The 56,417-nt window shown below is 68.4% G+C and carries 55 protein-coding genes and 1 tRNA gene (2 of these 56 only partly in view); 38 read left to right on the top strand and 18 right to left on the bottom strand.

Annotation, left to right across the window (positions count from 1 at the left end; genetic code table 11):
- Positions 1-439 carry the final stretch of a mannitol-1-phosphate 5-dehydrogenase gene (locus tag KL788_RS06135; RefSeq protein ID WP_293169477.1) on the top strand. The gene continues 701 nt to the left of window position 1, outside the view, so 439 of the gene's 1,140 nt are visible here — the last part of the coding sequence; its start codon lies beyond the left edge, outside the window; it ends in the stop codon at positions 437-439.
- 4 nt (positions 440-443) lie between these two features.
- Here the strand turns inward: KL788_RS06135 and KL788_RS06130 are convergent, their stop codons facing one another.
- Positions 444-1,340: a DUF4349 domain-containing protein gene (locus tag KL788_RS06130; RefSeq protein ID WP_293169475.1), complete on the bottom strand. Its 897-nt coding sequence runs from the start codon at positions 1,338-1,340 to the stop codon at positions 444-446.
- 266 nt (positions 1,341-1,606) lie between these two features.
- On the opposite strand from KL788_RS06130, the gene KL788_RS06125 reads away from it, so the two are divergent.
- From KL788_RS06125 to KL788_RS06110, 4 genes are read left to right on the top strand one after another with little or no spacing between them, the layout of a single operon-like run.
- On the top strand, positions 1,607-2,428 hold the full coding sequence (locus KL788_RS06125; protein ID WP_293169473.1) for an alpha/beta fold hydrolase: 822 nt from the start codon (positions 1,607-1,609) through the stop codon (positions 2,426-2,428).
- 9 nt (positions 2,429-2,437) lie between these two features.
- Entirely contained in the window at positions 2,438-3,424 is a 987-nt protein-coding gene (locus KL788_RS06120; RefSeq protein WP_293169471.1) for an aldo/keto reductase, read from the top strand.
- Between the two features lie 10 nt (positions 3,425-3,434).
- Positions 3,435-4,766, top strand: a complete 1,332-nt coding sequence (locus KL788_RS06115; protein WP_293169469.1) for an MFS transporter — start codon at positions 3,435-3,437, stop codon at positions 4,764-4,766.
- 11 nt (positions 4,767-4,777) lie between these two features.
- Positions 4,778-5,557, top strand: coding sequence for a siderophore-interacting protein (locus KL788_RS06110; RefSeq protein ID WP_293169467.1), 780 nt, complete (start codon positions 4,778-4,780; stop codon positions 5,555-5,557).
- Positions 5,558-5,775: 218 nt separating this feature from the next.
- Here the strand turns inward: KL788_RS06110 and KL788_RS06105 are convergent, their stop codons facing one another.
- Positions 5,776-6,546, bottom strand: a complete 771-nt coding sequence (locus KL788_RS06105) for an alpha/beta fold hydrolase (RefSeq protein ID WP_293169465.1) — start codon at positions 6,544-6,546, stop codon at positions 5,776-5,778.
- Positions 6,547-6,617: 71 nt separating this feature from the next.
- Between KL788_RS06105 and KL788_RS06100 the strand changes: the two genes are divergently transcribed.
- On the top strand, positions 6,618-7,175 hold the full coding sequence (locus KL788_RS06100; RefSeq protein WP_293169463.1) for an NADPH-dependent FMN reductase: 558 nt from the start codon (positions 6,618-6,620) through the stop codon (positions 7,173-7,175).
- Positions 7,176-7,182: 7 nt separating this feature from the next.
- On the opposite strand, the gene KL788_RS06095 is transcribed toward KL788_RS06100, so the two are convergent.
- Entirely contained in the window at positions 7,183-8,388 is a 1,206-nt protein-coding gene (locus tag KL788_RS06095) for an MFS transporter (RefSeq protein WP_293169461.1), read from the bottom strand.
- A gap of 326 nt (positions 8,389-8,714) precedes the next feature.
- Here KL788_RS06095 and KL788_RS06090 point away from each other — a divergent pair, with 326 nt between their 5' ends.
- From KL788_RS06090 to KL788_RS06080, 3 genes are all read left to right on the top strand, one after another.
- On the top strand, positions 8,715-11,213 hold the full coding sequence (locus KL788_RS06090) for a ribonucleoside-diphosphate reductase subunit alpha (protein ID WP_293169459.1): 2,499 nt from the start codon (positions 8,715-8,717) through the stop codon (positions 11,211-11,213).
- Positions 11,214-11,374: 161 nt separating this feature from the next.
- Positions 11,375-12,355 (top strand): ribonucleotide-diphosphate reductase subunit beta, encoded by a 981-nt coding sequence (locus KL788_RS06085; protein WP_293169457.1) that lies wholly within the window; start codon positions 11,375-11,377, stop codon positions 12,353-12,355.
- A 36-nt stretch (positions 12,356-12,391) separates the two neighbouring features.
- Positions 12,392-14,143: an amidohydrolase gene (locus KL788_RS06080; RefSeq protein ID WP_293169455.1), complete on the top strand. Its 1,752-nt coding sequence runs from the start codon at positions 12,392-12,394 to the stop codon at positions 14,141-14,143.
- 77 nt (positions 14,144-14,220) lie between these two features.
- Here the strand turns inward: KL788_RS06080 and KL788_RS06075 are convergent, their stop codons facing one another.
- From KL788_RS06075 to KL788_RS14100, 3 genes are read right to left on the bottom strand one after another with little or no spacing between them, the layout of a single operon-like run.
- On the bottom strand, positions 14,221-14,733 hold the full coding sequence (locus KL788_RS06075; RefSeq protein ID WP_293169453.1) for a hypothetical protein: 513 nt from the start codon (positions 14,731-14,733) through the stop codon (positions 14,221-14,223).
- 46 nt (positions 14,734-14,779) lie between these two features.
- On the bottom strand, positions 14,780-15,937 hold the full coding sequence (locus tag KL788_RS06070) for a TolB family protein (protein ID WP_293169451.1): 1,158 nt from the start codon (positions 15,935-15,937) through the stop codon (positions 14,780-14,782).
- On the bottom strand, positions 15,918-16,196 hold the full coding sequence (locus KL788_RS14100; RefSeq protein ID WP_367120424.1) for a DUF3418 domain-containing protein: 279 nt from the start codon (positions 16,194-16,196) through the stop codon (positions 15,918-15,920). Before KL788_RS14100 ends, KL788_RS06070 begins: the two co-directional genes overlap by 20 nt.
- Here KL788_RS14100 and KL788_RS06065 point away from each other — a divergent pair.
- Complete coding sequence (locus KL788_RS06065; protein ID WP_293169449.1) at positions 16,195-16,491, top strand: type II toxin-antitoxin system Phd/YefM family antitoxin; 297 nt, start codon at positions 16,195-16,197, stop codon at positions 16,489-16,491. The two genes, KL788_RS14100 and KL788_RS06065, sit on opposite strands and share 2 nt — an antisense overlap.
- Positions 16,492-16,878, top strand: coding sequence for a type II toxin-antitoxin system VapC family toxin (locus KL788_RS06060; RefSeq protein ID WP_293169447.1), 387 nt, complete (start codon positions 16,492-16,494; stop codon positions 16,876-16,878).
- 6 nt (positions 16,879-16,884) lie between these two features.
- Here KL788_RS06060 and hrpA read toward each other — a convergent pair whose 3' ends face one another.
- Complete coding sequence (gene hrpA / locus KL788_RS06055) at positions 16,885-20,817, bottom strand: ATP-dependent RNA helicase HrpA (RefSeq protein WP_293169445.1); 3,933 nt, start codon at positions 20,815-20,817, stop codon at positions 16,885-16,887.
- Between the two features lie 213 nt (positions 20,818-21,030).
- Here hrpA and KL788_RS06050 point away from each other — a divergent pair, with 213 nt between their 5' ends.
- From KL788_RS06050 to KL788_RS05995, 12 genes are all read left to right on the top strand, one after another.
- Positions 21,031-21,717, top strand: a complete 687-nt coding sequence (locus tag KL788_RS06050; protein WP_293169443.1) for a hypothetical protein — start codon at positions 21,031-21,033, stop codon at positions 21,715-21,717.
- Positions 21,717-22,013: a transcriptional regulator gene (locus KL788_RS06045; RefSeq protein ID WP_293173210.1), complete on the top strand. Its 297-nt coding sequence runs from the start codon at positions 21,717-21,719 to the stop codon at positions 22,011-22,013. The genes KL788_RS06050 and KL788_RS06045 overlap by 1 nt, the downstream gene beginning before the upstream one ends.
- The gene (locus KL788_RS06040; protein ID WP_293169441.1) at positions 22,010-22,915 is read left to right on the top strand and encodes an ABC transporter ATP-binding protein; all 906 of its coding nucleotides are present in this window, start codon (positions 22,010-22,012) and stop codon (positions 22,913-22,915) included. The genes KL788_RS06045 and KL788_RS06040 overlap by 4 nt, the downstream gene beginning before the upstream one ends.
- Positions 22,912-23,733 carry an ABC transporter permease gene (locus tag KL788_RS06035; protein WP_293169439.1) on the top strand — a complete coding sequence of 274 codons (822 nt, stop codon included), beginning with the start codon at positions 22,912-22,914 and terminating at the stop codon, positions 23,731-23,733. The genes KL788_RS06040 and KL788_RS06035 overlap by 4 nt, the downstream gene beginning before the upstream one ends.
- 107 nt (positions 23,734-23,840) lie before the next feature.
- A complete protein-coding gene (locus KL788_RS06030) occupies positions 23,841-24,281 on the top strand; it encodes an ArsR/SmtB family transcription factor (RefSeq protein WP_293169438.1) in 441 nt (146 codons plus the stop codon).
- Entirely contained in the window at positions 24,278-24,946 is a 669-nt protein-coding gene (locus KL788_RS06025) for a GntR family transcriptional regulator (protein ID WP_293169437.1), read from the top strand. Before KL788_RS06030 ends, KL788_RS06025 begins: the two co-directional genes overlap by 4 nt.
- Positions 24,943-26,454 carry an MmgE/PrpD family protein gene (locus KL788_RS06020; protein WP_293169435.1) on the top strand — a complete coding sequence of 504 codons (1,512 nt, stop codon included), beginning with the start codon at positions 24,943-24,945 and terminating at the stop codon, positions 26,452-26,454. Before KL788_RS06025 ends, KL788_RS06020 begins: the two co-directional genes overlap by 4 nt.
- A complete protein-coding gene (gene prpB, locus KL788_RS06015; RefSeq protein ID WP_293169434.1) occupies positions 26,454-27,350 on the top strand; it encodes a methylisocitrate lyase in 897 nt (298 codons plus the stop codon). The genes KL788_RS06020 and prpB overlap by 1 nt, the downstream gene beginning before the upstream one ends.
- 46 nt (positions 27,351-27,396) lie before the next feature.
- Positions 27,397-28,527: a bifunctional 2-methylcitrate synthase/citrate synthase gene (locus tag KL788_RS06010; protein WP_293169432.1), complete on the top strand. Its 1,131-nt coding sequence runs from the start codon at positions 27,397-27,399 to the stop codon at positions 28,525-28,527.
- A 265-nt stretch (positions 28,528-28,792) separates the two neighbouring features.
- Positions 28,793-29,635 carry an aldo/keto reductase gene (locus tag KL788_RS06005; protein ID WP_293169430.1) on the top strand — a complete coding sequence of 281 codons (843 nt, stop codon included), beginning with the start codon at positions 28,793-28,795 and terminating at the stop codon, positions 29,633-29,635.
- Positions 29,636-29,639: 4 nt separating this feature from the next.
- The gene (locus KL788_RS06000; RefSeq protein ID WP_293169428.1) at positions 29,640-31,064 is read left to right on the top strand and encodes a class I adenylate-forming enzyme family protein; all 1,425 of its coding nucleotides are present in this window, start codon (positions 29,640-29,642) and stop codon (positions 31,062-31,064) included.
- Entirely contained in the window at positions 31,061-32,023 is a 963-nt protein-coding gene (locus KL788_RS05995) for an LPXTG cell wall anchor domain-containing protein (RefSeq protein WP_293169426.1), read from the top strand. Before KL788_RS06000 ends, KL788_RS05995 begins: the two co-directional genes overlap by 4 nt.
- A gap of 85 nt (positions 32,024-32,108) precedes the next feature.
- Here the strand turns inward: KL788_RS05995 and KL788_RS05990 are convergent, their stop codons facing one another.
- From KL788_RS05990 to KL788_RS05975, 4 genes are read right to left on the bottom strand one after another with little or no spacing between them, the layout of a single operon-like run.
- Complete coding sequence (locus KL788_RS05990; RefSeq protein WP_293169424.1) at positions 32,109-33,296, bottom strand: cellulase family glycosylhydrolase; 1,188 nt, start codon at positions 33,294-33,296, stop codon at positions 32,109-32,111.
- A gap of 2 nt (positions 33,297-33,298) precedes the next feature.
- Positions 33,299-33,835 carry a DUF2231 domain-containing protein gene (locus KL788_RS05985; RefSeq protein ID WP_293169422.1) on the bottom strand — a complete coding sequence of 179 codons (537 nt, stop codon included), beginning with the start codon at positions 33,833-33,835 and terminating at the stop codon, positions 33,299-33,301.
- A gap of 37 nt (positions 33,836-33,872) precedes the next feature.
- Entirely contained in the window at positions 33,873-34,478 is a 606-nt protein-coding gene (locus KL788_RS05980; protein WP_293169420.1) for a CoA-binding protein, read from the bottom strand.
- Positions 34,475-35,776: an O-acetylhomoserine aminocarboxypropyltransferase/cysteine synthase family protein gene (locus KL788_RS05975; protein ID WP_293169418.1), complete on the bottom strand. Its 1,302-nt coding sequence runs from the start codon at positions 35,774-35,776 to the stop codon at positions 34,475-34,477. Before KL788_RS05975 ends, KL788_RS05980 begins: the two co-directional genes overlap by 4 nt.
- Positions 35,777-35,917: 141 nt before the next feature.
- Here KL788_RS05975 and KL788_RS05970 point away from each other — a divergent pair, with 141 nt between their 5' ends.
- Entirely contained in the window at positions 35,918-37,162 is a 1,245-nt protein-coding gene (locus tag KL788_RS05970; RefSeq protein WP_293169416.1) for a DUF418 domain-containing protein, read from the top strand.
- 37 nt (positions 37,163-37,199) lie between these two features.
- Here the strand turns inward: KL788_RS05970 and KL788_RS05965 are convergent, their stop codons facing one another.
- Complete coding sequence (locus tag KL788_RS05965) at positions 37,200-38,846, bottom strand: dolichyl-phosphate-mannose--protein mannosyltransferase (protein WP_293169414.1); 1,647 nt, start codon at positions 38,844-38,846, stop codon at positions 37,200-37,202.
- Positions 38,847-39,094: 248 nt separating this feature from the next.
- Here KL788_RS05965 and rsmI point away from each other — a divergent pair, with 248 nt between their 5' ends.
- Positions 39,095-39,913 (top strand): 16S rRNA (cytidine(1402)-2'-O)-methyltransferase, encoded by an 819-nt coding sequence (gene rsmI / locus KL788_RS05960; protein WP_293169412.1) that lies wholly within the window; start codon positions 39,095-39,097, stop codon positions 39,911-39,913.
- Between the two features lie 13 nt (positions 39,914-39,926).
- Here the strand turns inward: rsmI and KL788_RS05955 are convergent, their stop codons facing one another.
- Together KL788_RS05955 and KL788_RS05950 are read right to left on the bottom strand one after the other, a co-directional pair.
- Entirely contained in the window at positions 39,927-40,391 is a 465-nt protein-coding gene (locus KL788_RS05955; protein WP_293169410.1) for a hypothetical protein, read from the bottom strand.
- A 41-nt stretch (positions 40,392-40,432) separates the two neighbouring features.
- On the bottom strand, positions 40,433-40,990 hold the full coding sequence (locus tag KL788_RS05950; RefSeq protein ID WP_293169408.1) for a hypothetical protein: 558 nt from the start codon (positions 40,988-40,990) through the stop codon (positions 40,433-40,435).
- Positions 40,991-41,044: 54 nt separating this feature from the next.
- On the opposite strand from KL788_RS05950, the gene metG reads away from it, so the two are divergent.
- The 4 genes from metG (at position 41,045) to KL788_RS05930 (ending at position 45,603) form a co-directional block, all read left to right on the top strand.
- Positions 41,045-42,619: a methionine--tRNA ligase gene (gene metG / locus KL788_RS05945; protein WP_293169407.1), complete on the top strand. Its 1,575-nt coding sequence runs from the start codon at positions 41,045-41,047 to the stop codon at positions 42,617-42,619.
- Between the two features lie 143 nt (positions 42,620-42,762).
- Positions 42,763-43,731: a TatD family hydrolase gene (locus KL788_RS05940; protein WP_293173207.1), complete on the top strand. Its 969-nt coding sequence runs from the start codon at positions 42,763-42,765 to the stop codon at positions 43,729-43,731.
- 16 nt (positions 43,732-43,747) lie between these two features.
- A complete protein-coding gene (gene rsmA, locus KL788_RS05935; RefSeq protein ID WP_293169405.1) occupies positions 43,748-44,599 on the top strand; it encodes a 16S rRNA (adenine(1518)-N(6)/adenine(1519)-N(6))-dimethyltransferase RsmA in 852 nt (283 codons plus the stop codon).
- A complete protein-coding gene (locus tag KL788_RS05930) occupies positions 44,596-45,603 on the top strand; it encodes a hypothetical protein (RefSeq protein ID WP_293169403.1) in 1,008 nt (335 codons plus the stop codon). The genes rsmA and KL788_RS05930 overlap by 4 nt, the downstream gene beginning before the upstream one ends.
- Before the next feature lie 6 nt (positions 45,604-45,609).
- Here the strand turns inward: KL788_RS05930 and rlmC are convergent, their stop codons facing one another.
- Complete coding sequence (rlmC, locus tag KL788_RS05925) at positions 45,610-46,758, bottom strand: 23S rRNA (uracil(747)-C(5))-methyltransferase RlmC (RefSeq protein WP_293169401.1); 1,149 nt, start codon at positions 46,756-46,758, stop codon at positions 45,610-45,612.
- 41 nt (positions 46,759-46,799) lie between these two features.
- On the opposite strand from rlmC, the gene KL788_RS05920 reads away from it, so the two are divergent.
- Positions 46,800-47,735 (top strand): 4-(cytidine 5'-diphospho)-2-C-methyl-D-erythritol kinase, encoded by a 936-nt coding sequence (locus KL788_RS05920; protein ID WP_293169399.1) that lies wholly within the window; start codon positions 46,800-46,802, stop codon positions 47,733-47,735.
- Here KL788_RS05920 and KL788_RS05915 read toward each other — a convergent pair.
- A complete protein-coding gene (locus KL788_RS05915; RefSeq protein WP_293169397.1) occupies positions 47,665-48,291 on the bottom strand; it encodes a signal peptidase II in 627 nt (208 codons plus the stop codon). The two genes, KL788_RS05920 and KL788_RS05915, sit on opposite strands and share 71 nt — an antisense overlap.
- Positions 48,292-48,344: 53 nt before the next feature.
- On the opposite strand from KL788_RS05915, the gene KL788_RS05910 reads away from it, so the two are divergent.
- Complete coding sequence (locus KL788_RS05910; RefSeq protein ID WP_293169395.1) at positions 48,345-50,165, top strand: ABC-F family ATP-binding cassette domain-containing protein; 1,821 nt, start codon at positions 48,345-48,347, stop codon at positions 50,163-50,165.
- Between the two features lie 259 nt (positions 50,166-50,424).
- On the top strand, positions 50,425-51,933 hold the full coding sequence (locus KL788_RS05905) for a SulP family inorganic anion transporter (RefSeq protein ID WP_293169393.1): 1,509 nt from the start codon (positions 50,425-50,427) through the stop codon (positions 51,931-51,933).
- 1 nt (position 51,934) lies between these two features.
- Here the strand turns inward: KL788_RS05905 and KL788_RS05900 are convergent, their stop codons facing one another.
- Positions 51,935-52,369 (bottom strand): hypothetical protein, encoded by a 435-nt coding sequence (locus tag KL788_RS05900; protein ID WP_293169391.1) that lies wholly within the window; start codon positions 52,367-52,369, stop codon positions 51,935-51,937.
- Between the two features lie 53 nt (positions 52,370-52,422).
- Here KL788_RS05900 and KL788_RS05895 point away from each other — a divergent pair, with 53 nt between their 5' ends.
- A complete protein-coding gene (locus tag KL788_RS05895) occupies positions 52,423-52,818 on the top strand; it encodes a hypothetical protein (RefSeq protein WP_293169389.1) in 396 nt (131 codons plus the stop codon).
- Positions 52,819-52,824: 6 nt separating this feature from the next.
- On the opposite strand, the gene KL788_RS05890 is transcribed toward KL788_RS05895, so the two are convergent.
- Positions 52,825-53,322 carry a MarR family winged helix-turn-helix transcriptional regulator gene (locus KL788_RS05890; RefSeq protein WP_293173204.1) on the bottom strand — a complete coding sequence of 166 codons (498 nt, stop codon included), beginning with the start codon at positions 53,320-53,322 and terminating at the stop codon, positions 52,825-52,827.
- A 136-nt stretch (positions 53,323-53,458) separates the two neighbouring features.
- On the opposite strand from KL788_RS05890, the gene KL788_RS05885 reads away from it, so the two are divergent.
- The 5 genes from KL788_RS05885 to KL788_RS05865 form a co-directional block, all read left to right on the top strand.
- Positions 53,459-53,530: transfer RNA gene (locus KL788_RS05885), tRNA-Gln, on the top strand.
- A 301-nt stretch (positions 53,531-53,831) separates the two neighbouring features.
- Positions 53,832-54,059, top strand: coding sequence for a FitA-like ribbon-helix-helix domain-containing protein (locus tag KL788_RS05880; protein WP_293169387.1), 228 nt, complete (start codon positions 53,832-53,834; stop codon positions 54,057-54,059).
- Positions 54,056-54,469 carry a PIN domain-containing protein gene (locus tag KL788_RS05875; RefSeq protein WP_367120423.1) on the top strand — a complete coding sequence of 138 codons (414 nt, stop codon included), beginning with the start codon at positions 54,056-54,058 and terminating at the stop codon, positions 54,467-54,469. The genes KL788_RS05880 and KL788_RS05875 overlap by 4 nt, the downstream gene beginning before the upstream one ends.
- A 211-nt stretch (positions 54,470-54,680) precedes the next feature.
- Positions 54,681-56,090: an L-serine ammonia-lyase gene (locus KL788_RS05870; protein WP_293169385.1), complete on the top strand. Its 1,410-nt coding sequence runs from the start codon at positions 54,681-54,683 to the stop codon at positions 56,088-56,090.
- Positions 56,091-56,094: 4 nt separating this feature from the next.
- Positions 56,095-56,417 carry the 5' portion of an SRPBCC family protein gene (locus KL788_RS05865; protein WP_293169383.1) on the top strand. It continues 28 nt past the right edge of the window, so the window shows 323 of its 351 coding nt (coding positions 1-323); the start codon lies at positions 56,095-56,097; its stop codon lies off the right edge, out of view.

Here is a 56,417-nt window from a genome sequence, read left to right as displayed (position 1 = left end):
CGTCGCCGACCCGGCCGTGCGCGCGTCGGTTGAGGCAGCATTGCGCGAGACCTCAGAGTTGCTCGTCGCCCGCCACGGCTTCGCCGTCGAGGTGCAAGACGCCTATCGCGAGACGGCGCTCAGCCGCTTCGCCAATGCGGCGTTGGCCGACCCCGTGACGCGCGTCGGCCGTCAGCCGCTGCGCAAGCTCTCACGGCATGAGCGGTTCGTCGAACCCGCGACGGCGCTCGCCGAGCTCGGCATCGAGCCGGTGGCCTTGCTCGCCGCGATCGGTGCCGCACTGCAGTTCAGGGTCGACGATGACCCCGAGAGCGTCGAACTCTCTGCGATGCTGGCGAGCCGATCGGCGCCTGACGTCGTCGAGACCGTCATGGGCGTTGAGCCATCGCACCCGCTTTACGCCCCACTACTCATCGTCGTCGAGGCCGCGCAGGCCTGAGCGGTTACTCGCGCGTCGCGTCGCTGCTCTCATCGACAGGCGAAGACCGGCGACGAGCGCGCCGCACGATCAGCAGCACCACGAGGCCGAGCAGACCGAGCAACACGAGCCAGGGCAGCAGCACGCCCAGCAGCACGAGCAGCCCCGAGCCGAAGGCGACGAGAGCCTCCCAGCCGGTGATGAGCCCGGTGACGAAGGTGTCGGGCTCGGTCACCGGAGCGACGTCGCGCGAGCCGAGCACGAGGGTGATGGTCGAGAGACCCACCTGATCGGCGAGAAAGCGCTGCTGTGCCTCAAGGCTCTCGAGCTCGGCCTGGCGGTCGCTGATCGCCGTTTCGAGCGCGATGAGGTCTTCGACCGTCGCCGCGGCGTCTTGCAGTGCGAGCAGCCGCGTAATCGACGAGCGCAGGGCGGTCACGCGCGCGTCGATGTCTTGTACCTCGCGCGTCACGTCCGAAGCGCTCAATCGCAGTTCTTCGACCTCGCCGAGCTCTTTCAGGCGGTCAAGCGTGGCGGTGAGCCGCTCGGCGGGAATGCGCAACGTCAGTTCGGCACCTCCCGCATCGCCACCCTGGGGGGCGAACTCTTGTCGACCGTCGACCCGGCCGCCGGCGGCCTCGGTGATCGACACTGCCTCGGCGGCCGACTCGAGCGGAGCATCCACCGTCACATACAAGAAGCCCGTCGTGATGACCGAGCGGTCGTCGGAGAAGTCTCCGCTCGACTCGTCGGCGACGAGCTCGCCATCGGCGCCAACGGCGGGGGAGCCGCCTTCGAATCCGCCACCGTCGGCGGGCATGTCGTAGCTCGACTCGACGCTCGACATGGCCGCGCACCCGCTCAGCAGCGAGGCGGCGACAGCGAGTACGACGAGGGCGCGAATTCGAGGGAGTGCGGTCATGGCGCTCACGCTAGACCTCATGATCGGCGCGTCACCACCCAACGTTTTGGGCCGAAACGCGATCGTGACCTGAGACAACGCTATGAGTAGACCGAGGGGTGGGCGGGAAGCCCTTCGCGAGCACCGACCGCTGGCTACAGTCGACTTATTCCTACGCGACTAGGGGTGGACGCGAAGGACTGGGGGGTCGGCTGAGCCGGCCCCCCTTTCTCATGCCTGCTGGCCATCGCCCCCTGGTTCTGAGGAGCATCCGTCATAATTCCGGCATGGGTGTGCTCGACTGGTGGCGGCGGCGGGATGCTCCGCTTCTGAATGTCGCCGGCGACACCGGCAACGGGCCGGTCGTTGTGATGATCCACGGCATTGCCTCGTCGTCGGTGACCTTCCACCACCTGGTGCCGCTGCTCGAGAAAACCCATCGATGCATCACGATCGACATTCTGGGCTTCGGCGGGTCGCCCGCGCCGGAGGGGTCGGAATACACGCTCGACGAGCATGCCGCCGCCCTCGAGCGCACGGTGCGGGCTCTCGGGCTGCGAGAGCCGTTCACGCTCATCGGGCACTCGCTCGGCAGCCTGATCGCCGCGCGCTACGCCGCGACGCACCGTCGCGAACTGGATCGCCTCTTGCTCGTGAGCTCGCCGATCTACCTGCCACCCGCCGTGCTCGGCGATCGCCTCGACCGCGCGAGCATGGGCGCCTACTTCACGCTCTACGAGTTTCTGCGCACCAACGCGAGCTTCACGCAGCGCACCGCGGCAGCGCTCGCCGCGGTCGCGCCGATCAAGAACGTGCTCGAACTCACGGAGAAGAACTGGCAGCCGTTCATGCTCTCGCTCAAGAACGCGATCGAGTCGCAGACAACCCTCGCCGACGTCTCGCGCGTGCGCGTGCCTGTCGACCTTGTGTATGGCGCGCTCGACCCCTTTCTCGCGCCGGGAGGCATCGCCATTGTCGAGCAGCTGCGGCACGTGCGGTCACAGCGCGTCTCGGGGGTCGCGCACATCATCAGGCCTAAGCTCGCGGCCGCCGTCGCGAAGGTCGTCACCGAACCGCCGGAGCCCTGGGTGGCCTCGAGCGGCGAATAGGCTGGAGTCATGAAGACGTCGACGCTCGGCCGCACTGGTTCCACTGTTTCTGCGATCGGCCTCGGCACGTGGCAGCTCGGTGCCGACTGGGGTGACGTGAGCGAGGCGGATGCTCACGCGGTGCTCGACGCCGCCGTCGAGTCGGGCGTCACGATGTTCGACACCGCCGACGTCTACGGTGACGGCCGCAGCGAGCAGCTCATCGGCCAGTACCTGCGCGAGCGTCCCGATGCAAGGGTCTTCGTCGCCACCAAGATGGGCCGCCGCCTGCCGCAGGTGCCCGAAAACTACTCGACCGAGAACTTTCGTGCGTGGAACGAGCGCAGCCTGAAGAACCTCGGCGTCGAGACGCTCGATCTCGTGCAGCTGCACTGCCCTCCGACGCCCGTCTACTCGATCGACCGCGTCTACGACGACCTCGACCAGCTCGTCGCCGAGGGCAAGATTCGCCACTACGGCGTGAGCGTCGAGACCTCGGCCGAGGCGCTGACGGCCATCGCACGGCCGAACGTCGCGAGCGTGCAGATCGTGCTCAATGCCTTTCGACTCAAGCCCCTCGATGAGGTGCTGCCCGCCGCGATCGCCGCGGGTGTCGGCATCATCGCGCGCGTGCCGCTCGCTTCGGGACTGCTGAGCGGCAAGTACGCGAAAGACACCACGTTCGCCGAGAACGACCACCGCACCTACAACCGCGACGGCTCGCACTTCGACCAGGGTGAGACCTTCGCGGGGGTCGATTTCGAGACCGGCGTCGAAGCCGCTCAAGAGTTCGCGTCGCTCGCCGCCGAGCACGACCTCGCGCCCGCGACCGCCGCGCTCGCCTGGCTCGCACAGCTGCCGGGCGTGAGCTGCGTGATCCCCGGCGCACGCTCGCCCGAGCAGGCGCGCGCCAACGCCGCGGCCGGCGAGGTGGCTGACCTCGGCCCCGAGTTCCACGCCCGCGTCGTCGAGCTCTACGACCGTCGGTTCCGCGCCGCGGTGCACGAGCGCTGGTAGCGAGCACGGCGTGAGCACTCGCGCAGACTCCGGCGCAGCATCCGGTTCGGCCCCGCAGCCTCGAGGGCTGGGTCGCACTTTTGCGAACGTCTTCACTGCGAACCTCGCCTCGAGCCTCGGCGACGGCATCGCCCGCACGGCCTCACCGCTGTTGGCGGCGCGGCTCACCGACGACCCCGTGCTCATCGCCGGCATCGCCGCCGTCGCGATGCTGCCGTGGCTGTTCTTCGCGCTGCCCGCGGGCATTCTCGTCGACCGCATGGACCGCCGTCAGGCGCTTGCCCTCGCGGCCGGCGTGCGCACGGCGCTCGCGGTGGCGCTCGTTGTTCTTGTGGCGACGAACTCGCTCACCATCTGGTGGCTCTACCTCGTGATCTTCGTCTACGGCGCGTGCGAGACGCTCTACGACGGCGCCATCCGCGCCGTCGTGCCGAGCGTCGTGCCGAAGAAGAGCCTGCCGCGCGCCAACGCCCGCATCGAAGGGGCCGAGCTCGTCGTGCAGAACTTCGCGGCCGCGCCGCTCACGTCGGCACTGTTCGCCGTCGCCGTGCTGATTCCCATCGGCGGTCTTGTCGCGGCGTTCGGTCTCGCGGCTCTCCTCGCGGCTCTGCTGCCCGCCGTCGCTTCGGGTCGGCAGTTTCACGCGGCGGTAGCGACGGGCGAGGTCGCCGCGGTCGTGCCGTTCCGCACGCAGCTCGCCGACGGCTGGAACTTCATCATGGGCAACCCCATGCTGCGCACGCTGTGGTTCGTGAGCATCCCGGTCGCGATTCTGTTCTCCGCCTCGGGGGCGACCCTCGTGCTCTTCGTGCTCGACACGCTCGCCATTCCCGAAGCTGCCTTCGGTCTGTTCTTGCTCGCCGGCGCCGTGGGCGGCTTGCTCGGTTCGGTCGTCGCCTCCCGGTTGGCGAACCGATTCGGGCTCGGGCCCGTGATGGCGGCGATGAACCTGCTCGCGGGGGTGCTCGTGCTGCTCACCGGGCTGCTGCCGGTGCCGATCGCGGCGATCATCTTCTTCTCGCTCGGCGCTGCGACGACCACCATCTGGAACGTGCTCATGATGTCGTTCCGCCAGTCAATCATCCCTGGTCGGCTTCTCGGGCGCGTGCACGGCACCTGGCGCACGCTGCTGTGGGGAACCATGCCCATTGGGTCTCTGCTGGGCGGCGCGCTCGCACTCATCGACCTCACCGTGCCGTGGATCGTCGGCGGCGCCGGCATCACCGTGCTCGGGCTCATCTTCTACCGCTTCTTGATGACGCTGCCCAACCCCGAAGACATCGACAACGGCGATGCGCCTCCGCCAGCGACGGGCGCGATCCCCGTCGTGCCCGCCGCGTGAGTCACACCGCCGTGCCCTATTCGCTCGCCCGCCATCCGTTCCCGCCCGCCGAGCGGCGGCTGGTGCTCGCCGAGCGCACCGTGCTTGCTCGCGCGGGCACCGACTCCTTTGTACGGCTGCGTCTGGTCGAGGCCGTGCCGGGCGAACTTGCGGGATTCGTCGCGCCGGGCGGTGGCGACCATGTGACGGTCGCGGTCGGATCTGTCGAAGGCGGCGATGTGGTGGTCGATGACGGTGGCAGCACGCGCGCCGAGTTTCGCACCGAGACCGTTGTCGACCACTCCGTCGACGAGGGTTGGATCGACCTCGACGTGCTCGTGCACGGCGAGCCCGGCGCCGAGCTCGGGGTGATCGGCCCGTGGGCCGCGCGCGCTCCGCTCGGGTCGCCCGCCGTCATGCGGGGCCCGAAAGGCTCGGTCGTGCTGTCCGGCGTGCCCGGAGAGGTCGTGCTCGCGGGTGACGACAGCGCCCTGCCCGCCGTACGCCGCTACCTGCGGATGCTCGGCCCGAGCATCACGGGCCACCTGCTGCTCGAGACACGTTTTGGCCTCGCCGCGCTCGGCATCGAGCCGCCGGCGGGGCTGAGCGTGAGCATCCTGCCCCCTGACCCGCAGCGGTCGAGTGCCGCACTCGCCGAGGCACTCGCCGCACTGCGGGCTCCCGCCGACCCTCTCGAGCGCTTCGTGTTCGCCTGCGGAGAGCAGTCGCTCGTCGCTCCGGGCCGCGCGCTGCTCGCCGCGTGGGGCATCGACGTCGAGCGCGCCGTGCTCAAGGGCTACTGGAAGCGCTGAGGCCTCGACCAGTGGGCTTCGGCGAGTGGGCTTCGACGAGTGGGCCTCGCCGCTCAATCCGACGGCCGCTTCCGTCGGGCTTCCACAACTTCGGAGTGGGAGTAGCGCGCACCCTCCCCTTCCGAAGTTATGGAAGGAGCCAAGAGCGATGAGGCCCTCGCGCGCCGCCAGCCGCAATGCATCGCTCGTGGCCGAGAGTGCGCTGCCCCGCGGTGGTGCTAAGGCGTCTCGGCGGCGTGCAGCCAGTCGAGCAGGTGCTGCAACGTCGCCTCGGGGTTATCGCGGTGCACGCTGTGCCCGGCGCCCGGCACGACGACCTGCTCGAACAGCGGGTTCGCGGCGAGCACCGAGGCGGCGTGCTCGCCAGCGAACATCGACCCGTTCGCGGGGTCGGCGGCGATCACGAGTGTCGGGGCAGTGACGTGGGCGACGTACGACGTGCAATCCCAGTCGTCGTTGTCGAGCACCGAGCGCTCGAGGGCGTACCGCGACGCGGCCTTGACCGCCCGCACGCGAAACTCGACGTCGAGCGGATGCCAGTGCGGAAACTGCTCGGCGATGCTCGCGACCGTGGCGCCGTCAAAGTTGGCCAGCTGCCCGTCGAGCACGGCCTGACGCGCGGCGGGGTCAAGAGTGAGCGCGGGGTCGAGTAGCACGAGCCGGCGAGTCCAGCCGGCATCGGTGCCCGCGGCCTGCATCGCCGCGGCGGCGCCGATCGAGTGGCCGACGACGAGATCCCAGGGGAGGCCGTCGTCATGGCGCGTGCCGAGCAGGTCGCCCGCGAAGTCGTCGATGCGGTAGCGGGATGCTCGCGGTGCGTCGCCGTGACCCCGCAGATCGACGGCCGTCGCCGACCACCCCTGCTCGGCGAGGCCCTCGCTGAGCCGCCACGTGGTCTGAGCGGATGACCCCAGCCCGTGCACGAGCAGCGCGCGTCGGGGGGCACTCGCGTCGCCCCAGTGCCAGCGGGGCAAGGTCACGGTGCTCATGGCCAGGAGCCTAGCGCCGTGAATCTGCTGGGTGCGGGAATCGAACGGCGAGCATCCCGGTTGGCGAGGTCATGACTCGCACTCTCATCATCGTCGGTTCTGTTCGCCCCGGCCGTGTCGGCCTGCCCGTCGCCCACTGGGTGCGTGACCGCGTCGCGGCCGCGGGGCACGAGGTCGACTTCGCCGACCTCGCCGAGCTGAACCTGCCGTTCATGGACGAGCCCGAGCACCCCGGCAAGCGCGCCTACACCAAGCCGCACACGATCGCGTGGAGCGAGCGCGTCGAGCAGGCCGACGCCGTGCTGCTCGTGAGCCCCGAGTACAACCACAGCTACAGCCCCGCGCTCAAGAACGCGCTCGACTTTCTCATGCACGAGTGGCAGGGCAAGCCCGTGGGCGTGGTCGCCTACGGCGGAGCCTCGTCGGGCTTGCGCGCTGCCGCCGCGCTCGACCAGGTGCTCACCACGCTCGGCCTCGTGCGCGTGCCCGTCGACGTAGCCATCAGCGGCCCCGCTGCGCACATCGCTGACGGCGTCTTCACCGCGACCGAGAAGCACGATGCGGTGCTCGGGCGCATGATCGAGTCGCTCGGCCGCTACGCCGAGGCGCTGCGCCCGCTGCGGGCGTAGCGGCGACTCAGCTGACGATCTCGACGGGTTCGGTGTCGGGAATCGGGCTCGCGTCGCGGCCTCGCAGGTCGGGGTGCCAGCCTCTGAACAGCACGGCGACGAGCAAGCCGGCCACGGCGAAAGCGATGGCCGCCCAGAAGCCGCCGATCGGGCCGAAATCGTCGATCAAGAAGCCGGCGATCGCTGAGCCGAGCGCGGCACCGATGAGCTGGCCGGTGCCGAGCCAGCCGTAAGCCTCGGCCGTCTCGCTAAATTTCACGCTCGCCGAGACGATCGCGAACATGACGGCGAGCACGGGTGCGATGCCGATGCCCGCCACGAGTAGGGCGAGCGCGAGCCACCAGAACTCGAGGGCGAACGGCGCCATGGCCATGCCGACGACCACGATCGCGAAGCGGCGGGCGAGGGCCCATGGCCCGATCGGCAGGTGCCCCATCGATAGCCCACCCACGAGCGACGCGATGGCCCACAGCCCGAACAGGATGCCCGCTTCGGTGCCACCCTCGCCGAAGACGGCCACGACCCCGACCTCGACCGAGGCCGCCGAGCCGATGAGCAAGAAGCCGCACACGGTCGCCAGCAGCACCGCGCGGTTCTTCATGACCACGCCGAGCTTGCGGCGGCTCGGCGGAATGCGCACCTTGCCGACCTCAGGGCTCGCGATGAACCAGATGCCGCCGCCCAGCAAGAATCCGCCTGCGACGGCGATGGCGACGACCGGCGAGACCTGGGTGGCGAGGATGACTGTGATGAACGGGCCCGTGACCCAGATGATCTCTTGCGCCGAAGCGTCGAGCGAGAACAGGGGGGTCAGCTGCTTGCCAGTCACCATCTTCGGATAGATCGTGCGCACGGCCGGTTGGATCGGCGGCGTCGAGAGGCCGACGATGAGACCGGTGAGCATGTAGGCCCACAGGGGCAGCAGTGCGAAGCCGACGATGAAGATTCCCGTCGCGCAGATGACGAGCGTCACGATGAGCACGGCGCGCATGCCGAACCGGCCCATCCAGCGGCTCGTGAGCGGCCCGGCGACGGCTTGGCCGACGCTGGTGGCGGCGAGCACGAGCCCGGCGGCGCCGTAGGAGTCGAAGATGCGCTCGATGTGGATGAGGAACGCCAGCGAGAGCATCCCCGAGGGGATGCGCGCCGTCAATTGCGCGGCGATGATGCGCGCCACGCCGGGCGTTCTCAACAGGTCGGTGTATCCGCTCACAAGGAGTCAAGCCTAGGGTGTGCGGAGTCGGTTGCCGGAGGGCCTCAGAACGCGTGATTCGGGGGTGATTCGCGGCACTTCGCGGCGTGTCGGTGCTTGCCCACAGGCTGGGGATAAGTAGGCGAACTTATCCACAGTTGTGGACGACACGCCCACTACATCTTGGGTGTCAACAATGTCGGAGCCCCGATATATAGTGATGGAACCGCGCAGGGGGTATCGCGCGAACAGCCCGGAATTCCGGGCTTTTTCTGACCACAGACGACCTTCGGGTCGCACCGCAAAGAGAACGGCGTCGGCGACGGCGCGAGAGGGAGAGTGACTACGTGAGCATCACGGTCGTCAAGCGCGATGGAACCCGAGAGCCGTACGACGCGAACAAGATCAACCTGGCGATCGAGAAGGCCGCGCACGACCTCGATGACTCGATCGCCTGGGTCACGCAGATCGCGAGCGAGCTCGAGCTCACCCTCTTCGACGGCATCTCGACCCAGCAGCTCGACGAAGCGGTGATTCAGGTCGCCTTGCAGAACGTGAAAGACGACCCAGCGTTCGACGTTGTCGCCGCGCGCCTGCTGCTCAAGACCATCTACAAGCGTGTGCTCGGCGACTACGAGACCGACGACGAGCTGCGCCAGCTGCACCAGCAGCACTTCTCGGCCTACATTCACCGCGGTGTCAACGAGCAGCTGCTCGACCCCCGGTTTCCCGACCTCTTCGACCTCGAGAAGCTCGCCGCCGTGCTCGAGCCCGCCAACGACGGCCTGCTCAAGTACATCGGCGTCGTGACGCTCAACAACCGCTACGGCATCAAGGCGCGCAACAACGAACCGCTCGAGACGCCGCAATACTTCTGGATGCGGGTCGCCATGGGCCTCTCGCTCAACGAGGCCGACCCCACGACGCACGCCATCGCCTTCTACGACAAGATGTCGAAGCTCGAGTACCTCGCTGCCGGTTCGACCCTGGTCAACGCCGGCACGAGCTACCCGCAGTTGTCGAACTGCTTCGTCATGGAGATGCAAGACGACATCGAGCACATCGCCAAGAGTGTGCGCGACGTCATGTGGCTCACGAAGGGCACGGGTGGAATCGGCCTGGCCGTCACGAAGCTGCGCGCGCAGGGCTCGCCCATCCGCTCGAACAACACGACCTCGACCGGCCCGATCCCCTTCATGCACACGATCGACTCGGTGCTGCGCGCGGTCAGCCGCGGCGGCAAGAAGTTCGGCGCCCTGTGCTTCTACATGGAGAACTGGCACATGGACTTCCCCGAGTTCTTGGACCTGCGCCAGAACTCGGGCGACCCCTATCGCCGCACGCGCACCGCCAACACCGCGGTGTGGATCAGCGACGAGTTCATGAAGCGCGTGCAGAACGACGACGACTGGTACCTCTTCGACCCGCTCGAGGTCGCCGACCTCAACGAGCTCTACGGCAAAGAGTTCTCGACCCGCTACGCCGAGTACATCGCCATGGCTGAGCGCGGCGAGCTGCACATGTTCAAGAAGATCGGTGCGCGTGAGCAGTTCAAGCAGATTCTCATCTCACTGCAGTCGACGAGCCACCCGTGGTTGACCTGGAAAGACACGATCAACAACCGGGCCATCAACAACAACACCGGCACGATCCACCTGTCGAACCTCTGCACCGAGATCTGCCTGCCGCAAGACCGCGACAACATCTCGGTCTGCAACCTGGCGTCGATCAACCTCTCGCAGCACTTCGTCGATGGCGGTCTCGACTGGGCGAAGATTGATGAGAGCGCGCGTCTCGCAGTGCGTCAGCTCGACAACCTCATCGACATCACGGTGTCGAGCGTCGACGAGGCCGATCACGCTAACCAGAACAACCGTGCGATCGGCCTCGGCGTCATGGGCTTCACCGATGTCGTCGAGAAGCTCGGCTACTCGTACGACTCTGAAGAGGCCTTCGACCTCATCGACGAGATCATGGAGCACGTCTCGTACGCGGCGATCGACGAGTCGGCCGACCTCGCGCAAGAGCGCGGCTCGTACGCCAACTTCGCTGGGTCACGCTGGTCGCAGGGCCTCGTGCCGCTCGACACGATCGACCTCACCGAGGCCGACCGTGGCGTCGAGGTTCAGGTCAACCGCACAACGCGACTCGACTGGGATGCGCTGCGCGAGAAGGTCAAGGGCGGCATGCGCAACGCGACGCTTATGGCGATCGCGCCCACGGCATCCATCGGTCTCGTCGCCGGCACCACGCCGGGTCTCGACCCGCAGTTCTCGCAGATTTTCAGCCGGTCGACGAGCTCGGGCAAGTTCCTCGAGGTCAACCGCAACCTGGTCACGGCGCTGCAGGCGCACGGGCTGTGGGAGAAGGTGCGCGAAGACATCCTGCGCAGCCAGGGAGACATTCAGGGCATCGCCGCGATTCCTGACGACATCAAGGCCGCGTACAAGACGAGCTTCCAGCTCTCGCCCTACGCCTTCCTCGAGGTCGCGGCCCGTGCGCAGAAGTGGATCGACCAGGCCATCAGCCGCAACATGTACCTCGAGACGCGCGACGTCGACGACATGATCGACATCTACACCGCTGCCTGGAAGAAGGGCGTGAAGACGACCTACTACCTGCACATGAAGCCGCGTCACACCGCCGAGCAGTCGACCGTCAAGGTCAACAAGTCGGAGTCGATCAACGCCGGTTCGGGCTCAGCGCCGAAGAAGGGCTTCGGGGCGGCGAGCCCTGTTTCTTCTGCTCAAGCCGACACCGGCGCTGGCGCGTCGGCGGAAGCGCCTGTGGGCGCTCCCGCCAAGAAGGGCTTCGGCTTCGGCGGCGCCGCGAAGGCGGCCGAGTAATGACTTCCACCACCAGCACCACCAGCACCGCATCGTTCACCTACGAGGTTCCGATCGACCCCATGGACGAGTTGCACTGCGAGAGCTGCCAATAGGCGGCTCTCGCCATCCACCCCACACTCCCTATCCCGCACCACCCACCAGAAAGACACGACACGAACATGGGAATCCTCGGAACCGGAATCCAAGAAGGCCTGCTGCTCAAGCCGGTCACCTACAAGTGGGCCATGGACCTCTACGACCAGGCTGTCGCGAACACCTGGTTCCCCAACGAGATCCAGCTCGGTGAAGACATCGCCGACTTCAAAAAGATGACCGACGAAGAGCGTCACGCCATCACGTTTTTGATGAGCTACTTCAACCCCAACGAGCTGCTCGTCAACAAGGCGCTCGCGTTCGGCGTGTACCCCTATATCAATGCACCCGAGGCGCACCTCTACCTCGCGAAGCAGATGTGGGAAGAAGCGAACCACTGCATGAGCTTCGAATACGTGCTCGAGACTTTTCCGATCGACCGCGTTGCCGCGTACGACTCGCACGTGAGCGTGCCGTCGATGGCACGCAAAGAAGAGTTCGAGGTCAAGTTCATCACGCGCATGACGCAAGACACCCTCGACATCACGACGACCGAGGGCAAGCAAGACTTCATCCGCAACCTCGTCGCCTACAACGTGATTCTCGAAGGCATCTGGTTCTACAGCGGCTTCATGGTCGCCCTGTCGTTCCGCCAGCGCAACCTGCTGCGCAACTTCGGCTCGCTCGTCGACTGGATCGTGCGCGACGAGAGCCTGCACCTCAAGTTCGGCATCAACCTGATTCTCACGGTGCTGGAGGAGAACCCCGACCTGCAGACGCCGGAGTTCGCTGCCGAGATTCGCCAGATGATTCTCGACGCGGTCGAGATGGAAGAGCAGTACAACCACGATCTGCTGCCCAACGGCATCCTCGGGTTGAACGCCAACTACATCAACCAGTACGTCAAGTACCTGGCCGACCGTCGCCTCGAAGAGCTCGGCTTCGACACCGAGTACAACGTGTCGAACCCGGCCAAGTGGATGGCGACTGCCAACGACACCCTGCAGCTCGTCAACTTCTTCGAGTCGACGAACACCTCGTACGAGGTCAACGCCAAGCAGGGCTAGCGGGCACGGCCGCGCTGCGGCCGTAGCATCGCTGGTGTGAGCACCGCATCGCGCCCCGAGCCCCCCGCCGACCTCCTCTTCACCGGAGGAGTCGTCTATCGGGGGCCGGGGCGCTCTGCGGTTTCTGAGGCTCTCGAGGTTGCCGTCATCGACGGCCGCATCGCGGCAATAGATGCTGACCTCACTGCGTGGCGCGGGCCAGCCACCGAGGTGGTCGATCTGGCGGGCGGGATGCTCCACGCCGGTTTCGTCGACGCGCACATCCACCCCATCCAGGGTGGGCTCGAGCGACTCGGCTGCGACCTGAGCTCAGGCTCCTCGGCCCAGGACTACGCGCGACTCATCGCCGACTACGCGCAGCTGAACCCGCCCCGCGGTTGCGACGCCTCGCGCGCCTGGATCACCGGCGGCGGCTGGGCGATGAGCGCCTTCCCGGGCGGCACGCCGAGCGCCGCTGAGCTCGACGCCCTCGAGCCCATCCGCCCCGTCTTCCTCTACAACCGCGACCACCACGGCGCCTGGGCAAACTCGGCCGCTCTCGCGCTCGCGGGCATTACCGCCGAGACCCCCGACCCCGCCGATGGCCGCATCGAGCGGCTGCCCGATGGCTCGCCGCAGGGCACCCTGCACGAGGGTGCCGCAGCACTCGTGGCCGCGGTCGCCCCCGCCGCGACCCCCGACGACGAGTACGCCGCCCTGCTCGAAGCGCAGCGCTACGCGCACAGTTTCGGCATCACGGCTTGGCAGGACGCGATCGTGGGCGACTACTTCGGCGCGAGCGACACCGCGCTTGTCTACCGCCGCGCGCTGGCCGAGGGGCGACTCACGGTCGACGTCGTCGGCGCACTGTGGTGGGACCGCAACCGCGGCATCGAGCAGGTGCCCGAGCTCGTGGCGAAGCGCGAGGCGCACGCGGCCGAGCTCGGGCCAGACGCACGCTTCCGGCTCAGCGCCGTCAAGATCATGGCCGACGGAGTGGTCGAGAACGGCACGGCCTCAATGCTCGAGCCGTACCTGGTGCTCGATGGTGCGGCACCGAGCGAGCATCCGACCGGTATCGCCTTCGTCGGCGGGCAGGCGCTCAGCGAAGCGATCGTGGCCCTCGACGCCGCCGGCTTCAGCGCGCACGTGCACGTCATCGGCGACCGCGCGGTGCGCGACGCGCTCGACGCCTTCGAGGCGGCCGCGGCCGCCAACGATTGGGCTTCGCGCGCCGCGACGGATGCCCGCCGCCACCACCTCGCGCATCTGCAGTTCGTGCATCCCGACGACGTGGCGCGCTTCGCCGCGCTTGGCGTGACCGCCAACATGCAGGCGCTCTGGGCCTGCAACGAGCCCCAGATGCGCGACCTCACCGTGCCGCTCGTCGGCACCGAGCGTGCGGCGACGCAGTACCCCTTCGCGAGCATCCTGCGCGCAGTGGTGGTGGATGCTCGCCCGCGCCTGTGCGCCGGCAGCGACTGGCCCGTCTCGACCCCCGACCCGTGGCAGGCCATCCACGTCGCGGTGAACCGCACGCTCCCCGCCGACGACCCCGAGCGCGATCCCGAGCCTCTGCTCGCGCACGAGGCGCTCACCCTCGCCGTGGCGCTCGACGCCTACACAGCCGGCTCGGCGTTCATCAACGGGCGCGGGCCGGGCGACGCGCACGTTACGGGCATCATCGAGGTCGGGTCGGTCGCCGACCTGGCCGCGACCAACCGCGACCCGTTCGCGGGCCCTGAGGCGAGCATCCACGCCACTCGCAATGTCGGCACGTGGGTGGCCGGCCGCCGTGCGCATGGCTAGCGCTCGCGGACTCGACGACTAGATGCGACCCTCCTGAGCCAACCTGAGGCCGCGCAGGAGGGTCGCGGGGTGGACCGCTAGTTGGCGCCTGGGATGGTCGGTGCTGGGGCGTCGGGCCGGAGCGACCGCAGCCAGGCGACGTGAGACATCGCGGCGAGAACCGCGGGCAACCCGACGGCGACGAGAGCCAGAATCGTTGCTGCCCACGCGCCTTCGGCGGCCCCGTGGATGAAGCCGTCGACCACGTTGAGCGTCGCCATGATGAGCGCCGTCACGAAGGCGATGCCCGCCACGAAGCGGCCACGAGCGATGAGCGTCAGGGCGGTCGGAACGACGAGCAACGCGAAGAAGATCACGAATTGCCAGGTCGAGGCACTCGAGACGTCGGTCAAAGCGACGAGGTTCTCCAGGTGGCCGTGTCCGTGCTCGTCAGCGACATGGTCGTGGTCATGATCGTGATCGTGGCCTCCTGACGCACCTGCGGCGAGCATCCCGAGGTACACGTAGGTGTGGAAGACGATGAACAGGGTGGCGCCGAGCGCCGTGAGGGCGTGAAGCAGGGCGGTGCGAAGCTGCAGGGGTGAATTCATGGAGCGACCTCTTTCTGGAGGGGTGGGAAATGGCGCGAACGGATGCTCACGCCGAGGTGCGTCGACGCGCGAGCGTGCCGCGCGCGACGACAAGGCCGACGCCGACCAGGCCCGCGCCGACGACGAGGGTGGGCAGCAGAGCGAGGGGGCCGGTGGCGGCGAGTTCGGGTTCAGCGGTTGAGTTGTCCGCAGCGGGCAACCACGTGCGAGCTGTCCACACGGGGGTGCGACCCTCGCCGATCGTGACGATCTCGCCCGTGGAGCGTTCGAGCACGCGAATCAGGTAACGGTCGTCTTCACCGTCGGGGTCGGCGCCTTCGACGTAGGTCTGTAACACGATGCTCGATCCGTCCGGCGAGAACGACGGGGAGCTGTCTTCGTCGCCCGTGGTGACAGGAGCGGAGTTCCAGGTCGCTGGGTCGGTGCCGCTCGCCGTGCCGATGAACAGGCGACCTCCCGAACTGTAGACGAACTCGGTGCCGTCGGTGCTCCACCTCGGGCCGTCGATGCTGTCGCTCGCGTCGAGCCCGTCGCCGGGCGGCACAGCGGTGATGGTGCTCGTGGTGAGGTCGAGTGCGTAGAGGGTCTGCGGAAACGGACCGCTTGGCGACGGCACGTCGCGGTTCGACTGAAAAAGCAGCCAGCGACCGTCGGGTGAGGGCGCGGGGGCCGCGTTCCAGATGACCGTGACGACGTCGGAAGTCAACGGGGTCTCGGTGCCAGAGCTGAGATCGAGCTCGACGAGGTTGTAGGGCTGAGCAAAGAACACGCCGCGTTGAAAGTAGAGGCTCGTACCGTCGGCCGAGAGCGCTGCGCGTTGGTCTTCGCTCGTGGAGGTCGTGAGTCTGGTCGCGTCTGCCGTCTGAGGGTCGAGCCGGTAGATCTGGGGCAGCGTCGCGTGCGGGGCGCGGCGTGAGTTGAACACGAGGCTGCTGCCGTCTGAGTTCCAACTGGGCGCGCGGTCGGGGCCGGGGTTGTCGGTGAGCACACGGGTACGTAGCCCGTCGGCGCTCATGATCGCGATCTCGTCGTCGCCGTCGATCTCAGCGACGTAAGCGATGGTGCCGACAGTGCTCGGGGCAGCGGTGGCCGGCGCTAGCGGAGAGGTGACCAGAAGGATCGCGGCGAGGCCCAGCGCGCTTGCGGAGGCGACGGTTCGACGGCGGACGAGAGTGGGGGAGGGATCACGGAAGGGAAAGGGCATGACGCCACCCTAGCTGGTAATGATAACCGTTCTCAACAAGGGAGAACGAGGTCGTGGGTTGTTTGCGGATGCGCTGCACCGAAATGGGGCCTCGCGCGCCGAGCGGCTGCCCGAACAGCGAGAGGCGCAGCGCGTCGAGCATCCAGCCGGCGCGGCGGATGCGTGGCACGACTCCCGACCCGGGGCACTCCCGCGTCTTCGCGTGATCTGGTCGACCTCGACGGCCTCGTCCACAGCCATGTGCTACTGTGTAGCACATGGATCGGATCGGGGTGCGCGAGCTGCGGCAAAACGCGAGCAAGTACCTTGATCGCGTGAAGCGCGGCGAGTCCATTGAGGTGACCGAGCGGGGGGTTCCGATCGCCGTCATCGGGCCCGTGCCGACGGTGAAGAAGTCGCGCGTGCATGAACTGATCGACGAAGGGCGCATGAGGCCGGGGCGCGGCGACTTCGCCGCGTGGCTCGCTGCGAACCCTCCCTCCCCGATCGACCGGGAATACACCGGGGCGTCGATCGCGGAAGTTCTCGATGAGCAGCGCGGAGAGCGGTTCTAGGTGCTCTACATTGATACCTCTGCGGCGGTCAAGCTACTGCTCGTTGAGAACGAGTCGTACGCACTTCGGGCCTATATCGGTGACCAGGAATGGGCCTCGAGCGCGCTATTGAGAACTGAGTTGGTTCGGGCTCTTGTTCGTGTCGACCCCTCCGTTGTGCCACGCGCGCTCGACTTGCTCGTGCAGCCTTACCTTCTGGCCATCGAGGCGCGGGTACTCGACACCGCGGCGCGGCTCGCGCCGCCATCCTTACGCAGCCTCGACGCGATTCACCTCGCGAGCGCACTGGAGCTTCGCGACGAGATCACTGCGTTCGTTGCGTACGACGATCGACTGCTCGCGGCCGCATCGGCGCTCGGGATGCCCGTCGCATCGCCGGCGCACTAGACCGGCTCAGCCCGCGAGCTGCTTGCGGATGCGCTGCACCGAGATCGGACCCTGCGCGCCGAGCGGCTGGGCGAAGAGCGAGAGGCGCAGCTCTTCGAGCATCCAGCGGGCGTCACGGATGCGCGGCTCGGGGTCTGCGCTCGCCTGAGGGCTCAGTGGCAGCGTGCCGCCGGCCTTCGTGTAGAGCTCGACGGCCTGCTGCACCTCGAGCATCCAGGCGCGGTCGCGGCCGAGGTTGTCGGCCAGGCGCTGGACGCGGTAGGTGATGCCGCGCAGGTAGATGACCAGCCGGGGGAGGCGGGTGAGGCCCGTGCGTCCGATGAAGCCGTCGAAGACGAGAGCGTTGAGCTGCTCGCGCGCCTCGGCAAGAGGCGCCATCAACTGCAGACTGCTGCTGCGCGAGATGAGCACGTCGACCTCGCGCGCCGCCGCTAGAACGGCCGCCGACGTCGCCACGATGCCGAACAGGCGGTCGGGCAGGCCGGCGTTGACGCGGTCGCGCAGTGACTCGAACTGCTCGCGAGACCAGGGGAGGGCATCCCGAGCATCGAGCGCACCGGCCGCAAGTTCTTCGTCGATCACTGCACGCAGCGCGTCGTCGATGAGCGCGGCAGTCGACCGGTAGGGCGAGGCGCCGAGGCTGAGCTTCTCGGCACTCGTGAGGTGCTCTTGGATGTAGGCGAGCGGCGAGGGCACGCCGAGCTGCACGAGGCGGCGCACGCCGGCGCGATGCGCGGCGACCTGGTCGGCGATCGAGGTCTGCAGCTTGAGGGCGACCGACGAGCCTTCGTCGGTGAGGGCCGGAAACGCCCGAACGGTCGTCTCGCCGCGGCGCATCTCGAGTTGGCGGGGCAGTGTGCCGCCTTGGCCGACAGTGTCGTCCCACACCGTGATGCCGCCGCGCTCGATCGGGCTCTTCGCCGCGGCAGTTGCGACACGCGCGACCGAGTCGCGCCCGCGCTCGCGCAGCTTCTGCTGCAGGGCAGTGAGGTCGGTGCCGCGCGCGAGTCGCCCGCCGCGATCGTCGACGACGGCGTAGCCCATGCGCAAGTGGGCGGGCAGTCGGTCGAGGTCGAAGTCGTCGGGCTCGACGGGCGTGAAGGTCTGGCGGCGAATCTCGGTGGCGAGAAACTCCGTGACCGAGAGCTCTCGCAGATCGGCTTCGGGCGGCACCGCAGCGAGCAACTTTGTCGCCCAGTCGGCGGCGGGCACGACGTTGCGGCGAATCGGCTTCGGCAGTGTCTTGAGCAGAGCCGTCACGAGCTCGTGTCGCAAGCCAGGAACGAGCCAGTCGAACCCCGCCGTGTCGAGCCGGGGAAGCAGCGGCAGCGGCACGGTGACGGTGACGCCGTCGTCGGCGGCACCGGGCTCGAAGCGATAGCCGACACTGAGCGTCTGATCGCCGAGCGTGAGCCGCGTCGGGTACGAACCGTCGTCGGCCGGCAGTTGCTCGGCCTCGACGAGGTCGTCGCGGGTGATCGTGAGCGTTTCGGGATGCTCTTTGAGGGCATCCCGCCACCAGCGCTCGAAGCAGCGTACGTCGGTGACGTCGGCGGGAATGCGTGCCTCGAAGAACTCGACGATCTTCTCGTCGTCGAGCAGGATGTCGCGGCGGCGACTGCGCTCTTCGAGCTGCTCGAGCTCGCGGCGCACGCGGGCGTTGTCGCGGATGAACGCCGTCAGGCGCTTGTCGAGCCTGGTTGTGTCCCACTCGCCCTCGACGAGCGCGTGGCGGATGAACAGCTCGCGCGCGAGGGGTGCATCCATGCGGCTCAGCTGCACCCGTCGGCGCGGGATGATCGGCACCCCGAACAGCGTCACCTTCTCGTCAACGACCGCGGCGCCCTGACGTTTCTCCCACCGGGGCTCGCTGAACTGCCGCTTCGCGAGGTCGCCCGCGAGCGGCTCGGCCCACGCCGGGTCGATCACGGCGACCGTGCGCGCGAACAGCCGGCTGGTCTCGACGAGCTCGGCGGCCATGACGGCGTCGGGCTGCTTCTTCGCGACGCCCGACCCGGGGTAGAGCACGAAGCGGCGCTGGCGGGCGCCTAGGTAGTCGCGCTTCGCGGTGTCTTTCAGGCCGATGTGGCTGAGGAGGCCGCTCAGGATTGCCTTGTGGATGAGCGTCGCGTCGGCTGGGTTCTCACCATCGGCGGGATGCTTGCCGACGCCCTTGGTCTGTCTCCTGATCTGCCGCTCAACATCGGCCCACTCTCGAATGCGCAGGTAGTTGAGAAACTCGCTGCGCACCTCTTTGCGAAACTGGTTGCCGCTGAGTTCCCTCTGCCGGCGCTGCAGGTGGTTCCAGAGGTTCAGCAGCGTGATGAAGTCGCTCGTCGGGTCGCGGAACCGGTTGTGCAGCTGGTCGGCGCGCTCCCGCTTCTCGACGGGTCGTTCGCGCGGGTCTTGGATGCTCAGCCCCGCGACGATCGCAATGACCTCCCGCGCGACCCCGAGCTTCTGGGCCTCGACGACCATGCGCGCGTAGCGCGGGTCGAGCGGCAGCTGCGCGATCTCGCGGCCGATGCGCGTGATGCGGTGAGCGCCGTCGCGCTGTTCAACCGCAGACAGTTCAAGTAGCAGATCGAGCCCATCGGCAATGCCGCGCTTGTCGGGCGGCTGCAGAAACGGAAACTTCTCGATGTCGCCGAGCCCCAGCGAGATCATCTGCAGAATGACGGCCGCAAGGTTGGTGCGCAGAATCTCGGGGTCGGTGTACTCGGGCCGCTTCGTGTAGTCAAGCTCGCTGTAGAGCCTGATCGCGATGCCGTCGCTCGTGCGGCCCGACCGCCCCGACCGCTGGTTGGCGCTCGCCTGCGAGATCGGCTCGATCGGCAGCCGCTGCACCTTCGCGCGTGCGCTGTAGCGACTGATGCGCGCGGTCCCCGTATCCACGACATACCGAATACCCGGCACGGTGAGGCTCGTCTCGGCGACGTTGGTTGCCAGAACAATGCGTCGACGGATGCCCGCGGGCGCCCGCTCGAACACCCGGTGCTGCTCGGCTGCGCTCAGCCGGCCGTACAGCGGAAGCACCTCGGTGCCCGCGCCGCGCGGCCCCTGGCGCGCGAGGTGCCCGGTGAGGGCATCCGCGGCGTCGCGGATCTCGTTCTCGCCACTGAAGAACACCAGCACGTCGCCGTCGCCTTCGCGGCCGAGCTCGTCGACCGCGGCGATGACGCCCTCGATCATGTCGATGGCCTCGCCGGGGGTGCTCGGCCCGTCGGCCTCGTCATCGTCCGGGTCGCCGGGGTAATCGGTGCTGCGGTTGTCGGTGTCCGCGCCGTCGGGCACGAGGGGGCGGTACCGCACCTCGACCGGGAACGTGCGCCCGCTCACCTCGATGATTGGCGCGGGGCTTCCGTCGGCCGCGGCGAAGTGCTTCGCGAAGCTCTCGGGGTCGATCGTCGCGGAGGTGATGATGAGCTTGAGCTCGGGGCGGCGGGGGAGGAGTTGCTTGAGGTATCCGAGCAGGAAGTCGATGGTGAGGCTGCGCTCGTGCGCTTCGTCGATGATGATGGCGTCGTAGTTTTTGAGCTCGCGGTCGCCGCGGAGAGCGGCGAGCAGAATGCCGTCGGTCATGAGCGTGACGCGCGTGTTCTTGCTCACCTGGTCGGTGAAGCGCACCTTGTAGCCGACGAGCCCTCCGAGCTCACTGCCGAGTTCTTCGGCGACGCGCTCGGCGATCGTGCGCGCGGCGATGCGGCGGGGTTGCGTGTGGGCGATGCTCTCTCGGCCCAACTCGAGCAGGATCTTCGGCAGCTGCGTCGTCTTGCCCGACCCGGTCTCGCCCGCGACGATGACGACCTGGTTGTCGCGGATCGCGGCGGCGATATCGTCGCGCCGTTGCGACACCGGCAGGTCTGGCGGGTAGTGGATGCGCAGCGTCGCCGAGGTCGCCGACGCGTCAGCGGGCGGGGTATCAGCGGCGGCAGTCATGAGCCCTTCAGTCTACGGCGCGGATACTGGGCCGCCGCGGGCTGCTGGCCACGGACTGCGGACTGCGGGTGGCGATTGCTGTTGAGGGTGTGTGCCTGCTGCGGCATGTGCCGCGAGAGGCACACACCCTCAGCAGACGTGGTCGCCCCGACCCCCAACTGTTACAGCGCAAACTCACTTGACACGCAGACTACTTTGCGTTACAAAGTAGTCATGACCGACCACACCGACCGCACCAAATCCGCCGATCACCTCGGGCCGACCGACCACGACCTCGACGACACCCCGCCGAGCGCCGACGAGGCCCTCGCTCTCATCCGCGAGCAGCAGAGCGCGCTCGAGCGCGACCAGCTCAGCGGCATTCCGTGGATCCTCGGTGTGTGGGGCGTGGCCTGGACGGTCGGCTTCCTCGCCCTGTGGTCGGGCTACGAGGGCGGCAACCCCTGGTTCCGACTGCCGTTGGGCCTCGCCGCGGCGATCTTCGGCGTGCTGCTCATCGGCTCGATCATCATCTCGGCGGTCATCGGCATGCGACTCAACCGGGGCGTGCGCGGCCCCTCGAACTTCTCGGGAGCCGTCTACGGCATCGCGTGGCCCGTCGTCTCGCTCGGGGCCTACCTCATCGGCGTCGCGCTCGCCGTCAACGGAATGGACTCCACACTGCAGAGCCTGTACTTTCCGGCCATCTACGCTCTCGTCGCCGGTGCGATGTACCTCATGGGCGCAGCGCTGTGGCGGTCGATCGACCAGCTCGTGCTCGGTGCGGTCATCATCGTCGCCGGCACGGTCGCCCCGTTCTTCGGAGCCCCGACCAACAACCTCGTGATGGCGGTGCTCGGCGGGGGCTCGTTCCTCATCGCCGCAGCCGTCATGAACCTCGGGTTGAAGCGGGGTCGATGATGACCGAACTCGACCCGGTCATCCACGCCGCAGCGAGACTCCGCATCTCGGCGACGCTCGCGAGCCTCGACGAGGGCGACCGCATCACCTTCCCCCGGCTGCAAGAACTGCTCGACATGACGGCCGGCAACCTGTCGACGCATCTGCGCAAGCTCGAAGACGCCGAGTACGTGGTCGTCGAGAAGACCCACCAGGGCCGCACGCCCACCACGTTCGTCAGCCTCACCCGGCGCGGCCGCCGCGCCTTCGAGGACTACACCGACACCCTTCGACACCTTCTAGGAGAGAAGCCATGACCGCGACTGCGAGCACGACTTTCGCACACCTGGACCACGCGACGCGCCGCTTCGGCGACACCGTCGCCCTCGACGATGTGACCCTCACGATCGGCGGCGGCGAGCTTGTCGGCCTGCTCGGCCCGAATGGCGCTGGCAAGTCGACGATGTTGAGCCTGCTGCAGGGTCGCCGCCGCCCGACGTCGGGAACCGTCGAGCTCTTCGGCGGCAGCCCCACCGACCCGCGCAGTCGGGCCCGCCTCGGCAGCACTCCGCAAGAGACGGCGCTGCCCGACACCTTGCGCGTCTCAGAGGTCGTCGACCTGGTGGCAGCGCACTTTCCTGAGCGTGTGCCGACGGATGCTCTCGCCGACGAATTCGGATTCGCCGACCTGCTCCGCCGCCAGTGCGGAGCCCTCTCGGGCGGCCAGAAGCGCCGCATCGCCGTTGCTCTCGCCTTCGTTGGGCGCCCGCGCCTCGTGCTGCTCGACGAGCCCACGACCGGCCTCGACGTCGACGCGCGGCACGCGCTCTGGCAGGGCATCCGTCGCCACCACGCTGCCGGCACGACGATTGTCGTCACAAGCCACTACCTGGAGGAGATCGAGGCCCTCGCCGAGCGCGTCATCGTCATCGACAACGGCGTCGTGCTCGCCGACGATTCGCTCGCCGCCGTGCGCGACCGCGTCGACTCGGCCGTCATCGAGTTCGCGACCGACGCGGCCGATACCGTGCGCGCCCTGCCCGGCGTCGTGCGCGACGAGTTCACCGGCGACCGGATGCGTCTCACCGTCGACGACCCAGATGCGTTCGTTCGCCACCTCGTGCGAGCCGAGGTGCCCTTCTCGGGCCTGACGGTGCGCGGGGCATCCCTTGAAGAAGCCTTTCTCGCCCTCACGCTGTCAGATCGGAGCGCCTCATGAACGCCACCATTCCTGCCCCCGCCCCGTCGAGCGTCGTCGCCGCCGAGGCGCCCCCACTCGCGACCGTGCCCGTGCTGCCGCTCTACGCGATGCACGTGCGCATGCTCGTCATCGAGACGCTGCGCGTTCCGATCGCGGTCATCGGCTCGATGGCGTTCCCCGCCCTGAGCCTGTTGTTCTTCGTCGTGCCAAACCGCGCGGTCGCCGACGACCCGGTCTTCGCGACGCAGGCCGTCGTGTCGCTCTCGGTGTTCGCCGTCATGGTGAGCGCCCTGTTCAACCTCGGGCTCACGGTCGCCGAGAATCGCGAGAAGCCCTGGGACCCGTATTTGCGCAGCCTGCCGCTGCCCGCCGCGGTGCGTATCTCGGCGCAGCTGACGGCGACCGCAATGCTGAGCTTCTTGTCGCTCGTGCCGGTGCTCATCGTCGGCGCGCTCGCGACCGAGGCGACCGTCTCGGTGCTGGGCCTCATCGCGGGCCTTGCCGTGCTCGCTCTCACGAGCATCCCGTTTCTGCTGCTGGGCGCGGCGATCGGCTACGCGTTCTCGTCGAAGGCGGCGATCGCGGTGATTCAGGTCGGCATGTTCGGCTTCGCGTTCGGCGGCGGGCTGTTCTTCCCGCCGCAGTTCTTCCCCGAGTGGCTCGAGCTGCTCTCGCGGTTCTTCCCGTCGCGGCACGCGCGCGAGCTGACCCTTGCGGCCGTAGAGGGAACGACCCCTGAACTGTGGATGCTCGCCGGCGCCCTCGCTTGGACCCTCGTCACCGCGGCGCTCGCCCTCTGGCTCTATCGGCGCGACGAGGGGCGCCGCTACCGCTGAGCGCTCCTCCGCACCAAGCTCCCTCCTCAGCCAGTCGCCCGGCACCGGTATCCCCGCTCAGGCAGTGTGCCTCTCGCGGCACATGCCGCGGCAGGCACACTGCGTCAATGGAAACTCTCTTCCTTCTGGCTCATCCGTTGCGGTGGCGACTCATCGAAGTGCTAGCGAGCGGCGAGCACACCTCTGGGCAGCTTGCCGATGCGGTTCAGTTCGAGCGCGGCGTCGGTCGTGAGGCCATCTCGAAGCACCTCACCCGCCTGGCGAGAGCGGGGCTCGTGACCACTCGCGTCGACATGAATCACCGCATCTACCGACTCAGCCCCCGCGTGATCGGCGCTCTCGCCGCACTCGTCGAGCACCTGCAGTTGCTCCGCGAACCAGCGAAGTACGACGACCTCGACGCCGACGGCGAGGGTGCTGACATCGGGATGGAGCGGCCGCCCACCTGGGAGGAGGAGGGCGAGGAAGGGTGCTGGTGTATACGCAAATCGCGTGAATCCGGTGCGGTCTGGCCAAAGCACTACTCAATGTATACATTAGAGGTATGAGCAATGCGGCCGACCGTGCTTTCGATGCCCTCAGGGCGTCGATCATCGAGGGCGAGCTGCCGCCGGGCGCTCCGCTGACGGAGGTCGAGCAGGCGAGCAGGCTCGGGGTCAGCCGCACTCCGGTGCGCGAAGCCTTCGCGCGGCTCATCGCCGCTGGCCTGGCGACCGAGCGCGGCCCGAGAACGCTGCTCGTGAGTCACATCGAGCCCGACGATGCGAGGGCACTGTTCGAGTTGCGCACCGCCCTCGACGAGCAGGCCGCGCGCCTCGCCGCCCGCCATGCGAGCGCCGACCACGAGGCGAGCGCACGATTCGCCGAACTCGCTGAGCAGTTCGCGCAGGTCGATACCGCAGAGCTCGCGGCGGACGACCCGCAGCGCCACGGCTACTACGCCCTCGTCGCCGAGTTCGACGCCGCACTCGACGCGAGCCTGAGCAGCAGCCCCTACCTCGCCGCCGCGATCGCCAGCACGCGTGTGCACCTCTCGCGCGTGCGCCGCCTCGCCCGTGACGACGACGAGCGACTCGCCAGAAGCGCCGCCGAGCACGGCGCCATCGCGCGCGCCATCGCCGACGGCGACCCCGAACGCGCGGCTGCCGCTACTCGGCTGCACCTGTACGAAGCCCTCACGAGCATCCGTCGACACCTCCAGGAGAAACCATGACGACCACCCACACCGTGCGCACCTACAAGAGCAGCGAGCCGCTCGCGGCGAGCGACCAGCTCGCGGGCAAGCTTGCCGAGCTCGCCGCCGAGCAAGACCGCCCGCTCGACGACGACGCCGTCGACATGGTCATCAACCGCGTCATCGACAACGCCGCCGTCGCCGTCGCGAGCCTCGACCGGGCTCCCGTCATCAGCGCGCGCGGGCAGGCCGAAGCGCACCCCTACAGCCCCGGCGCGACCGTCTTCGGCACGCCCGCCGACACCCGATACAGCCCCGAGTGGGCCGCCTGGGCCAACGGGGTCGCGGTGCGCGAGCTCGACTACCACGACACCTTCCTCGCCGCCGACTACTCGCACCCCGGCGATAACATTCCGCCGATTCTCGCCGTCGCGCAGCACACCGGCGCCGACGGGGCTGCCCTCCTGCGCGGCCTGCTCACCGGCTACGAGATTCAGATCGACCTCGTGCGCGCCATCTGCCTGCACGAGCACAAGATCGATCACGTCGCCCACCTCGGCCCGAGCGCCGCCGCCGGAATCGGAACGTTGCTCGGCCTCGACCAGGCCACGATCTTCCAGGCCATCGGCCAGGCGCTGCACACCACGACCGCCACGCGGCAGTCGCGCAAGGGCGAGATCTCGACCTGGAAGGCGCATGCTCCCGCCTTTGCCGGCAAGATGGCCGTCGAAGCCGTTGACCGGGCGATGCGCGGTCAGACCAGCCCGAGCCCCATCTACGAGGGGGAGGATGGCTTCATCGCGTGGCTTCTCAGCGGCCCGGATGCTCGCTACGAGGTTCCGCTGCCCGACAGCGGCCAGCCGCTCACGGGAATCCTCGACAGCTACACGAAAGAGCACTCCGCCGAGTATCAGGCGCAGGCGTGGATCGACCTCGCGCGCCGCCTCGGCACCGAGCGCCCCGAGCTGCGCGACCCCGCGAACATCAAGCAGATCGTCTTGCACACGAGCCACCACACGCACTACGTCATCGGCTCGGGTGCGAACGATCCGCAAAAGTACGACCCCACCGCGAGCCGCGAGACGCTCGATCACTCGATTCCGTACATCGTCGCCGTCGCGCTGCAAGACGGAGCCTGGCACCACGTCGACTCGTACGCGCCCGAGCGCGCGGCTCGCCCCGACACCGTCGCGCTGTGGCAGAAGATCACCACGACCGAAGATAAAGAGTGGACGCGCCGCTACCACTCGCTCGACCTGAGCGAGAAGGCCTTCGGTGGCCGCATCGAGATCGAGCTCACCAACGGCGAAAAGGTCGTTGACGAGATCGCCGTCGCCGACGCGCATCCGCTCGGCGCGCGGCCCTTCGCCCGCGCCGACTACGTCGCGAAGTTCCGGATGCTCGCCGAGGGCATCCTGAACCCCGACGAGATCGACCGGTTCCTCGGCGTGGCCCAGCGCCTGCCCGAGCTGAGCCCCGCCGAGCTCGGCGGCCTCACCGTGACGGCCGCCCGGCCACTGACTCCCGCCCAGAAGGGACTCTTCTGATGCTCTCCACCACGACCACCCCGAGCCAGCGCCGTCAGGCCTTTCGCGCCGGGCTCGCGAGCGGGCGCCTGCAGGTGCTGCCGGGCGCGTTCACGCCGCTCAGCATCCGTCTGATCGAAGACAAGGGATTCGACGGCGCCTACATCTCGGGAGCCGTCATGGCCGCCGAGCTGGGCCTGCCCGACATCGGGCTGACGACGCTCAGCGAGGTCGCCCATCGAGCGCACCAGATCAGCCGCATGAGCAACCTGCCCACGCTCGTCGATGCCGACACCGGATTCGGCGAACCCATGAACGTCGCCCGCACGGTGCACGAGCTCGAAGACGCGGGCGTCGCAGGCCTGCACCTCGAAGATCAGGTGAACCCCAAGCGCTGCGGGCACCTCGATGGCAAGGCCGTCGTCGATCTCGACACGGCGATCAAGCGAATTCGTGCCGCCGTCGATGCTCGTCGCGATGCCGACCTCGTCATCATGGCGCGCACCGACATCAGGGGTGTGGAGGGCATGGATGCCGCGATCGATCGCGCGAAGGCGCTGCAAGACGCCGGCGCCGATGCGATCTTCCCCGAAGCGATGGCGAGCCTCGACGAGTTCGCGGCGATGCGGGCGGCCGTGAGCGTGCCGATCTTGGCGAACATGACCGAGTTCGGCAAGAGCGAGCTTTTCACGCACCAGCAGCTCGCCGACGTGGGTGTGAACCTGGTCATTCACCCGGTCTCGCTGCTGCGCATCGCCTTCGGCGCGATCGAGCGTGCGCTCGACACGCTGCAATCGACCGGAACCCTCGACGGCGAGGTCGCCACCATGCAGACTCGAGGCAGGCTCTACGAGTTGCTCGACTACGAGGCGTACAACGCCTTCGACTCGAGCATCTATACCTGCAACGGCCGCTAAACGCGGCCTGGCCCTACACCGGCCGCTAGACCCCAGGAGGGCAATCATGACCGAGACCGAGATTCGCAAGGGCCTGGCCGGCGTCGTCGTCGACGAGACGGCCGTGTCGAAGGTGAACCCCGAGACCAACTCGCTGCTCTACCGCGGCTACCCCGTGCAGCAACTCGCCGAGCGCTGCACCGCCGAAGAGGTCGCCTTCCTGCTGTGGAACGGTGAGCTGCCGACCCCTCAGCAGCTCGCCGAGTTCGAGACGCTCGAGCGTTCGATGCGCCACCTCGACCCGACGGTGAAACACGCGATCGACGCACTGCCGCTCACCGCGCACCCGATGGATGTCGTGCGCACGGCCGTGAGCGTGCTCGGCGCCCTCGACCACACCCTCACGACCGATGCCACGTGGATCGATGCCGATCTCACGCTCGAGCGCAGCATCCGCATGTGGGCGCAGCTGCCCGCGATCGTCGCCTACGCGCAGCGCCGCCTGCGCGACCAAGAGCTCGTCGAGCCGCGCGACGACCTCGGCTACTCGGCCAACTTCTTGCACATGACGTTTGGCGAGGTGCCCGAGCTGACCGTCGTGAACGCCTTCGACGTGTCGATGATCCTCTACGCCGAGCACTCGTTCAACGCCTCGACGTTCACGGCGCGCGTCATCACCTCGACACTCAGCGACGTCTACTCGGCCGTGACGGGCGCGATCGGCGCCCTCAAGGGCCCCCTGCACGGCGGGGCGAACGAAGCGGTCATGCACGTCTTCCGCGAGATTGGCACGGCCGAGAACGCCGCCAGTTGGCTCGCCAACTCGCTCGCCGCGAAGCGCAAGATCATGGGCTTCGGCCACCGGGTATACAAGAATGGCGACTCGCGCGTGCCGACGATGAAGGCCGCGCTCGAGACTCTGGTCGCGCACTACGAGCGGCCCGAGGTGCTCGACCTCTACGACGCGCTCGAGAAAGAGATGGACGAAGCGAAGGGCATCAAGCCGAACCTCGACTACCCTTCGGGGCCCGCCTATGACCTCATGGGTTTCGACACCGAGCTCTTCACCCCCCTGTTCATCGCCGCGCGCGTCACGGGCTGGACAGCCCATGTGCGCGAGCAGCTCGCCGCCAACGCCCTCATCCGCCCGCTGAGCCTCTACGTGGGGCCCGACGAGCGGGCGGTATCGCAGAACTGACGGTTTGCGAACAGAGGCCGCGAGCCTGAGCACCGCCCTGCCGTAGCGTGGGTTCCATGCTGCTGATGACGACCACCATCGCTGAGATTGGCGCACCAGAAACCTCCTGGTGGGGGCTGCCTCTCGCGCTCGCGGTTGTCGCTCTCGGTGCCTGGACGGCGGGAGTGGGCCGTCCAGCGCGCCGGAGCGCAACGCACCGCTGAGGCCGATCGAGCGTCGGAGCGGCTGGGTCGCACCGCACAGGCGGGTGGTCGAAGATAGACGTATGACTGACGCGATCCCGACCCCGCACATCACGCTCAACGACGGCCGCCGCATCCCGCAGTTCGGGCTCGGCGTCTGGCAGATCGACGACGCCGAGGCCGAGCGCGTGGTCAGCGACGCGCTCGAGGTTGGCTACCGCCACATCGACACCGCGCGCGTCTACAAGAACGAGGCCGGCGTCGGCAAGGCGATCGCCTCATCCGGAATTCCGCGCGACGAGCTCTTCATCACCACGAAGCTCTGGAACAGCGACCAGGGTCGCGACACCGTGCGCGACGCCGCCGAGAAGAGCCTTGAACGCCTCGGGCTCGAGCAGGTCGACCTCTATCTGATCCACTGGCCGGCGCCGAAGTACGGCAAGCACGTCGAGTCGTGGCAGGCCATGATCGAGGTGCGCGAGGCCGGGCTCGCCCGGTCGATCGGGGTCTCGAACTTCATGCAGACCCACCTCGACGACCTCGCGGCCGCGACCGAGGTCGTGCCCGTGGTGAACCAGGTCGAGCTGCACCCGGCCTTCCAGCAGCGCGACCTGCGGGCGTTCCATGCGGCGCGCGGCATTCTGACCGAGTCGTGGAGCCCGCTCGGCAGCGCGCAGTACGACCTCGCCGAGTTGCCGGGTTTCGCCGCGATCGCCGAGCGCCACGGCAAGACTGTGCAGCAGATCGCGATCCGCTGGCACCTGCAGGAGGGCCTCATCGTCTTTCCGAAGACGGTGCGCCGCGAACGGATGCTCGAGAACGCAGCGGTCTTCGACTTCGAGCTTTCGGCCGACGACATGGCGACGATCGCGGCCGCCGATCGCGACCAGCGGGTCGGCGCCCACCCGCTCAACACCGAGTTCTAGGCCCATGTCGACGGCGCTTATCGACGAGGTGCTCGCCTGGAGCGATTGTCGCCCCGAGGCGCCCGCGATCGTGTCGAGGCGCATGAACATGACCTTTGGCGAGCTCGGTTCGGCCGTGCGTCGCACCGCCTCGCGGTTGCGGCAACTCGGCGTGAAGCCCGGCGATGTGGTCGGCCTGCACGCCGTGCCAGAGTGGGAGGCCGTGCTCACGCTCGCCGTGCTGCACGAGGGCGCCGCCTCGCTCCACGCGAGTGCGCCGGTGAGCGCGGCGTACGGCGATCGCATCGCCCTGCACCTCGGGCGAGCGCCGGGGTCGATCGGAGCGACGGGGCGCACGATCGACGTCGACCAGCAGTTCATCGCGTCGCTCGGCGCGGTGAATCCGCTCATCGATCCGCGGCCCATCGCCGAAGGCGGAGTCGTGCGGGTCGTCTTCTCGAGCGGCACGACCGGCACGCCCAAGGGCATCGCCTTCGCCGAGGCCACCTTGCGAGCGCGAACGGATTCGGCGCGTTCGAACTGGATGCCCGATGATCCGTTCTTCTGCCTCCTCGGCATCGACACGGTCTCGGGTTTTCAGACCTTCGCGTGGAGCGTGCTGCACGGCGAGCCGTGGATCGTGCCGGGAGACGGGCGGGCGAACGCCGAGCTTCTGAGCCTGACGGCCGCACGCTCGATCAAGACGTCGCCGGCACGACTGGCCGAACTGCTCGACGCCCTGGAGTCGACGGGCGCCACGTTGCCCGCGTTGCAGTCGGTTCAGGTCGCGGGTTCGCTGCTGAGCGCCATCCTGATCCACCGTTGCGAGGCGGTGACGGGCGTGCGGCCGGTGTACCTCTACGGATCAACCGAGGCAGGCACGATCACCTTCGGGGCAGCCGATCCAGAAGATCCGGCGAGGCTCGGCACGGTGGTCGACGGGGCTGAACTTCGCGTGCTCGATGACGACGGCGTGCCCGTCGATGAGCCGGGGGTGACTGGCATCATCGAGTACCGCACGGCGGCAATGGCCGAAACCTACTGGTCCCGCGTCGTTGAGCCGTCGCCGTTCCGCGATGGCTGGTTTCGCCCCGGCGACCGCGGCACACTCGATGAGCATGGCTTTCTCGAGCTCGCCGGTCGTACCGACGACCTCGTCAACGCGGGCGGCTCGAAGGTCAATCTGGCCGACCTTGATCGCCGGCTTGCCGAAGTCGACATCGTGCGCGATGCGGCTACGTTCGCCTACGAGCTGCCTGGCGGGTTGACGGCGATCGGGGTCGTGTATGCCTCCGACAGCGCCGTCACTGCAGACCTGTTCGCTCAGCGAATACGAGAGACACTTCCCGGCGTCGAAATTCGTTCACTCTTTCGCGTCGACACGATTCCGCGTAATCCGCGCGGTAAGGTCTCGAGACAGCAACTCGCCGCTCTTTTGGGGGAATCGTGACCGCACCGCGTAAGGCCGCCTCGATCGCAGGCATCGGAACCATCGGTTTCGCACTTGTCGGGTCAGCCGTGCCCGCCTTCGCCGCACCGGTCGCAGGCTGTGGCGAGGCGCCTGTCGGCGGTGACCTCACTCGTATCGGCGACGTCTGCGAGCTCGACTTCTCCGCCGCGGGAAACTACTCGTGGACTGTGCCCTCCGGTCTCACCGGACTCTTCGCCGTGGTGGCCGGCGCCGGCGGCGGTGCACTGGCTGACGGCGTGAATGAGGGGTACGCCGGGGCTGGTGGCAACGTCGAGTATGTCGACTTGTCGTCACAGCCCGCAGGATCAACGGCAGCGGTGGTCGTCGGCGCAGGGGGAGTGAGCGCAGAGACTGCACCCGCGAGCGGTGGCGACTCGTCTGTCGACCTCGGTGGTCTGACGGTCGCTGACGGTGGCGACGCTGGTGCCTTCTTTGCGCAGTACTGCATCGCCGCCGGCAACTTCTCGACCTACGTCGGAAACGGCAGTGGTGCTGGTGGCCCCGCGGGCGCAAACGGCGACGACTGCGCCACGACTACGGCTCCAGGTGTCGCTCCGGCGACCGATGTCGACTCTGATGGCGATGCAGCGATGCCGCTCTTCGCGAGCTTTGCTGACGAGTTGGGTGCCGGGGGACGAGCCATCGCGTCGCCTCTCTCGCTCGACTCACAACCCGACCTCAACGGAACTGGACGGGGCGCCGATGTGCTGTACGTGGCCCCGAGCACGGTCCCATCGTTCAACTCGGCAGGTGGTGACGGTCGTGTTGTCTTCCGCTACCCGGCGGCCGCCGGTGCCGAGGTCGACAACGACGAGAACGAGCTCGCCGACACCGGCGCAGACACTTCGGGCATCGTGACGCTCGGCGGACTTTTGGCCGCCGCGGGTGCTGCGGCACTCATGTTGAGCCGTCGACGCGCGGCGCTGCAGCGAGACTGAGGCCCTCTGCTCCGGCGGAGTCGGGCAGGGAGCACTCGGAGACAACGAGTAACGTGGCCCGCTCTCGTCAGGAGAACGAGTCGAGCTACTGTTGCAGCAGCTCGATCAGAGCGGTGCCCGAGGGGCTGCGCGGCGCGTACTCGTCGGTGACGAGCGAGTAGGCGGCATTCGTCGGCGACTCTGAGGGCGGGATGCTCCACCACGCCCATGCGAGCGCGCCCGAGAGGTTCGCGTTTGCCCACGTGAAGGCCCGGCGCACGTGGTCGTCGCCACCGTCGCTCTGACCGAACTCGGCCATGACGACCGGCACACGCGCGGCGAGGGGAAGCACCTCGGCGTTCCAGCAGTTCTCGTCCGCGCACCGATTCCCGCGGTAAGAGTGAAGGCCAGCGATGAGCTGATCGTCGACAGGGGCCGCATCGAGCCAGCCACGCAAGTCATTGGCGTAGCCGAGGCCGCCTAGAATGATCGGCTGCGTGGCGCGAGACTGTCGCACGGCATCGACGAGCTCGACCATGCCGACGGCCGCATACGTCTCTCCCGTGAGCGGGAAGGCCTGGTCGTTCTCGATCGGAGGCGAGCATCCGCCCGTTGCCCAGCACTGCCAGTCGAGTGTGAACGCCCACTGCTCGCGGTCGGCGTCGTACCGGCTGTGCGGCTCGTTGAACACGTCGAAAACCACGCCCTGGTGCTTGCGATACTCCTCGGCCACCGACGACCAGAAGCGGGGGCTGTCGACGTCGGGCATCGGCCGCAAACCGTCGGCCAGCGTGGGGGAGGGGGCGCTCCAGTGCAGGTCGAGAATGACGACGAGTCCGACGCCGGTGAGACGCTCGACCCACGCGCGAACCGCGGCGCGGTACTGCTCACCTGAACCGAAGGCCACTTCGGGTCGCTCGTCGAACCAGCACTGCTGATTGAGCGGCACGCGCACCGCGGTGAAGCCCCACTCGACCATGGCCGCGACCGCGGCGTCGGTGGCTCCGCCCTCGTTGAGACCCCAGCCCTGAATGCACGCGTACTCGAAGCCCGGCCAGTTCGCGCCGACGAGCGTCAGCGGCTCGCCCGAGCGCCGGTCGATGATCTCGGCGCCGTGGACCGCGACGACCGGCGCATGAGGCGTGACAGACGCCAGACCCGCGTTGAGTGCACGGGCGGGCGCCGGCCACAGCAAGGGTGCCACGAGAACGGCGAGCGTCACGACCACGATGGTCGCAACACCCGAAAGCGCTGCGACGAGCCCGGCGACGCGGACCGGTCGAGCGCGGGCCACGCTCACCCGCCGACGCGCGGAAACCAGGTGGCGACGGCGCCCGAGTGGCCCACCATGATCGTGTAGTAGATGGCGAACGCGGCCATCATGACCGCCGCGACCGAAATGACGATCCGCAGCACGAGCAGCGCCCGCGAGGGGCCGGCACCTGATTCGGTGGCTGCCGTCGCCCGCGTGGCCCGTGCCGACAGCTCGGCGATGATCCCCCAGACAATGCTGAAGGCGAGAGTCACAGCCGCGATCGCCGGCAGGTTCTCGCCGAGCTCTTCGTGTACCTCGGGCTCACCGACGCGGTCGGCCAGCGCTTCGCCCGATTCCGCCGCGACCCACGCAGAGAGGGCGCCGACGGCCAGAGCGGCCACGACACCCCATCGAAGCATCCAGTGCACGCGCGGCAGCAGTGCGACGACGATGAGCGCGAGTGCGGCGGCGGGCAGCACGACCACGGCTACGTGCACGACGAGCGGGTGCAAGGGCAGGCCGCCGATGAAGTCGAACGGGCCGTCGCTCGAGGCGACAATCGCGGCGCGGAGTGTCATGGTGCGACTGTAGCCGCGCCGTGCGCCCGTAGGGCGTTTAGCGAACCTGCTTCTTCGACGAGATGACCCCGGTGTCGAAGCCCATGAGGTACAGCCCCCCGTGAAAGCGCGCGTGCTCGACCTTGATGCAGCGGTCCATGACGACCGTCAGCCCCTTCGACTCGCCGTAACGAGCAGCCTCTTCGTTGTAGATGCCGAGCTGCACCCAGACGGTCTTCGCGCCGATCGCGAGCACGTCATCGATCACCGAGGGAATGTCGCTGGCCTTGCGGAACACGTCGACGATGTCGGGCACCTCGGGCAGCGAGGCGAGGTCGGGGTAGGCGGGCTGCCCCAGAATCTCGGTCGCGTTCGGGTTCACGAAGTAGACGCGATAGTCACTCGACTGCTGCAGGTACGTGCCGACGAAGTACGAGCTACGGGCGGGGTTCGGCGAGGCCCCGACAATCGCGATGCTCTTCGCGCGGCGCAGGATGCTCAGCCGCTGCTTCGCGTCGGGCCCCACCCAGGTGCGCTGCGACTTCAGCAGTTTCGCGAGCGGCGAGCTGGCCGGAATATCGCAGGTCAGCCCGTTCGCGAGCGTGACGGTGGCCTGCTCGACAGCGGTCGCATCCGTGCTCTGCTGACTGGTCGCTGCACTCATGGTGACGCCCCCTTCAGCGCAGCCGTGAGCGCCTGATCGAGATCGTAGATGATGTCGTCGACGTCTTCGATGCCGACCGAGAGGCGCACGAGCCCCGGGTGCACGCCGCCGTCGACGAGTTGCTGTTCGGTGAGCTGCGCATGCGTCGTCGAGGCGGGGTGGATGATGAGCGTTTTGGCATCGCCGATGTTGGCGACGTGGCTCGCCAGCTCGACGTTCTCGATCACGCCCTGACCGACGGCTCGGCCGCCCTTGACGACGAAGCCGAACACCGAGCTCGGCCCGAGCGGCAGGTATTTCGCCGCACGCTCGTGGTGCCGGTGCGAGGGCAACCCGGCCCAGTTGACGGCCTCGACGCGGTCGTCGGCGGCCAGCCACTCCGCGACGACGCGCGCATTGTCGACGTGTGCCTGCATGCGGTACGGCAATGTCTCGACACCTTGCGCGAGCAGGAAAGCCGAGTGAGGCGCGAGTGCCGGGCCGATGTCGCGCAGCTGCTCCGCGCGCAGGCGGGTGAGAAAGGCATACTCGCCGAAGTTGCCGTGCCAGGTGAGGCCGCCATAGTGCGGAACGGTCTCTTCGAAGAGCGGAAAGTTGTGGTTCGACCAGTCGAAGCGGCCCGACTCGACGACGACGCCGCCGAGGGTCGTGCCAGCCCCGCCGAGAAACTTCGTCGCCGAGTGGATGACGATGTCGGCGCCCCACTCGATCGGCCGGCACAGGTAGGGGGTCGCGATAGTCGAGTCGATGACCAGTGGGATCTCGGCCGCGTGCGCGACGGCGGCGAGACCCTCGAGGTCGGCGATGTCGCCGCTGGGGTTCGCGATGGTCTCGGCGAAGACGAGCTTGGTGCGGCCCGGGATGATCGCCGCGGCGTAGTCGGCCGGGTCATCGCTCGCGACGAACGTCGTCTCGACCCCGAAGCGGCGCAACGTCACGTCGAGCTGCGTGATCGAGCCCCCGTAGAGGTTCGACGAGGCGACGATGTGGTCGCCCGTCCCGGCGAGCGAGGCGATCGTGATGAACTGCGCGCTCAGGCCGCTCGCGGTCGCCACGGCGCCGAGGCCGCCCTCGAGGCTCGCAACGCGCTCCTCGAAGCTCGCGATCGTGGGGTTCGCCAGGCGGCTGTAGATCGTGCCGTACTTCTGCAGCGCGAACCGCGCGGCGGCGTCTTCGGGCGAGTCGAAGACGAAGGCGCTCGACTGGTAGATCGGTATCGCGCGCGCACCTGTCGTCGCGTCGGGCACATTGCCCGCGTGCAGCGCGCGCGTGCGGAATCCGTAGTCGCGGTCGGCCATTCCTCCAGGCTAACCGTGTGCTTCACGGCCGGCCGCACCGCGCGTTACGCGACGTAACCTTCGCGCGGCGGAGAGCGAGCATCCGCATTCTCCACCGCGCGACGGAGGCGCACGCCGCAGGTCGCGTCGTATCGTGAATTCATGACGACGGATGCTCAGCCCTCGCCGCCCCCGCCCGCCCTCGCTCCGACTGCGCGCGCCGATCGCGCCTTGGCGCCCGACGTCGCGCGCGGCCTCGTGCTGCTCGGCATCGCCGTGGCGAACGTGCCGTTCTTCCTCTATGGTCGTGAGCTCGGCATTCTGCTGAAGCCCATGACGGATGCTGCTGCCGACCCGTGGGTCAACGCCCTCGTCGCGACGCTCGCCGACAACCGCAGCTACCCGCTCTTCGCGTTGCTCTTCGGCTACGGCATGACGCAACTTCTGACGCGGGAGCACGCGCGAGGCACCTCGTTGCCCGACGCACGCAAGCTGCTGATCCGCCGCAACCTGTGGCTCATCGCGTTCGGTGCCGCGCACGGGGTGCTGCTGTTCTTCGGCGACATTCTCGGCACCTACGGCCTGCTCGGCCTCGCCCTCGTGCTGCTGATCCGCGCGTCAGGTCGCACGCTCGCGATCGTCGGATGGCTCGCGTTCGGGTTCCTCATTCTGGTCGGCGCGCTGGAAGGTCTGAGCGGGCTGCTGTCGAAGTTCGGCGGGGGAGGGCTGTCGACCGTGAGCTTCGGTTCGGCCAGCGCCGAGACGTTCGGCATGGCGGTGCTGCTGCGCGCCGCCGAGTGGTCGATCGGCCTGATCTCGGTGCCCTTCGGCGGTCTGGGCCTTCTCGCACCCATGATTCTCGGCATGTGGGCCGCGCGGCGACGCATGCTCGAGCAGCCCTGGCAGCACCGTCGTGCGCTCGGTCTCACGGCGGGAATCGGCGTGCCGCTCTCGGTGCTCGGAGCTCTGCCCATCGCGCTCGCGCTGCTCGGGGTCTTCGAGCTCAACCCCTTCGTCGAGCCCTTTGCGGCCATGCTGCACGCTGCGACGGGAGCCATCGGAGGCGCAGGCTACGTGGCGCTCATCGCTCTGCTCGTCGCCGGCCGACCATCCGGGCGCGAGCTCGGCAGCCCGACAGCGAAGCCCGCAGGGCCGATCTCGCGCGCCTTCGCGGCGCTCGGGCAACGGTCACTCAGCGGCTATCTCACCCAGTCGGTGGTGTTCGTCATCGCCTTCGCGCCCTACACGCTCGGCCTCGGCGGCACCGTGAGTGTCGCCGTTGCCACTCAGATCGCCGTCATCACGTGGCTCGGCACGCTCGTGCTCGCGAACGTTCTCGCGGCGTTCGACCGGCCTGGTCCGGCCGAGTGGTTGCTGCGCCGGGCGGTGTACGGGCGGCGCCGGTAGGCGACGGCCGCGGCCATGGACCCCTCGGTTCATGCGCTCAGATCCATGTCGGCAACCAGTAGTGCAGCCGGATGAAGTCGATGTCGACGGGCGTGCCCGTCCACAGCGGCAGGAAGAACGCGCTGATCGCGACGACGACGAACATGAAGACCAGCACGACCGTGGCACCGACCGCGCGCCGCGGCGCGGGCGCTGACGGATTGCCGAGCACGGCGCTGAGCACGATCGTGAGGGCGAGCACGAGAAACGGCGTGATGACAATCGTGTAGAAGAAGAACGTCGTGCGCTCGGGGTAGAGCAACCATGGCAGCCAGCCGGCGAAGACCCCGGTGAGCACGACGGCAAGAGGCCAGCCGTGCGCGGGCAGCAGGGGCAGGTGGGCGCCGCGCATCCGTCGCACCGCGCTCACCACCAGCACCACGACGAGCGTGACGACCGCGGCGACGGCAGCCCACCAGATGAGTGGGTTCGGGATTCCGGTGATGGCTTCGGCCGTGCCGTCGCCGAGGTCGGTGTAGTGCATGTACGTCGGGCGCAGCAGCAGCGGCCAGCCGAGTGCGGGCGCGCCGTAGTTGTGGTCGGCGGTCACGCCCACGTGATAGCCGTAGATCGATTGCTGGTAGGCCCACCAGTTCTGCAGGGGGTCGGGAAGACTGCCCAGGATGCCCGGTAGTCGATTCTCGTCGGACACGAGCCGGTCGCGGCCGTAGCCTCCGGTCGTCGCGAACCAGCCCCACCACGTGATGAGGTGGGCGGCTGCAGCAGCGGGGATCGTGAGCACGAACGAGATCGGAGCCTGCCGCAGCAGGGTGCCGCTCGCCCACAGGGCGACCCCGGCGCGGCGACGGTCGACGGCGTCGGCGGCGACGGTTAGTACGGCGAAGGCGGCGAGCAGGTAGAGGGCGTTCCACTTGACGCCCGTGGCGAGCCCGAACGCGAGCCCAGCGGCGAGCAGCCAGGGGCGACCCCACAGCGCGGGCCCCCAGTCGGTCGTGCGCGGCGGGTCGCTCGAGCGACGCCGCTCGAGCCAGGCGGTGAGCTGGCGGTGGGCATCCCGTCGATCGAGCACGATGAAGATGACGGCGAGCACGATGAGCAGCGCGAGCACGCCGTCGAGCAGTGCGACGCGGCTCATGACGATCGCGTTGCCGTCGACGGCGATGAGCAGACCCGCGAGGCCCGTGAGCACGAGGCGCCCGAGCAGAAGGTGCGCGAGCAGCATGACGAGCCCGACGAGGGCGATGCCCATCAGTGCCGTGCCGAGGCGCCAGGCTGCGGGGTTTTCGGGGCCGAGCAGCGCGAGCCCGAGCGCAATGACCCACTTACCGAGCGGCGGGTGTACGACGAATGACGCAAGTGGGCTCGGGCTGCCGGGAGTGCCCGCGGCCCACAGATCGTTCGCGCCGTCGGGCCAGCGCCCCTCGTAGCCGAGCTGCCGCAGCGACTCGGCGTCTTTCACGTAGTAGGTCTCGTCGAAGACGAGCTCGCCCGGCTGCTCGAGGCCGATGAGCCGCGTCGCCGCTGCGACGCCGAGCACGGCCGCGGGCACGGCGACCTGCAGCACGCGCCGTCTCCGCTCGAGCGTCTGCGACGAGGGTGCTGCGGTCGCGGCCGCGTGCATTCCGGTCGAATGAGCAGGGTGCTGGTCGCGCGAGTGGGCCCCCGTCGACTGTGCCCCCGTCATTCGCTCATCGTATCCGTGCGCGGTGCGACGTGACATGACCGACCTGTACGCCTCCGGTGACTTCAACGGATGCGGAACTGTCCGAATCTGCTTCATGTTCTTCCGCATCCGTTGAAGTCTCTGAGGCGTGACCCCGAGGGGACGGCAAGTCGTGGGGAAGGCGCGCCTCCTGCCCAACCGCGGTGTGGTCACCGGCCCGGCAAACCCTGGCCGGGGCGGACGGTCGCGCCCGGTGGGAGGATGGGCGCATGATTCTGCTCGCGGCGACGCCCATCGGCAATCTCGGCGACGCGAGCCGGCGGCTGGTCGAGGCGCTGCAGTCGGCGACGGTCGTCGTCGCCGAAGACACCCGCACCGCCGTGCACCTCATGCGCGCGCTAGGGGTGGAAAATCGCCCGCAATTGCTGCCCCTGCACGAGCACAACGAGCGCGAGAAGTCGGCCGAGCTCGTCGAGCTCGCCCGCGAGACCGACGTGCTCGTGCTCACCGACGCGGGCATGCCGGGCATCAGCGACCCGGGCTTCGTGCTCGTCGAGACGGCGATCGCCGCCGGAGTCACCGTCACTGCCCTGCCCGGGCCGAGCGCCGTGCTCACGGCTCTCGTGCTGAGCGGGCTGCCGACCGACCGCTTCGTGTTCGAGGGCTTCCTGCCGCGGAAAGGCCGGGCGGCCGCACTGCGGGCGCTCGCGGCCGAGCCGCGCACGATCGTGGTCTTCGAGGCTCCGCACCGCATCGCCGCGGCGCTCGCCGATGCGCGCGACGCCATGGGGCCGGACCGTCGAGCCGCCGTGTGCCGCGAGCTCACGAAGAAGTTCGAAGAGGTCGCTCGGGGCACTCTCGCCGAGCTCGCCGAGCAGTTCGCCGACGGCGCTCGCGGCGAGATCGTGCTCGTCATCGAGGGCGCGCCCGCGCGGTCGGGCGACCTGCCGAGCGCGCTCGCCGAGGTCGCGTCGCGCGTCGAGACGGGAGAGCGCCTGAAGGATGCCGCTGCCGAGGTCGCCGCCGCGACGGGGCTCGGCAAGCGCGAGCTCTACGAGGCGGCGCTCGCTGCTCGTCGAGCGACCTAGCCGGCCGACGTACTCAGTCGCAGCTTTCGCGCAGCACGAGGGTGACGGGCACGGCGCGCTCGGTGCCGTCGGCGGTGACGCGCAGGCCGGTGACGACGCCTTCCGCGGCCGTGACGCGCTCGACTTCGATGCCGACGAACGCCGCTTCGCCGGGCTCGATGAGCGAGCGATCGAGGTCGACGCCGCTGAACGCGTCGCGGCCGCCGGTGCTGAAGTCGACCGAGGTCTCGCGCGCGGCCTCGTCAGCCGCGAAGAAGCGGTCGACAACGTCGACGGTCGAACCGTCGGCGAGCTCGATCGCGCTGACCGACAGAGCCTCGCCCGCTGTGTTCGTGACGCCGATCGCGATCGTGCCCCGGTCGGCAGCGAGGCATCCGTCGAGACCGGAATCACCGGGCCCGCCGCTGCAGGCGGCGAGCGGCACGACGAGCGCGAGTGTGGCCATGATCAGGAGGCGGCGCGAGAGAGGATGCATCACGCTGAGCACGCTACGCGAAAGGTCCCTCGAACGATGAGCGATCAGTGCCCTGTGGCGCCGCAGTGCGACCACGGCGGTACGAAGCCGACGGTCGTGTCGGCCACGCTCGTCGCCGAGAACCAGCCGTCGTCGTACTTGACGCGCATGCCCTCGATGCCGGCATAGTCGGTGAAGTCGCGGGCGCGAAGCTCGATGACGAGCTCTGCCGAGCCACCACCGTCGATCGTGACGCCATCGATCGGCACCCGGTCGTTGTAGAGCGGTCTCTGCTCGACGCTCAAGCGGCCACCCGGAGCGAAGCCGAACGAGGTGAAAGGCGACGGCGTCGGCACGATCGAGATCTCGCTGATCACAGCGTTGATGAGTTCGATCGGGCGCGCCTCGCGCAGAATCACGTCGCGCGGAGAGGTGTTCACCACGGTGACGCCGACATAGGCGATGTACCCCTCGCTCGACGTGTCAGGGGTCGTCGCGGTCGCGAAACAGAGCTCGGTGAGGTCGCCGTACACCTGCACGGCCGGTGCGCCGACACACCCGGTGAGGGCGACTGCGATCGTCGCCCCGACGAGCCCCCCGGCGAAGATTCTAGTGATCCTCACGAGGGTCAAGGGTAGCGCGAAACACAGCCACGCGCGCCCGTAGACTTGAGCATCATGGCCGCCGGTGACAGCTTCTATATCGCGACGCCGATCTTCTACGTCAACGACGTGCCGCACATCGGGCACGCGTACACCGAGGTCGCCGCCGACGTGCTCGCGCGCTGGCACCGCCAGTCGGGCATCGACACCTGGTCGCTCACCGGAACCGACGAGCACGGCCAGAAGATTCTGCGCACCGCCGTCGCGAACGGCGTCACACCGCAGGAGTGGGCAGACAGGCTCGTCGACTCGGCGTGGGTGCCTCTGCTGAAGACGATCGATATCGCGAATGACGACTTCATCCGCACCACCGAGGCGCGGCACGAGAAGGTCGTGCAGCGCTTTCTGCAGAAGCTCTACGATGACGGGTTCATCTACGACGGCGAGTACGAAGGCTACTACTGCGTCGGCTGCGAAGAGTACAAGCAGCCTGACGACCTCGTTGCCGGCGCGGGCGAGTTCGAGGGCCAGCAGGTCTGCTCCATTCACGGTCGGCCGATCGAAGTGCTCAAGGAGAAGAACTACTTCTTCCGCATGAGCGAGTTTCAGCAGCGCCTGCTCGACCTCTACGAGTCGCAGCCCGACTTCATCCAGCCGAACAGCCTGCGCAACGAGATCGTGTCGTTCGTGAAGCGCGGCCTCGACGATCTGTCGATCTCGCGGCAGAGCTTCGACTGGGGCGTGCGCATTCCGTGGGACGACACCCACGTCACCTATGTGTGGTTCGACGCCTTGCTGAACTACATCAGTGCCATCGGCTGGGGCGACGACGACGCGAACTTCGAGCGCCGCTGGCCAGCCGTGCAGCTCGTCGGCAAAGACATCGCCCGCTTCCACGCCGTCATCTGGCCCGCCATGCTCATGGCCGCGGGCCTCCAGCCGCCCGCGCGCGTCTTCGGCCACGGCTGGCTGCTCGTCGGCGGCGAGAAGATGTCGAAGTCGAAGCTCACGGGCATCGCGCCGCACCAGATCACCGACGTGTTCGGCAGCGACGCCTTCCGCTACTACTTCATGAGCGCCATCAACTTCGGTCAAGACGGCTCGTTCAGCTGGGAAGACCTGTCGGCCCGCTACCAGGCCGAGCTCGCCAACGGCTTCGGCAACCTCGCCTCGCGCGTCATCGCGATGGTCGGCAAGTACTGCGACGGCGTCGTGCCCGCGGCGACCGACGTGACCGATGCTGAGCGGGGCATTCAGAAGACCGTGGCGGATGCTGTGGTCGCCGCCCAGCGCGCCATCGACACTTTCGCCATCCACGACGCGATCTCCGCGGTCTGGACGATCGTCGACGAGCTCAACGGCTACATCACGCTGCAGGAACCGTGGAAGGTCGCGAAGGACGAGGCGCAGACGGCTCGACTTCACACGATCTTGTACACCGCGGCCGAGGGGCTGCGGGCGCTCGCCGTGCTGCTTTCGCCCGTCACACCGAAGGCCGCCCAGAAGCTGTGGGTCGCCCTCGGAGCCGAGGGTGCGCTCGGCGCGCTGCTCGACCAGAGCATCCCGACCGCGGGCCAATGGGGCCAACTGCCCGCCGGCACGCAGACACAGCCGCTCGAGGCGCTCTTCCCGCGCATCGAGACCGAGTAGCCCTCTTCCGCCGCGTCAAGCCCCGGCCCCGCCCAGGCGAACGCGGTACGGTCGTAGCTGGAGGCGATACCGTGAGCGACGCGCTCGACCCGAAACAGATCGACCCGGCTGTGCTTGATCCACATGTGCGCGCCCGCGCGATCATGGAAGGCACCGACCGTGATCTGAGCTATCCGCCGAGCCCCGAAGCGCTCGTGGTGCCCGTCTACGACAACCACACGCACCTCGAGATCGCCGACGGTGAGAACCCCATGCACTACCGCGAGCACCTCGACCGCGCTTCGGCCGTCGGAGTGCGCGGCGTCGTGCAGGTCGGCACCGACGTGCTCACGAGTCGCTGGTCGGCCGCCGTCGCGGAGCGCGAGCCCCGGGTGCTGGCCGCGGTCGCCATCCACCCCAATGAGGTTCCTGACCTGGCCGCGTCGGGCGAACTGGATGCTGCGCTGGGGGTCATCGACGAGCTCGCCGCGCAGCCGCGCGTCGTCGCCATCGGCGAGACCGGCCTCGACTACTACCGCACGAAGCCCGGCAACGGACGCGACGCCCAGCTCGCCGCCTTCGAAGCCCACATCGAGATCGCCAAGAAGCACGGGCTGGCCCTGCAGATTCACGACCGCGACGCGCACGACGACATCGTGGCGACCCTGCTGCGTGTGGGTGCGCCCGACAAGGTCGTCTTCCACTGCTTCAGCGGCGACGTCGAGCTCGCGAGCGTCTGCGCCGAGCGCGGCTGGTACGCGAGCTTCGCCGGCACAGTGACGTTCAAGAACGCCCGCAATCTGCGTGACGCCCTCGACGTGCTGCCGCGCGCGCTACTGCTCGTCGAGACCGACGCACCATTCTTGACCCCCCACCCCTACCGCGGCCGGCCGAACGGCCCCTACTTGCTGCCGTTCACGGTGCGCGCGATCGCCGACCACCTCGGCACCGACGTGTCGATGCTCTCGGCGCAGCTGAGCTCGAACACCGAACTCGTCTACGGCTCGTGGGATGCGAATCCGGTCGTGGCACCCGGTGACCCGTGGGCTGCGCAGGAGGTGCCGGGCAACCCCGACGAGCTCGGCGACCTCGGTGGAGAACTGCCGGAGCATTACCCGGGCGAGCGCACATGAGCGCACCGAGCGTCGCGTGAGCGGCCTGCTCGGCCCCGCCGAGGTGCGCGACCTCGCCGCACTGCTCGACGTGACCCCCACCAAGAAGCTCGGCCAGAACTTCGTGCACGACGCCAACACGGTGCGGCGCATCGTCGCGACCGCTGCCCTCGAACCCGGTGAGCCCGTGCTCGAGGTCGGCCCGGGGCTGGGGTCGTTGACGCTCGGAATTCTCGAGGCGGGGCATCCGGTCGTCGCGATCGAAGTGGATGCTCGCCTCGCGGCCCAGCTGCCCCTCACGGTCGGCGAGCTGCAGCCCGAGGCCGAGCTGGGCGTGGTCACCGCAGATGCGCTGCGCATCCCGGCTGCGCCCGACGCCCCGGGCGGCCAGCGCCCGACCGCGCTCGTCGCCAACCTGCCCTACAACATCTCGGTGCCCGTGCTGCTGCACCTGCTCGGCCTCGAGCCGGGCATCCGTCGCGTGCTCGTCATGGTGCAGGCCGAGGTGGGCCACCGTCTGGCCGCCCCTCCCGGCTCGAAGGTCTACGGCGGCCCGTCGATCAAAGCCGCCTGGTACGGCGCGTGGCGGGTCGAGGGTGTCGTCAGCCGGCAGGTGTTCTGGCCGGTGCCAAACGTCGATTCGGTGCTCGTCGGCATGACGCGCGGGCCGGTGCCGGGCACCGAGGCCGAGCGCGTGCGGGTCGGCGAGCTCGTCGACGCCGCGTTCGGGCAACGCCGCAAGATGCTGCGGCAGGCGTTGAGCGAGCTGTTCGGCTCGTCAGCCGCCGCTACCGCCGCACTCGAGGCCGCCGGCCTCGACCCCACCGCGCGGGGCGAGATGCTCGGGTTGCCAGAGTTTCTGCGGCTTGCTCGGGCCGCGCCGGCGTGAGCGCAGCATCCGGTGCTTCTGCGATCGCACCGCGCAGGCTGACGCCCGCCGCGACGATCGTCATCGTGCTCGCGGGCATCGGCCTCGGCAGTCTCGTCGGCGCGCTCGTGCCGGCGGCCGCTGGGGTGCCCGATGCTGTAGTGCTCGGCGTCGTCGCCGTCGCGATCGGCATCACGTTGCTCGATGTTCCGCTCGCGTCATTCGGCCGGGCCGTGCTCGACCGGCGCTTTCTCGTCGCGGTGCTGCTGCTCAATGTCGTCATCTCGCCGCTGCTCGTCTATGTGCTGAGTCGCATCGTGTTTCGCGACCCCGACCTGCAGGCGGGGCTGCTGCTCATGCTGCTCGCACCCGGGGTCGGGCTCGTCGCGGCGTTCGTGCGCCGCGCGGGCGGGGCCGTCGAGACTCTGCTGAGCGTCGCGCCCGTGCTGCTCGTGCTGCAGGCGATCACCGTGCCCGGCTTCATGCTGCTGTTCACGGCGGGCGAGAATTTTCTCAGCCTCGACGGATCGCGCCTGCCGCTCGCCCTGCTCATCGGCATCATCGCGCCAGCTCTGGTGGTGACCGGGCTGCAACTCGCGGGTGTGCGCGCTCCGCGGCTCGCGTCAGCACTGCGGCGCGGCTCGACGCTGACGGCGCCCGCCACGGCTCTCGCGGCTGGCCTCGTCGCCGCCGCCATGATCCCTCGAGCGACCGACCGGCTTGAGTTGCTCGAGGCCGTCGCTCCGCTGTTCGGCGTCTATCTCATCGTCATGGCCCCCATCGGCATTCTCGTCGCCACTGCCTTCGGGCTCGCGATCTCGAGCGTGCGCTCGCTGACCTTCAGCGGGGGAGCGCGCAACGGGCTGCTCGTGCTGCCGATCGCCCTGGCGTTCCCCGACGGCTTCGCGCTCGTGGCCGTCGTCATCGTGCTCGGAATGGCCGTCGAGATCATCGGCATGGGCATCTACCGCCTCGTGGTGCCGAGTGTCACCGCGCAGTCGCGCAGTGTGCTCACGCCCGACTGAACGCCGTCAGACGCGCTCGAGCAGCGTGATCGCCTCGAGGTGGGTGGACTGCGGGAACATGTCGAGCACGCGCGCCCGGGTCACGGTGTACCCGGGCATCGCTGCGAGGTCGCGCGCGAGCGACTCGGGGTTGCAGCTGCTGTAGATCACGTGCCGCGGCCCGCTGGTCTGCAGCCACTCGGCGAGCGGAGTGCCGAGCCCTCGCCGGGGAGGGTTGACGATCACCACGTCGGGCACCGCATCGGCGGTCGAGCCGAGGGCGAAGGCGGTCGCATCGGCGGCGATGAAGCGGATGCTCTGCCGTTCGCTCGGCTCAGCGAACAGTGCATCGCGCGCCAGTTCGGCACTCGCGACGGCATCGGCTGACAATTCGACGCCCACCACAGAGCGACCCGACCGCGCGGTGTGCAGGGCGAACCCGCCGACGCCGCAATACAGATCCCACACCGATTGCGCTCCGAGTTCATCCAGCCACTGCGCCGCCTGCCGGTAGAGCGCACCTGCGATGGCGGTGTTGGTCTGCACGAAGCTCTGGGGCCGCACGAGCAGGTCGACGTTGCCGACCCGCATACGCAGCATCGACTCCGTGGTCAGCACGTGCTCGACCTCACCTTCGAGCACGGCCTTGTGCTCGGGGTGAATATTGGCGGTCACCACGACGAGCTGCGGCACAGCATCCGTCAGCCAGGTCAGGTGAGAACGGATGCTCGCCACCGACGCCTCGCTGCGCACCACGAACCGCATCATGAGGTCGCCGCTCGCCGCGACCGTCACGATGAGGTGCTTCAGCTCGCCCTGGCGGGCCGGAACGTCGTAGGGTTCGAGCCCCATGCGCGTGATGGCCGCGATGAGCGCGGGAAAAGCGGCGAGAATGCGCGGGTCGATGATGCCGCAGTGGCGCAGGTCGACGCCGCGGCCCTGCCCGTCGAGAATGCCGAGGGTGGGGTGCTCGACCGTGCCTCCGACGACCATTTTGGCTTTGGCGCGAAAGCCGCTCTCGCTACTCGCGACGGGCGGCAGCCACGACGCGCCGACCGCGAAGGGCTCTAGCAGTGAACGCACGCGCGCTTCTTTAGCGGCGAGCTGCTGGGCGTAGGGCTGACCCATGAGCGTGCACGAGCGGCAGAGCCCGGCGTCGAAGTAGTCGCACTGCATGGTGGGGCCAGGCTAGCCGTGAGTGAGCATAGGGTGGAGCCATGAGCACGGGGGCGACCAGCGAGGTGGTGCACGCGAGGGCGCCCGGCAAGATCAACGTCTTCATGAAGGTCGGCTCGCTGCTCGACGATGGCTACCACGAGGTGGCCACGGCCTACCAGGCGATCTCGCTCTACGAAGAGGTCTATGCCCGACCCGCCGACGACTTCTCGGTCAGTTTCACCGGCCCGATCGACTGCAGCGGTCTCGCGACCGACGGCTCGAACCTCGCGATCAAGGCCGCCCGTCTGCTCGCGCGCACGGCCGACTATCGCGGGGGCGTCGCGCTTGAGATCGAGAAGCACGTGCCCATTGCGGGCGGCATGGGTGGCGGCTCGGCCGACGCCGCCGCCACGCTCGTGGCGTGCGACCACTTGTGGGGCACGGGCCTGAGCCGCGACGAGCTGCACGAGCTCGGGGCCCAGCTCGGTGCCGATGTGCCGTTCGCACTCATGGGCGGCACCGCCGTGGGCACGGGTCGCGGCGACCGGCTCTCGCCCGCTCTCGCGCAAGGCACCTTCCACTGGGTGCTCGCCCTCGCCGACATCGGCCTCAGCACGCCCGAGGTCTATGCCGAGCTCGACCGGCACCGTGAGCGGCACGCGAGCGACATCGCTCCGGCCCCCGAGCAGCCCGCCGTCGACATCGAAGTGCTGCAGGCGCTGCGCGCGGGCGACCCGCATCAGCTGGCCGAGTACCTGTACAACGATCTGCAAGCTCCTGCGCTGCACCTCGCACCCGAGCTCGCCAAGACGCTCGAGACCGGCGAGCTGCAGGGTGCGCTCGCGGGCCTCGTCTCGGGATCAGGACCGACGGTGGCGTTTCTCGCCGCCGATCAGACCGCGGCCCTCGAACTGCAGGTCGCGCTCAGTGCGTCTCGGTTGACGGTGCTGCGGGCGACGGGTCCGGTTCACGGCGCTCGGGTGATCGCGAGCTGACGCCGATCAGGCTCAGCAGCACGATCGCGATCGCACCACCGACGAGGGCGATGTCGGCCACGTTGCCCACGAAGATGCCGAAGTAGTCGATGAAGTCGACGATCTCGCCGCGGGCGAAGCCCGGCTCACGAAACAGCCGGTCGCCGAGGTGGCTGATCGCTCCGCCGAGCAGCGCTCCGGCCGCGAGGGCCCACCGCACGCTCGAGATGCGCGCGACGAAGACTGAGATGCCCACGACCGCGATCGCAGCGATGAGGGTGAGCACCCACGTGAAGTCACCGCCGATGCCGAACGCGGCGCCCGGGTTGTAGACGAGCCGCCACTGAATCCACTCACCGATGACCGGCACGCCCTCGTAGGGCACGAGCGTCGCCTCGGCCCAGTACTTCGTGGCCTGGTCGATGATGATGATGCCGGCCGCCCACAGCAGCGTGAAGGGCAGCACGCGCCCGATGGGCCGCGTCGGCTGCGTGGCATCTGCCGACGTTTCGGCGTCGAAGTCGGCAGACGTGTCTGCGTCGGGCGCGGGCTCGGGCGAGAGGGCGTCGGAGGGCATCCGTCTATTCTGCCTGGTCTTGGTGCACAGGCGCCGCGCCCTAGTCTCGATGGGTGGCCCATCTCTTGGGAGCCGAGCAGCTCCGCGTCGAATACCCCACCCGTGTCGTTCTCGATGGAGTCACGGTGGGCGTCAGCGACGGCGACCGCATCGGCGTCGTCGGCCGCAACGGCGACGGCAAGTCGACCCTGCTGCGCATTCTCGCCGGCAAGCAAGAGCCCGACGATGGCCGCGTGACGCGCCGCGGCGGGGTCACCCTGGGCATGCTCGATCAGGCCGACCACCTGCAGACCGGGCTGACGGTCATCGAGACGGTCGTCGGCGATCGGCCCGAACACGAGTGGGCGGGCGATCGCAATGTGCGGGATGTTCTCGCCGGCTTGATCTTCGACATACCCGGTCACACCCTCGTCGATGACTTGAGCGGAGGCCAGCGCCGCCGCGTCGCCCTCGCGGCACTGCTCAGCCGCGAGTGGGACATCGTCGTGCTCGACGAGCCCACCAACCACCTCGACATCGGCGGAGTGCACTGGCTCGCCGGGCACCTCAAGCGCCGCTGGTCGCCCGGCGCGGGCGCGCTTCTCGTCGTGACCCACGACCGGTGGTTTCTCGACGAGGTCAGTCAAGACACCTGGGAGGTGCACGACCGCATCGTCGAGCCCTTCGAGGGCGGCTACGCGGCCTATGTGCTGCAGCGCCTCGAGCGCGACCGTCAGGTCGCCACGATGGAGGCCAAGCGCCAGAACCTCATGAAGAAAGAGCTCGCGTGGCTGCGCCGCGGCGCGCCGGCCCGCACGGCCAAGCCGAAGTTTCGCATCGAGGCGGCCAACGCGCTCATCGACGACGTGCCGCCGCTGCGCAACTCGGTCGAGCTCACCCAGATGGCCACCTCGCGCCTCGGCAAAGACGTCATCGACCTGCTCGACGTCTCGGTCTCGTATGGCGACACCCAGATTCTGCACGACGTAGAGTGGCGCATCGCCCCCGGCGAGCGCACGGGCATTCTCGGCGTCAACGGTGCGGGCAAGTCGACGCTCTTGAAGCTCATCGACGGCACGCTCGAGCCGACGACGGGCCGCGTCAAGCGCGGCAAGACGGTTGTCGTCTCGACGCTCGACCAGCAGCTCGGCGATCTCACGGCCGTCGCGAACGAGCGCGTGAGCGCGGTCATCGCGACGAAGCGCACGAGCTACGCCGCGGGCGACAAAGAGCTCACCCCGGGTCAACTGCTCGAGCGCATGGGCTTTACGTCAGCGCAGCTCTCGACCCCGATCAAAGACCTGTCTGGTGGCCAGAAGCGACGGCTGCAGCTGCTGCTGATCTTGCTCGACGAGCCGAACGTGCTCATCATGGACGAGCCGACGAACGACATGGATACCGACATGCTCGCGGCCATCGAAGACCTGCTCGACTCGTGGCCGGGCACGCTCATCGTCGTTTCGCACGACCGCTACCTGCTAGAGCGCGTGACCGACCAGCAGTACGCCGTGCTCGGCGGTCGGCTTCGCCACTTGCCCGGCGGTGTCGACGAGTATCTGCGCATCGCCGCGCACGCTGCGGCCCCGACGGGCACGAATGATGCGGGGCGTGCGACGGTGGCGTCTGTCACGGCGACGGCACCCGCATCCACCGCCTCGTCGGCACCGAAGCTTTCTGGGGCCGAGCGGCGCACGCTCGAGAAAGAGCTCTCGGCACTCGAGCGCCGCATCGCGAAAGTGCAAGGCCAGGTGGATGCTCTGCACGTGCAGCTCGCCGAGCATGACGTCAACGACTACGCAGGTCTCGGCACGCTTCATGACCAGGTGCGCGCCTTCGAGGCCGAGCTCGAGTCGGCCGAAGAGCGCTGGCTTGAGCTGGGCGAGTTATTGGGCTGACTCCTAGTTGCTGTCTGTCGCGGCCGCTGGCGGCGCCCGCGCTCGGCTGAGCCGGACCGCGGCGCAGAATGTGTCGCCGTGTACAGTGGAGAGCGGCGCCGCAGTCTGCGCCGACTTCTCACCCCTCGTTCGATCTGGACGCTGCTTGTGCCTGCGCGCCGCAGCCGCCGCCGAACTCGCAGGACTGCCTGCTGCGTAACGATGCGCACCATCCTGTCTCGTCTGGCCTCATGGCCCCTGTTCGAAGGGAGCCATTGCCATGGCTTTTCTCCCCACCATTCCCTGGAGCGACTCGCGCACGATCACCGCCTTGCGCTCGCCCCGACTTCTGACGCGTGAGGTGCTCGCGGGCCTCGTCGTCGCGATCGCCCTGATTCCTGAAGCGATCTCGTTCTCGATCATCGCGGGCGTCGACCCGCGACTCGGCCTCTTCTCGTCGTTCATCATGGCCGTCGCGATCGCGTTCCTCGGCGGTCGCGCCGCGATGATCACGGCGGCGACGGGAGCCATCGCACTTGTCATCGCGCCCGTCGCTCGCGAGTACGGCACCGACTACTTCATCGCGACCGTGATTCTCGGCGGCGTCATCCAGCTCATCATGGCCGCAGCGGGCGTCGCGAAGATCATGCGGTTCATTCCACGCTCGGTCATGGTCGGCTTCGTCAACTCGCTCGCGATTCTGATCTTCACCGCGCAGTTGCCCTACCTCTTCGGCGTGCCGTGGGAGGTCTACCCTCTCGTCGTTCTCGGCCTCGTGATTCTGATCGGCATGCCGCGCCTCACCACCGTCGTGCCCGCACCGCTCGTGTCGGTCATCGTCGTGACGGTGCTCGTCGTCGTGCTCGCGATCACCGTGCCGAACGTGGGCGACCAGGGCGAGTTGCCTGAGAGCCTTCCGTCGCTTCTGTGGCCGGATGTTCCGCTCACATTGGAGACGCTCGGCATCATCCTGCCGTTCTCGATCGCCATGGCCGTCGTCGGCATTCTCGAGTCGCTGCTGACCGCGAAGCTCGTCGACGACATCACCGACACGCCCTCGGGCAAGACGCGTGAGGCCTACGGGCAGGGCGCGGCGAACATCCTAAGCGGATTCTTCGGGGGTATGGGCGGCTGCGCGATGATCGGCCAGACGATGATCAACGTCAAGGTCTCGGGGGCGCGCACGCGCATCTCGACGTTCTTCGCCGGCGTCTTCGTGCTCGCCCTCGTGCTGCTGCTCGGCGACCTCGTGGCGATCATTCCGATGGCCGCTCTGGTGGCCGTGATGATCATGGTCTCGGTCGCGACCTTCGACTGGCACTCGATTCGCCTCAACACGCTTCGCCGCATGCCCAAGAGCGAGACGACGGTCATGGTCGCCACCGTAATCGCCGTGGTCTGGACGCACAACCTGGCCATCGGCGTGACCCTCGGCGTCATCGTGGCCATGATTCTCTTCGCCCGCCGAGTGGCGCACTTCGCGGCCGTCGACCGCACCGTGCTCGATGCGCCCGACGGCAGCACGTATGCGCTCTACCGGGTCGACGGCGAGCTGTTCTTCGCGTCGAGCAACGACCTGACGACGCAGTTTCGCTACCGCGAAGACCCGGCCTCGGTCGTTATCGATCTCTCGCAATCGCACATCTGGGATGCCTCGACCGTGGCCGCCCTCGACGCGATCGTCACGAAATACGAGCGCTTCGGCATTGCCGTCGAGATCGTCGACATGAACGCCGAGTCGCATGCGCTGCACACGCGCCTCGCGGGGCACATGGGCGAGGGGCACTGAGTTACTTGGTCAGGCCGATGAGCAGGTCGACTCGGTAGCCGTGCTTATTGGTCGCGACGACCTTGACGGGAATGCGCGGTTTGTCACCTCGACCGTCGAGCCGCCGTACGGCTTCGTCGTAGGCGCTCTCGAGGCCGCGCGGCACCGTGCCGACGACGCCGCTCACTCGACGACTCGCGAAGATGCGAACCTCGATGGGAGCATCCACTCCCTCGTCAGTGACCGAGCGCGCGGGCGTCGCGGTCGTGAGTGAATCTTCCGGCTCGGCGGCGAGTGTGGCCAGTTCGGCTTGGTGGGCGTCGCTGCCGGCCAGCCTGATCGTGACGTTCTTGTTCTTGGGCTCGAGCACGCCGACGTAGTCGTCGAACGAGCCTGAGCCGCGATCGTGTTTCGGCAGACTCTCGTCGACCGCCTGCGACTTCTTCCAGAACGCCATGCGCCGATGGTACCGGGCGGCCCGCGGGTCGCACCGAGACCTACGATGAAGGGGTGAATCCCCTCGACGCCATCGCCACCGCGGCCGAGGCGATCTCGTGGGTGGCGCTGCCGATCGGCATCGTGCTGCTCATCGCGGGGCTCGGGCGCCGCGCATGGTCGAACCGCTACGCCTCGGTCAAGGCCGTCGTCACGGCCGTGACAGGCGACTATGCGACCCTTCGCTGGTTTGGCGAGGGTGGAGCGCTGCACGAGAGCACCGAGCACCTCGACGGCCGCGTGCCGGCGGTGGGGGATGCCCGCACGATCTGGGTGCACCCCTCGCGCCCCGAGTCGCTGCGTCTCGATGACCCCGCGCACGACGGCCGCGTGCTGCTGACGACCGGTGGCATTCTCACCGCCGTCGGCGCGATCGCCGTGGTGCTGTCGTTCGTGCTGCCGTTGCTCTAGCTCTGGTCAGGCGTCGTCGAAGTCGGCGCCGAGCGTGCGCAGCAAGCCGGCGAGTCGCTCTTGCTCGGCGCGGCTCAAGTGCCGAAGCAGGGTGGCCTCGCCCACCATCAGTTCGTCCATCGCGCGATCGACGCGCTCGCGCCCTTCAGCGGTCATGCGCACGAGAATGCCGCGACCGTCATGCGGGGCGGTGTGCCGCTCGACGAGCCCGCGGGTCGTGAGCCTGTCGATGCGGTTCGTCATGGTGCCGCTCGAGACGAGCGTCTGCTGCAGCAGCGCTTTCGGGCTCAGCTCGTAGGGATCGCCCGCGCGGCGCAATGCCGAGAGCACGTCGAACTCCCACGGCTCGAGGCCCGAGGCGGTGAACGCCCGCTTGCGCGCGAGGTCGAGGTGTCGCGCGAGCCGGCTGACGCGCGAGAGCACTTGCAGCGGCTCGACGTCGAGCTCGGGCCGTTCGCGGCGCCACGCCTCGACGATGCGGTCGACTTCGTCGCGGGCGGTCATCTCTTCATTATCGCGGGCGGCGCGCTCGCGGTCGGACGAGTGGATGCTGCGCTCAAGCTCGCGGCGAGCATCCCACCCCTGCGCTGGTCTGGCGCTGCCCACGCTCTGGCAGACTAGACGCGCGCGTTTCGCGTGATCCGCCTTGGTGTAACGGCAGCACGACAGCCTTTGGAGCTGTTAGGTCCAGGTTCGAATCCTGGGGGCGGAGCGGCGCCACAGCGCCGCTCCGCGCGTGACAGGAGCTCGTGTCAAGCGAAGAGTGGGCGTCGACACCGGACGCTCCGCGCGTGGGAGTTGCTCGCCACAAGGTGAAGCTCGCCGCCAACGCCTCGCCGCTCCGGCACCGCGATCCTCCCAGCCCCCGTGCACGGCACTGTTGATGGTTGACGCTTATCTTGACGATCCGTGGCATGGTGCTGGCGAATCGTCGACGGCAAGTCCGCACCGCCGAAAGTCACATCGTCGCGCGACAGCGTGCAAAATGCTAGCATTGCTAGCGGGAGGTGCGCATGGCGACATTGACGATTCGCAACCTGCCTGAGTCCGTTCGTCGTTCGCTCAAGGAGCGCGCTGCGGCGCACAACCGATCCATGGAGGCTGAAGTGCGTTCGATCCTTGAGGAAGTTGTCACGCCGCGCGCCGATTTCGTCGGCGAGTGGCTGACCGCCACCGAACCTCTGCGCGGCACATTCATCGTTCCGGAGCGCACTGCGGCTCGTCCCGTTGATCTCTCGTGATCGTTCTTGATACGAATGTTCTCTCTGAGCCCCTGCGGTCAGATCCGGACGAGCGCGTGCTTGCGTGGCTTTCGGCTCACGCTGACAAGTCCGCCATCACTGCCATCACCGTTGCCGAGCTGCAGTACGGAGCCTTGAGATTGCCCCGCGGTCGCAGGCGGGATGCACTGAAGATGGCGATCGACAGGCTCATCGAGGTCGCCGCCGACCGCGTTCTCGCTTTCGATCTCGACGCCGCTGCTGTTGCTGCCCGGCTGCGTGCCGCTCGCGAGCAAGAGGGTCGGATTGTCAGTGCGGAAGACACCATGATTGCCGCCATCTGTCTCGCTGGCGGGCACGATCTGGCGACTCGCAACACCCGCGACTTCGCTGACGCAGATCTCGTTCTTCACGACCCCTGGGCCTCCTAACGCGTTCGCCGCGCCGACGCGCACCGCGCAGATCGTGCGGCCGCGAACGACCTGCGCCAGAATGGCTGCAGCGGTTCGACGGCGCCCGCACCCGGGTGCCAGCACGCCGCCGACCGACCGCAAGCGCCGCAACCGGCACAAGCAGTCGGTCTGAGACCCGCGGCGCCGCACTCGATGATCCGAGGCACGGCCCGCGCGACAAGGAGCCGCCGTGAGAACCCCCGTCGCCCTGCCCGCCCCGCTCGCGGCTCGCGAATACATCTCGGCGCTCGACCTGTTTCGCGTCGGCATAGGGCCCTCGAGCTCGCACACGGTCGGCCCACTGCGGGCCGCGCAGGCTTTCGTGCAGCAGCTCGCAACCTCGCCCGGCCTGAGCAGCGTGGCGCGCGTCGAGTGCGACCTGTTCGGCTCGCTCGGTTCGACCGGCGTCGGCCACGGCACCCCCGGCGCCGTGCTCGCGGGCCTCGCCGGCTGCACGGTCGAGACCGTCACGCACGACGACGTCGAGCGCGTGGTCGCCGCCGCCGACAGCGGGATGCTCGCTCTCGGCGGCACGCACCGCATCGCTCTCGACCCGCAGTGGCTGCAGTTCATGCCGCAGGTGCGCCGCGAGCGACACCCCAATGCGCTCGAGTTGCGGGCCTTCGACGCCGCGGGCACCCCGCTCGCCGTCGAGACCTACTACTCGGTGGGCGGCGGATTCGTCGAACACGAGGGCGACGCCCCCCAGACCGGAGGCACCGCGGCATTGCCGGTGCCGTACCCCTTCGCGACAGCCGTCGAGCTGCTCGCCCTGTGCCGTTCGTCAGGTCTCGGCCTAGTTGCCCTCGCGCGCGAGAACGAGCACGCTCTGCGCGGCGAACAGGCCACGTCGGCGGGGCTGCGCGCGGTCGCCACCGCGATGACCGACTGCATCGACCGCGGCCTGAGCACCGAGGGCATCCTGCCCGGCGGCTTGAAAGTACCGAGACGGGCGGCCGCTATCGCCCTGAAGCTGCATGCCCTCGACGCCGCGAGCACGCGCGACACCAACCCCGAGTGGCTGCAGGCCTATGCGATCGCCGTGAACGAAGAGAATGCGGCAGGGGGCCGCGTGGTCACGGCTCCGACGAACGGTGCTGCCGGCATCATCCCGGCCGTGCTGCGGCACGCGATCGACGTGCTGAGTCCCGACGACGCAGCCCAAGCATCCGAAGAGTTTTTGCTGGTCGCCGCAGTGTTCGGCGCTCTGATCAAGTCGAACGCGAGCATCTCGGGCGCCGAAGCGGGCTGCCAGGGCGAGGTCGGCTCCGCCGCATCTATGGCCGCTGCCGGATTCGCGCACCTGCTCGGTGGCACCCCCGAGCAGGTCGAGAACGCGGCCGAGATCGCCATGGAGCACTCGCTCGGCCTCACGTGCGACCCCGTCAGCGGCCTCGTGCAGCTGCCGTGCATCGAGCGCAACGCCATCGGGGCGGGTCACGCGGTCGCCGCTGCCCGCATCGCCATGCACGGCGACGGCACCCACCTCATCAGTTTCGACACCGTGGTCGAGACCATGCGCCAGACGGGCGCAGACATGTCGACCAAGTACAAAGAGACGAGCGAGGGCGGCCTCGCGGTGAACGTGGTGGAGTGCTGAGCACATGTTCTCGCGAGACATCCGCCAGCGCGTCGACCTCACGGTCGCGCAGGTCATGGCCGTCGCGGCCGACCTCGAGCGCATGCCCGAGTGGGCGAGCGGCCTGTCGAGCAATGCGCAGGTCGAGTTCTCGATCGACGTCGAGCGCGGCATTCTCGACCACGAAGTGACCCTGCCCGACGGCAGCGTCGTGCCGGTGCGACTGCGCGTCGAACCGCGCGGCACCGGCAGCGAGATCGTCTTCACGCTCGTACGCCAGCCCGGCATGACCGACGATCAGTGGCGCGCCGACGCCGACGCTGTCGCCGCCGACCTGCGCCGGCTCGC

The sequence above is a fragment of the Microcella sp. genome (genome assembly GCF_019739195.1).
In the GTDB taxonomy this organism is placed as follows: domain Bacteria; phylum Actinomycetota; class Actinomycetes; order Actinomycetales; family Microbacteriaceae; genus Microcella.
Note: the sequence above shows the minus strand (reverse complement) of the source record. Positions and strands in the feature narration are given on the sequence as shown.

Bases quoted from the DNA above. Each gene is read 5' to 3' on its own strand.
- KL788_RS06025 (WP_293169437.1), top strand. From the start codon at position 24,278: ATGAGCAATGCGGCCGACCGTGCTTTCGATGCCCTCAGGGCGTCGATC.
- KL788_RS06120 (WP_293169471.1), top strand. From the start codon at position 2,438: ATGAAGACGTCGACGCTCGGCCGCACTGGTTCCACTGTTTCTGCGATC.
- KL788_RS06100 (WP_293169463.1), top strand. From the start codon at position 6,618: ATGACTCGCACTCTCATCATCGTCGGTTCTGTTCGCCCCGGCCGTGTC.
- hrpA (WP_293169445.1), bottom strand. From the start codon at position 20,817: ATGACTGCCGCCGCTGATACCCCGCCCGCTGACGCGTCGGCGACCTCG.
- KL788_RS05985 (WP_293169422.1), bottom strand. From the start codon at position 33,835: ATGACACTCCGCGCCGCGATTGTCGCCTCGAGCGACGGCCCGTTCGAC.
- KL788_RS06105 (WP_293169465.1), bottom strand. From the start codon at position 6,546: ATGAGCACCGTGACCTTGCCCCGCTGGCACTGGGGCGACGCGAGTGCC.
- KL788_RS06070 (WP_293169451.1), bottom strand. From the start codon at position 15,937: ATGCCCTTTCCCTTCCGTGATCCCTCCCCCACTCTCGTCCGCCGTCGA.
- KL788_RS06000 (WP_293169428.1), top strand. From the start codon at position 29,640: ATGTCGACGGCGCTTATCGACGAGGTGCTCGCCTGGAGCGATTGTCGC.
- KL788_RS05915 (WP_293169397.1), bottom strand. From the start codon at position 48,291: ATGCCCTCCGACGCCCTCTCGCCCGAGCCCGCGCCCGACGCAGACACG.
- KL788_RS06005 (WP_293169430.1), top strand. From the start codon at position 28,793: ATGACTGACGCGATCCCGACCCCGCACATCACGCTCAACGACGGCCGC.
- KL788_RS06030 (WP_293169438.1), top strand. From the start codon at position 23,841: ATGGAAACTCTCTTCCTTCTGGCTCATCCGTTGCGGTGGCGACTCATC.
- KL788_RS05970 (WP_293169416.1), top strand. From the start codon at position 35,918: ATGACGACGGATGCTCAGCCCTCGCCGCCCCCGCCCGCCCTCGCTCCG.
- rlmC (WP_293169401.1), bottom strand. From the start codon at position 46,758: ATGCAGTGCGACTACTTCGACGCCGGGCTCTGCCGCTCGTGCACGCTC.
- KL788_RS06010 (WP_293169432.1), top strand. From the start codon at position 27,397: ATGACCGAGACCGAGATTCGCAAGGGCCTGGCCGGCGTCGTCGTCGAC.
- KL788_RS05905 (WP_293169393.1), top strand. From the start codon at position 50,425: ATGGCTTTTCTCCCCACCATTCCCTGGAGCGACTCGCGCACGATCACC.
- KL788_RS06075 (WP_293169453.1), bottom strand. From the start codon at position 14,733: ATGAATTCACCCCTGCAGCTTCGCACCGCCCTGCTTCACGCCCTCACG.
- KL788_RS05940 (WP_293173207.1), top strand. From the start codon at position 42,763: ATGGAAGGCACCGACCGTGATCTGAGCTATCCGCCGAGCCCCGAAGCG.
- KL788_RS05880 (WP_293169387.1), top strand. From the start codon at position 53,832: ATGGCGACATTGACGATTCGCAACCTGCCTGAGTCCGTTCGTCGTTCG.
- KL788_RS06050 (WP_293169443.1), top strand. From the start codon at position 21,031: ATGACCGACCACACCGACCGCACCAAATCCGCCGATCACCTCGGGCCG.
- KL788_RS06040 (WP_293169441.1), top strand. From the start codon at position 22,010: ATGACCGCGACTGCGAGCACGACTTTCGCACACCTGGACCACGCGACG.
- KL788_RS06130 (WP_293169475.1), bottom strand. From the start codon at position 1,340: ATGACCGCACTCCCTCGAATTCGCGCCCTCGTCGTACTCGCTGTCGCC.
- KL788_RS06085 (WP_293169457.1), top strand. From the start codon at position 11,375: ATGGGAATCCTCGGAACCGGAATCCAAGAAGGCCTGCTGCTCAAGCCG.
- KL788_RS14100 (WP_367120424.1), bottom strand. From the start codon at position 16,196: ATGTGCTACACAGTAGCACATGGCTGTGGACGAGGCCGTCGAGGTCGA.
- KL788_RS06125 (WP_293169473.1), top strand. From the start codon at position 1,607: ATGGGTGTGCTCGACTGGTGGCGGCGGCGGGATGCTCCGCTTCTGAAT.
- KL788_RS05900 (WP_293169391.1), bottom strand. From the start codon at position 52,369: ATGGCGTTCTGGAAGAAGTCGCAGGCGGTCGACGAGAGTCTGCCGAAA.
- KL788_RS05920 (WP_293169399.1), top strand. From the start codon at position 46,800: ATGAGCACGGGGGCGACCAGCGAGGTGGTGCACGCGAGGGCGCCCGGC.
- prpB (WP_293169434.1), top strand. From the start codon at position 26,454: ATGCTCTCCACCACGACCACCCCGAGCCAGCGCCGTCAGGCCTTTCGC.
- KL788_RS05980 (WP_293169420.1), bottom strand. From the start codon at position 34,478: ATGAGTGCAGCGACCAGTCAGCAGAGCACGGATGCGACCGCTGTCGAG.
- KL788_RS05975 (WP_293169418.1), bottom strand. From the start codon at position 35,776: ATGGCCGACCGCGACTACGGATTCCGCACGCGCGCGCTGCACGCGGGC.
- KL788_RS05890 (WP_293173204.1), bottom strand. From the start codon at position 53,322: ATGACCGCCCGCGACGAAGTCGACCGCATCGTCGAGGCGTGGCGCCGC.
- metG (WP_293169407.1), top strand. From the start codon at position 41,045: ATGGCCGCCGGTGACAGCTTCTATATCGCGACGCCGATCTTCTACGTC.
- KL788_RS06035 (WP_293169439.1), top strand. From the start codon at position 22,912: ATGAACGCCACCATTCCTGCCCCCGCCCCGTCGAGCGTCGTCGCCGCC.
- KL788_RS06045 (WP_293173210.1), top strand. From the start codon at position 21,717: ATGACCGAACTCGACCCGGTCATCCACGCCGCAGCGAGACTCCGCATC.
- KL788_RS06065 (WP_293169449.1), top strand. From the start codon at position 16,195: ATGGATCGGATCGGGGTGCGCGAGCTGCGGCAAAACGCGAGCAAGTAC.
- rsmI (WP_293169412.1), top strand. From the start codon at position 39,095: ATGATTCTGCTCGCGGCGACGCCCATCGGCAATCTCGGCGACGCGAGC.
- KL788_RS05965 (WP_293169414.1), bottom strand. From the start codon at position 38,846: ATGACGGGGGCACAGTCGACGGGGGCCCACTCGCGCGACCAGCACCCT.
- KL788_RS06020 (WP_293169435.1), top strand. From the start codon at position 24,943: ATGACGACCACCCACACCGTGCGCACCTACAAGAGCAGCGAGCCGCTC.